At 70.4% G+C, this 55,406-nt stretch carries 52 protein-coding genes and 1 tRNA gene (2 of these 53 cut by a window edge); 27 read left to right on the top strand and 26 right to left on the bottom strand.

Annotation, left to right across the window (positions count from 1 at the left end; translation table 11 throughout):
- The 3 genes in view from ACIBCU_RS16730 to ACIBCU_RS16720 are tightly spaced (at most 36 nt apart) and all read left to right on the top strand, a layout consistent with a single transcriptional unit that may run on beyond the window.
- Positions 1-515, top strand: partial view of an aminodeoxychorismate/anthranilate synthase component II gene (locus tag ACIBCU_RS16730; protein WP_362927508.1) — the 3' portion only. It extends 124 nt beyond the left edge of the window; 515 of the gene's 639 nt are visible here — the last part of the coding sequence; its start codon lies beyond the left edge, outside the window; it ends in the stop codon at positions 513-515.
- Entirely contained in the window at positions 512-1,894 is a 1,383-nt protein-coding gene (locus ACIBCU_RS16725) for a class E sortase (protein WP_399232034.1), read from the top strand. Before ACIBCU_RS16730 ends, ACIBCU_RS16725 begins: the two co-directional genes overlap by 4 nt.
- 36 nt (positions 1,895-1,930) lie before the next feature.
- The gene (locus ACIBCU_RS16720) at positions 1,931-2,659 is read left to right on the top strand and encodes a class E sortase (RefSeq protein ID WP_399232032.1); all 729 of its coding nucleotides are present in this window, start codon (positions 1,931-1,933) and stop codon (positions 2,657-2,659) included.
- A gap of 78 nt (positions 2,660-2,737) precedes the next feature.
- Here ACIBCU_RS16720 and pknB read toward each other — a convergent pair whose 3' ends face one another.
- From pknB to ACIBCU_RS16690, 6 genes are all read right to left on the bottom strand, one after another.
- Positions 2,738-4,714, bottom strand: a complete 1,977-nt coding sequence (gene pknB, locus ACIBCU_RS16715) for a Stk1 family PASTA domain-containing Ser/Thr kinase (protein ID WP_362927505.1) — start codon at positions 4,712-4,714, stop codon at positions 2,738-2,740.
- A 171-nt stretch (positions 4,715-4,885) separates the two neighbouring features.
- The gene (locus tag ACIBCU_RS16710) at positions 4,886-6,340 is read right to left on the bottom strand and encodes a penicillin-binding transpeptidase domain-containing protein (RefSeq protein ID WP_362927504.1); all 1,455 of its coding nucleotides are present in this window, start codon (positions 6,338-6,340) and stop codon (positions 4,886-4,888) included.
- Positions 6,337-7,737, bottom strand: a complete 1,401-nt coding sequence (locus ACIBCU_RS16705) for an FtsW/RodA/SpoVE family cell cycle protein (RefSeq protein WP_362927503.1) — start codon at positions 7,735-7,737, stop codon at positions 6,337-6,339. The genes ACIBCU_RS16710 and ACIBCU_RS16705 overlap by 4 nt, the downstream gene beginning before the upstream one ends.
- Positions 7,738-7,758: 21 nt before the next feature.
- Positions 7,759-9,243: a Stp1/IreP family PP2C-type Ser/Thr phosphatase gene (locus ACIBCU_RS16700; protein ID WP_399232029.1), complete on the bottom strand. Its 1,485-nt coding sequence runs from the start codon at positions 9,241-9,243 to the stop codon at positions 7,759-7,761.
- A gap of 129 nt (positions 9,244-9,372) precedes the next feature.
- Positions 9,373-9,888, bottom strand: a complete 516-nt coding sequence (locus ACIBCU_RS16695) for an FHA domain-containing protein (RefSeq protein ID WP_104787364.1) — start codon at positions 9,886-9,888, stop codon at positions 9,373-9,375.
- A gap of 10 nt (positions 9,889-9,898) precedes the next feature.
- Positions 9,899-10,759 (bottom strand): DUF3662 and FHA domain-containing protein, encoded by an 861-nt coding sequence (locus tag ACIBCU_RS16690; RefSeq protein ID WP_362927501.1) that lies wholly within the window; start codon positions 10,757-10,759, stop codon positions 9,899-9,901.
- 315 nt (positions 10,760-11,074) lie between these two features.
- On the opposite strand from ACIBCU_RS16690, the gene ACIBCU_RS16685 reads away from it, so the two are divergent.
- Positions 11,075-11,157, top strand: a tRNA-Leu gene (locus ACIBCU_RS16685).
- Positions 11,158-11,398: 241 nt separating this feature from the next.
- Here ACIBCU_RS16685 and ACIBCU_RS16680 read toward each other — a convergent pair.
- On the bottom strand, positions 11,399-12,010 hold the full coding sequence (locus tag ACIBCU_RS16680; RefSeq protein ID WP_362927500.1) for an NAD(P)H-dependent oxidoreductase: 612 nt from the start codon (positions 12,008-12,010) through the stop codon (positions 11,399-11,401).
- Positions 12,011-12,166: 156 nt separating this feature from the next.
- Between ACIBCU_RS16680 and ACIBCU_RS16675 the strand changes: the two genes are divergently transcribed.
- Entirely contained in the window at positions 12,167-12,511 is a 345-nt protein-coding gene (locus ACIBCU_RS16675) for a helix-turn-helix domain-containing protein (RefSeq protein ID WP_362927499.1), read from the top strand.
- A 68-nt stretch (positions 12,512-12,579) separates the two neighbouring features.
- Here the strand turns inward: ACIBCU_RS16675 and ACIBCU_RS16670 are convergent, their stop codons facing one another.
- Complete coding sequence (locus tag ACIBCU_RS16670; protein ID WP_399232026.1) at positions 12,580-13,032, bottom strand: MarR family winged helix-turn-helix transcriptional regulator; 453 nt, start codon at positions 13,030-13,032, stop codon at positions 12,580-12,582.
- Positions 13,033-13,113: 81 nt separating this feature from the next.
- On the opposite strand from ACIBCU_RS16670, the gene ACIBCU_RS16665 reads away from it, so the two are divergent.
- The 4 genes from ACIBCU_RS16665 to ACIBCU_RS16650 all read left to right on the top strand — a co-directional run bounded on the left by ACIBCU_RS16665 (position 13,114) and on the right by ACIBCU_RS16650 (position 17,297).
- Entirely contained in the window at positions 13,114-14,187 is a 1,074-nt protein-coding gene (locus ACIBCU_RS16665; protein ID WP_362927497.1) for a hypothetical protein, read from the top strand.
- A gap of 180 nt (positions 14,188-14,367) precedes the next feature.
- A complete protein-coding gene (locus tag ACIBCU_RS16660; protein WP_362927496.1) occupies positions 14,368-15,822 on the top strand; it encodes a DUF2252 domain-containing protein in 1,455 nt (484 codons plus the stop codon).
- Between the two features lie 59 nt (positions 15,823-15,881).
- Positions 15,882-16,907 (top strand): J domain-containing protein, encoded by a 1,026-nt coding sequence (locus ACIBCU_RS16655; protein ID WP_399232024.1) that lies wholly within the window; start codon positions 15,882-15,884, stop codon positions 16,905-16,907.
- Positions 16,908-16,952: 45 nt separating this feature from the next.
- Entirely contained in the window at positions 16,953-17,297 is a 345-nt protein-coding gene (locus ACIBCU_RS16650) for a rhodanese-like domain-containing protein (protein WP_399232022.1), read from the top strand.
- A gap of 131 nt (positions 17,298-17,428) precedes the next feature.
- On the opposite strand, the gene ACIBCU_RS16645 is transcribed toward ACIBCU_RS16650, so the two are convergent.
- Genes ACIBCU_RS16645 through paaA form a run of 5 tightly spaced genes read right to left on the bottom strand, consistent with a single transcriptional unit; the run spans position 17,429 to position 20,998 of the window.
- Positions 17,429-18,490: a 2Fe-2S iron-sulfur cluster-binding protein gene (locus ACIBCU_RS16645; RefSeq protein WP_362927493.1), complete on the bottom strand. Its 1,062-nt coding sequence runs from the start codon at positions 18,488-18,490 to the stop codon at positions 17,429-17,431.
- Positions 18,491-18,991 carry a 1,2-phenylacetyl-CoA epoxidase subunit PaaD gene (paaD, locus tag ACIBCU_RS16640; protein ID WP_399232020.1) on the bottom strand — a complete coding sequence of 167 codons (501 nt, stop codon included), beginning with the start codon at positions 18,989-18,991 and terminating at the stop codon, positions 18,491-18,493.
- A complete protein-coding gene (gene paaC / locus ACIBCU_RS16635) occupies positions 18,985-19,686 on the bottom strand; it encodes a 1,2-phenylacetyl-CoA epoxidase subunit PaaC (protein WP_362927492.1) in 702 nt (233 codons plus the stop codon). The genes paaD and paaC overlap by 7 nt, the downstream gene beginning before the upstream one ends.
- The gene (gene paaB / locus ACIBCU_RS16630; RefSeq protein ID WP_031090474.1) at positions 19,683-19,973 is read right to left on the bottom strand and encodes a 1,2-phenylacetyl-CoA epoxidase subunit PaaB; all 291 of its coding nucleotides are present in this window, start codon (positions 19,971-19,973) and stop codon (positions 19,683-19,685) included. Before paaB ends, paaC begins: the two co-directional genes overlap by 4 nt.
- Positions 19,970-20,998: a 1,2-phenylacetyl-CoA epoxidase subunit PaaA gene (paaA, locus tag ACIBCU_RS16625; protein WP_399232017.1), complete on the bottom strand. Its 1,029-nt coding sequence runs from the start codon at positions 20,996-20,998 to the stop codon at positions 19,970-19,972. The genes paaB and paaA overlap by 4 nt, the downstream gene beginning before the upstream one ends.
- 115 nt (positions 20,999-21,113) lie before the next feature.
- On the opposite strand from paaA, the gene ACIBCU_RS16620 reads away from it, so the two are divergent.
- The 3 genes from ACIBCU_RS16620 to ACIBCU_RS16610 are packed head-to-tail and all read left to right on the top strand — an operon-like array spanning position 21,114 to position 24,009.
- On the top strand, positions 21,114-22,034 hold the full coding sequence (locus tag ACIBCU_RS16620) for a DUF5819 family protein (RefSeq protein WP_362927596.1): 921 nt from the start codon (positions 21,114-21,116) through the stop codon (positions 22,032-22,034).
- The gene (locus tag ACIBCU_RS16615; protein ID WP_399232014.1) at positions 22,031-23,302 is read left to right on the top strand and encodes an HTTM domain-containing protein; all 1,272 of its coding nucleotides are present in this window, start codon (positions 22,031-22,033) and stop codon (positions 23,300-23,302) included. Before ACIBCU_RS16620 ends, ACIBCU_RS16615 begins: the two co-directional genes overlap by 4 nt.
- Positions 23,299-24,009 (top strand): TrmH family RNA methyltransferase, encoded by a 711-nt coding sequence (locus tag ACIBCU_RS16610; protein WP_362927489.1) that lies wholly within the window; start codon positions 23,299-23,301, stop codon positions 24,007-24,009. The genes ACIBCU_RS16615 and ACIBCU_RS16610 overlap by 4 nt, the downstream gene beginning before the upstream one ends.
- Positions 24,010-24,077: 68 nt before the next feature.
- Here ACIBCU_RS16610 and paaN read toward each other — a convergent pair whose 3' ends face one another.
- Complete coding sequence (gene paaN, locus ACIBCU_RS16605; protein ID WP_399232011.1) at positions 24,078-25,778, bottom strand: phenylacetic acid degradation protein PaaN; 1,701 nt, start codon at positions 25,776-25,778, stop codon at positions 24,078-24,080.
- Positions 25,779-25,901: 123 nt separating this feature from the next.
- Between paaN and ACIBCU_RS16600 the strand changes: the two genes are divergently transcribed.
- Positions 25,902-26,492 carry a TetR/AcrR family transcriptional regulator gene (locus ACIBCU_RS16600; RefSeq protein ID WP_362927487.1) on the top strand — a complete coding sequence of 197 codons (591 nt, stop codon included), beginning with the start codon at positions 25,902-25,904 and terminating at the stop codon, positions 26,490-26,492.
- Between the two features lie 12 nt (positions 26,493-26,504).
- Here the strand turns inward: ACIBCU_RS16600 and ACIBCU_RS16595 are convergent, their stop codons facing one another.
- Positions 26,505-27,011, bottom strand: coding sequence for an Lrp/AsnC family transcriptional regulator (locus tag ACIBCU_RS16595; RefSeq protein WP_399232324.1), 507 nt, complete (start codon positions 27,009-27,011; stop codon positions 26,505-26,507).
- A 224-nt stretch (positions 27,012-27,235) separates the two neighbouring features.
- On the opposite strand from ACIBCU_RS16595, the gene pdhA (ACIBCU_RS16590) reads away from it, so the two are divergent.
- The 7 genes from pdhA (ACIBCU_RS16590) (at position 27,236) to ACIBCU_RS16560 (ending at position 35,516) form a co-directional block, all read left to right on the top strand.
- Entirely contained in the window at positions 27,236-28,399 is a 1,164-nt protein-coding gene (pdhA, locus tag ACIBCU_RS16590) for a pyruvate dehydrogenase (acetyl-transferring) E1 component subunit alpha (RefSeq protein ID WP_399232009.1), read from the top strand.
- On the top strand, positions 28,396-29,427 hold the full coding sequence (locus tag ACIBCU_RS16585; RefSeq protein ID WP_399232007.1) for an alpha-ketoacid dehydrogenase subunit beta: 1,032 nt from the start codon (positions 28,396-28,398) through the stop codon (positions 29,425-29,427). Before pdhA (ACIBCU_RS16590) ends, ACIBCU_RS16585 begins: the two co-directional genes overlap by 4 nt.
- Positions 29,427-30,821 carry a dihydrolipoamide acetyltransferase family protein gene (locus ACIBCU_RS16580; protein ID WP_399232005.1) on the top strand — a complete coding sequence of 465 codons (1,395 nt, stop codon included), beginning with the start codon at positions 29,427-29,429 and terminating at the stop codon, positions 30,819-30,821. The genes ACIBCU_RS16585 and ACIBCU_RS16580 overlap by 1 nt, the downstream gene beginning before the upstream one ends.
- 93 nt (positions 30,822-30,914) lie before the next feature.
- Complete coding sequence (locus ACIBCU_RS16575; RefSeq protein ID WP_399232003.1) at positions 30,915-31,790, top strand: NTP transferase domain-containing protein; 876 nt, start codon at positions 30,915-30,917, stop codon at positions 31,788-31,790.
- A complete protein-coding gene (locus tag ACIBCU_RS16570; protein ID WP_399232001.1) occupies positions 31,787-33,358 on the top strand; it encodes a molybdopterin-binding protein in 1,572 nt (523 codons plus the stop codon). Before ACIBCU_RS16575 ends, ACIBCU_RS16570 begins: the two co-directional genes overlap by 4 nt.
- Complete coding sequence (locus ACIBCU_RS16565) at positions 33,316-34,458, top strand: potassium channel family protein (protein WP_362927480.1); 1,143 nt, start codon at positions 33,316-33,318, stop codon at positions 34,456-34,458. Before ACIBCU_RS16570 ends, ACIBCU_RS16565 begins: the two co-directional genes overlap by 43 nt.
- Positions 34,459-34,529: 71 nt before the next feature.
- Entirely contained in the window at positions 34,530-35,516 is a 987-nt protein-coding gene (locus ACIBCU_RS16560; protein WP_362927479.1) for an NAD(P)H-quinone oxidoreductase, read from the top strand.
- Positions 35,517-35,604: 88 nt separating this feature from the next.
- Here ACIBCU_RS16560 and ACIBCU_RS16555 read toward each other — a convergent pair whose 3' ends face one another.
- From ACIBCU_RS16555 to ACIBCU_RS16530, 6 genes are all read right to left on the bottom strand, one after another.
- Positions 35,605-36,153, bottom strand: coding sequence for a bacterial proteasome activator family protein (locus ACIBCU_RS16555; protein WP_399231998.1), 549 nt, complete (start codon positions 36,151-36,153; stop codon positions 35,605-35,607).
- 108 nt (positions 36,154-36,261) lie between these two features.
- Complete coding sequence (locus tag ACIBCU_RS16550; RefSeq protein ID WP_399231996.1) at positions 36,262-39,126, bottom strand: FtsX-like permease family protein; 2,865 nt, start codon at positions 39,124-39,126, stop codon at positions 36,262-36,264.
- Positions 39,123-39,887, bottom strand: a complete 765-nt coding sequence (locus tag ACIBCU_RS16545) for an ABC transporter ATP-binding protein (protein WP_362927476.1) — start codon at positions 39,885-39,887, stop codon at positions 39,123-39,125. The genes ACIBCU_RS16550 and ACIBCU_RS16545 overlap by 4 nt, the downstream gene beginning before the upstream one ends.
- A gap of 83 nt (positions 39,888-39,970) precedes the next feature.
- The gene (locus ACIBCU_RS16540; protein ID WP_362927475.1) at positions 39,971-40,594 is read right to left on the bottom strand and encodes a PadR family transcriptional regulator; all 624 of its coding nucleotides are present in this window, start codon (positions 40,592-40,594) and stop codon (positions 39,971-39,973) included.
- Positions 40,595-40,665: 71 nt separating this feature from the next.
- Entirely contained in the window at positions 40,666-40,851 is a 186-nt protein-coding gene (locus ACIBCU_RS16535; protein WP_399231993.1) for a hypothetical protein, read from the bottom strand.
- A 475-nt stretch (positions 40,852-41,326) separates the two neighbouring features.
- Positions 41,327-42,967, bottom strand: a complete 1,641-nt coding sequence (locus ACIBCU_RS16530) for a protein kinase (protein WP_362927473.1) — start codon at positions 42,965-42,967, stop codon at positions 41,327-41,329.
- A 294-nt stretch (positions 42,968-43,261) separates the two neighbouring features.
- On the opposite strand from ACIBCU_RS16530, the gene ACIBCU_RS16525 reads away from it, so the two are divergent.
- Positions 43,262-44,863: a protein kinase gene (locus ACIBCU_RS16525; RefSeq protein ID WP_399231991.1), complete on the top strand. Its 1,602-nt coding sequence runs from the start codon at positions 43,262-43,264 to the stop codon at positions 44,861-44,863.
- Positions 44,864-44,888: 25 nt separating this feature from the next.
- On the opposite strand, the gene ACIBCU_RS16520 is transcribed toward ACIBCU_RS16525, so the two are convergent.
- From ACIBCU_RS16520 to ACIBCU_RS16510, 3 genes are all read right to left on the bottom strand, one after another.
- On the bottom strand, positions 44,889-45,947 hold the full coding sequence (locus tag ACIBCU_RS16520; protein WP_362927471.1) for a phosphotransferase: 1,059 nt from the start codon (positions 45,945-45,947) through the stop codon (positions 44,889-44,891).
- 25 nt (positions 45,948-45,972) lie between these two features.
- Positions 45,973-46,470 carry a pyridoxamine 5'-phosphate oxidase family protein gene (locus ACIBCU_RS16515; RefSeq protein ID WP_362927470.1) on the bottom strand — a complete coding sequence of 166 codons (498 nt, stop codon included), beginning with the start codon at positions 46,468-46,470 and terminating at the stop codon, positions 45,973-45,975.
- Positions 46,471-46,554: 84 nt separating this feature from the next.
- Positions 46,555-47,214 carry a response regulator transcription factor gene (locus ACIBCU_RS16510; RefSeq protein ID WP_362927469.1) on the bottom strand — a complete coding sequence of 220 codons (660 nt, stop codon included), beginning with the start codon at positions 47,212-47,214 and terminating at the stop codon, positions 46,555-46,557.
- Between the two features lie 346 nt (positions 47,215-47,560).
- On the opposite strand from ACIBCU_RS16510, the gene pdhA (ACIBCU_RS16505) reads away from it, so the two are divergent.
- Genes pdhA (ACIBCU_RS16505) through ACIBCU_RS16495 form a run of 3 tightly spaced genes read left to right on the top strand, consistent with a single transcriptional unit; the run spans position 47,561 to position 51,118 of the window.
- Positions 47,561-48,709, top strand: a complete 1,149-nt coding sequence (pdhA, locus tag ACIBCU_RS16505) for a pyruvate dehydrogenase (acetyl-transferring) E1 component subunit alpha (protein WP_362927468.1) — start codon at positions 47,561-47,563, stop codon at positions 48,707-48,709.
- A 2-nt stretch (positions 48,710-48,711) separates the two neighbouring features.
- Entirely contained in the window at positions 48,712-49,692 is a 981-nt protein-coding gene (locus tag ACIBCU_RS16500) for an alpha-ketoacid dehydrogenase subunit beta (RefSeq protein WP_362927467.1), read from the top strand.
- Between the two features lie 10 nt (positions 49,693-49,702).
- On the top strand, positions 49,703-51,118 hold the full coding sequence (locus tag ACIBCU_RS16495) for a dihydrolipoamide acetyltransferase family protein (protein ID WP_362927466.1): 1,416 nt from the start codon (positions 49,703-49,705) through the stop codon (positions 51,116-51,118).
- A 62-nt stretch (positions 51,119-51,180) separates the two neighbouring features.
- On the opposite strand, the gene ACIBCU_RS16490 is transcribed toward ACIBCU_RS16495, so the two are convergent.
- Positions 51,181-52,080 (bottom strand): D-alanyl-D-alanine carboxypeptidase family protein, encoded by a 900-nt coding sequence (locus ACIBCU_RS16490; protein ID WP_399231987.1) that lies wholly within the window; start codon positions 52,078-52,080, stop codon positions 51,181-51,183.
- A 207-nt stretch (positions 52,081-52,287) separates the two neighbouring features.
- Here ACIBCU_RS16490 and ACIBCU_RS16485 point away from each other — a divergent pair, with 207 nt between their 5' ends.
- Positions 52,288-52,971, top strand: coding sequence for a GntR family transcriptional regulator (locus ACIBCU_RS16485; protein ID WP_399231985.1), 684 nt, complete (start codon positions 52,288-52,290; stop codon positions 52,969-52,971).
- Complete coding sequence (locus ACIBCU_RS16480; RefSeq protein ID WP_362927463.1) at positions 52,968-54,275, top strand: MFS transporter; 1,308 nt, start codon at positions 52,968-52,970, stop codon at positions 54,273-54,275. Before ACIBCU_RS16485 ends, ACIBCU_RS16480 begins: the two co-directional genes overlap by 4 nt.
- Positions 54,276-54,345: 70 nt before the next feature.
- Here the strand turns inward: ACIBCU_RS16480 and ACIBCU_RS16475 are convergent, their stop codons facing one another.
- Positions 54,346-55,170 carry a maleylpyruvate isomerase family mycothiol-dependent enzyme gene (locus tag ACIBCU_RS16475; protein WP_362927462.1) on the bottom strand — a complete coding sequence of 275 codons (825 nt, stop codon included), beginning with the start codon at positions 55,168-55,170 and terminating at the stop codon, positions 54,346-54,348.
- Between the two features lie 199 nt (positions 55,171-55,369).
- Here ACIBCU_RS16475 and ACIBCU_RS16470 point away from each other — a divergent pair, with 199 nt between their 5' ends.
- Positions 55,370-55,406, top strand: partial view of a carbon-nitrogen family hydrolase gene (locus ACIBCU_RS16470; RefSeq protein WP_362927461.1) — the beginning only. The gene runs 761 nt beyond the window's last position; 37 of the gene's 798 nt are visible here — the first part of the coding sequence; it begins with the start codon at positions 55,370-55,372; its stop codon lies off the right edge, out of view.

Raw genomic sequence — 55,406 nt, 5'->3', positions numbered from 1 at the left:
CCGAGGACGGCTTCGACGGCGTCCTGCTGTCGCCCGGCCCCGGTACACCCGAGCAGGCGGGGGTCTGCATCGAGATGGTCCACCACTGTGCGCGGAGCGGGGTGCCGGTCTTCGGCGTCTGCCTGGGGATGCAGTCGATGGCCGTCGCGTACGGCGGTGTCGTGGACCGCGCGCCGGAGCTGCTGCACGGCAAGACCTCCCCCGTGCTGCACGAGGGCAAGGGCGTGTTCGCCGGTCTGCCGTCCCCGTTCACCGCGACGCGTTACCACTCGCTCGCCGCCGAGCCGGCGACGTTCCCGTCCGTGCTCGAAGTCACCGCACGCACCGCCGACGGCATCATCATGGGGCTGCGCCACCGCGAACAGGCGGTGGAGGGAGTGCAGTTCCACCCCGAATCGGTGCTCACGGAGCACGGTCACCTGATGCTCGCCAACTGGCTGGAGCAGTGTGGTGACGAGGGCGCGGTCGCGAGATCGGCGGGGCTCGCCCCGGTGGTGGGCAAGGCCGCCGCGTGACCTCACTCCGCCCCTCCGCCGGGCAGGAAGGCCCGTACGCGCAGGGTGCGTACGAGCCCGACGGCACGTTCGAGGCGGCGGTGGAGCAGCTCGCCGACCCGCTGAACGATCCGCTTCCGGGGCAGCGGCCCACGGACCCGTCGGCGGGGCAGCACACCTCGCCCTGGTTCCGGGCGGAGGGCCCCCAGGACAGCGGAACGCGCCAGATGCCCCAGACGGCGCCCCAGGGGCCCGCGGAGACCCCGGGCGAGTGGTACGACCCGGAGGGGTATCAGAGGGACTGGTACGGGCACCAGGGGCCGGAGACAGCTCCTGGTGCGCCGAGCGTCCAGGGGACCGCGGTGATACCCGGTCAGGGGACGCCGCCCCCGGCCCGGGCAGCAGCTGACCCGGGCCCCGTGGAAGCTTTCGCCGACGTCCGTCCGGACCCTGCGCGGCCCGTTGCCGACGTCGGTCCGGTCCTGCACGACGAGACCATGGCGCTGCGGACCGCCGACACCCGGCGAGCGTCGGAGCCGGACGGATCCGACACCTCCGGGCCCGCTCCCGAACCGCCGGCGACAGGCGGCCGGGCCGAGCGCCGCCGGGCGGCCAAGGGGCACGGCAGACGGCGGGGCGAACCCAGGCGCGCCACGGAGCCCGAGGCGGCGGAGCCCGCGGTCCCGATGTCACGGCTGGAGGCCCGGCGCGCGGCCCGTGCCGCCAAGGACAGCCCCGCCGTCGTCGCCAGCCGGGTAGTCGGCGAAGTGTTCATCACCTTCGGCGTGCTGATGCTTCTGTTCGTCACGTACCAGCTGTGGTGGACCAACGTCCGCGCCGACCAGATCGCCGGCCGGGAGACGAGCAAGATCCAGGACGACTGGGCCAACGGCGAGCGCAGCCCGGGGGCCTTCGAGCCCGGCCAGGGGTTCGCCATCATGCACATCCCCAAGCTGGACGTGGTCGCCCCGATCGCGGAGGGCATCAGCAAGGAGAAGGTCCTCGACCGCGGCATGATCGGTCACTACGCCGAGGGCAAGCTGAAGACCGCCATGCCGTCGGACGAGCAGGGGAACTTCGCGGTGGCCGGTCACCGCAACACCCACGGGGAGCCCTTCCGCTACATCAACAAGCTGAAGCAGGGCGACGCGATCGTGGTCGAGACGCAGGACGCCTACTACACGTACGAGATGACCAACATCCTTCCGCAGACGTCGCCGTCCAATGTGTCCGTGATCGACGAAGTGCCCCAGGGCTCCGGCTTCACCGGCCCGGGCAGGTACATCACGCTGACGACGTGCACCCCGGAATTCACGAGTACGTACCGAATGATCGTGTGGGGCAAAATGGTCGAGGAACGGCCGCGCAGCAAGGGGAAGCCCGACGCGCTCGTCGGCTGACGCGAGCTGGACGACATCACGACAGGGACGGGTGCGGTGGCAGCGAGGACCGAGCACGAAGAGCGCACCGACGAGCCGGCGGCCCCGGTCCGGCGCAGGAGCCGCCACCCCGTCGCGACGGCGGTGAGCCTCTTCGGCGAACTGCTGATCACCGCCGGGCTGGTGCTGGGCCTGTTCGTCGTCTATTCGCTGTGGTGGACCAACGTGCTGGCCGACCGTGAGGCGGACAAGCAGGGCAGCACCGTCCGCGACCGCTGGGCGGGCGGCCCGGGAGCGCTGGACACCAGGGACGGCATCGGCTTCCTGCACGTCCCCGCCATGAGGAACGGCGAGGTGCTGGTCAAGAAGGGCACCGACACCGAGACGCTCAACAACGGCATCGCCGGCTACTACACGGACCCCGTGAAGTCGGCCCTCCCCTCGGACGCTCAGGGCAACTTCGCGCTCGCCGCGCACCGGGACGGGCACGGCGCCAAGTTCCACAACATCGACAAGGTGAAGAAGGGCGACGCGGTCGTCTTCGAGACCAAGGACACGTGGTACGTCTACAAGGTCTTCGCGGAGCTGCCGGAGACGTCGAAGTTCAACGTCGACGCGATCGCCCCGGTGCCCAAGGAATCGGGCGTGAAGAAGGCCGGCCGCTACATCACGCTGACGACGTGCACCCCGGTCTACACCTCGAAGTACCGCTACATCGTCTGGGGCGAGCTCGTGCGGACCGAGAAGGTGGACAGGGACCGCACGAAGCCGGCGGAGCTGCGGTAGTCACGGACGAACGCACAGGGCCCCGGTCACCGTTGAGGTGACCGGGGCCCTGTGCGTGTACGCACGGCGTTACGCGGGTCAGTCCTCGGAGCCGGACTGGCCGCCGATGATGCCGCCGCCGAGGGTGGTGAGGGTGACCGTGGAGCCCTTGGCGACCGGGGTGTTGGCCCCCGGGTCGGCCTGCACCACCATGGCGTTCGGCTTGTCCGACGAGTTGGGCGCGAGTGCGACCACGAGGCCCAGTCCTTCGAGCGTGCCCTTCGCCTGCTGGAACCGCTGACCGACGATGTCAGCCGGAATGGTGACCTGTTCGGGCTGAGCCGGTCCCTTGGACACCTTCAGGACGATCTGGACGTCCTTGGACTGCTCGCTCGGACCCGTGGGGGTCTGCTCGATGACCGTCCCGGCGGCCTCCTCCGAGTCGACATCCTGCTTCGACACGTTGGTGAACCCGAGGCCGTTCAGCTGTGCCACGGCCGCGTCGTAGGAGCGGGTGCGCACGTCGGGCATCGGCACGGTGGCCTCCTTGGCCACGGTGATCGTGACCTCGGTGTCCTTCTCCACCTTCGAACCGCCCTCGGGGTCCTGGGAGATGACCGTGTCCACGGTCTTCTCGGACTCGGCGGTCTCGACGTTCACCGTGAAGCCCTTGTCCTCCAGAGCCTTGCGGGCGCTGTCCTCGGACTTCTCCAGGACGTCCGGGACCTCGACCTTGGGGGCGCCGGTGGAGACGACCACCGTCACGGTCTCGCCCGTCTCCATCTTCTCGCTCGGGGACGGGGACTGGCTGCAGATCTTGCCCTTCTCCTGGTTCGCGCAGGGTTCCTTGGAACCGACCGCCAGTTTGACCTCGGCGTTGTCCGCGCGCCCCTGGGCCTCTTCCATCGTGGAACCGATCAGGTTCGGCACGTCGACCTTGCCGCCGCCGCCGTCGGTGGAGCTGAAGACAGTACGGCCGATGAGGATCGCCCCGATGAGCACCAGGATGCCGGCGACGACCAGGAGGATCGTCGAGGTGTTGCTCTTCTTCTGGCGCCTGCGGCCCGGGCGGTCGTCGTAGCCGTAGCCGCCGTCGTCCGGATTGACCGGAGGCAGCATGGACGTCTGGGCGCCACCCTGGTCCGCCGCCCGCAGGGCGGTGGTGGGCTGGTCGTTGTTGTAGCCGTCGTACCCGCCGTAGCCCGCCGCTCCCATGGCCGCCGTGGCCGCGACCGGCTGGCCGTCGAGGCAGGCCTCGATGTCGGCCCGCATCTCGTCGGCCGACTGGTAGCGGTAGTCCGGGTCCTTGGTCAGCGCCTTCAGGACGATGGCGTCCATCTCGGGCGTGATCTCGGGATCGAAGTTGCTCGGAGGCTGCGGCTCCTCACGGACGTGCTGGTACGCGACCGCGACCGGCGAGTCCCCGACGAACGGCGGCCGGACCGCGAGCAGCTCGTAGAGCAGGCAGCCGGTGGAGTACAGGTCGGAGCGTGCGTCGACCTGCTCGCCCTTGGCCTGCTCCGGGGAGAGGTACTGGGCGGTGCCGATGACCGCGGCGGTCTGGGTCATCGTCATGCCGGAGTCGCCCATGGCGCGGGCGATACCGAAGTCCATGACCTTGACCTGGCCGGTGCGCGTCAGCATGACGTTCGCCGGCTTGATGTCACGGTGGACGATCTGGGCGCGGTGCGAGTACTCCAGGGCCTGGAGGATCCCGACCGTCATCTCGAGGGTCCGCTCCGGCAGCAGCTTGCGGCCGGAGTGCAGGAGCTCTCTGAGCGTCGATCCGTCGACGTACTCCATCACGATGTACGGGATGGAGACACCGTCGACGTAGTCCTCGCCGGTGTCGTAGACGGCGACGATCGCGGGGTGGTTGAGCGAGGCGGCCGACTGGGCCTCACGGCGGAACCGTGCCTGGAAGGACGGATCGCGGGCGAGGTCGGCCCGCAGCGTCTTCACAGCGACGGTGCGGCCGAGCCGGGTGTCATGCGCGAGGTAGACCTCGGCCATGCCACCACGGCCGAGCACCGAGCCCAGCTCGTACCGGCCGCCGAGGCGACGCGGCTCTTCCATAACTGATCCAGCCCTCTCCGTCAGTCCCGACCGCACCCGTGTGTGGTCCGGCGGTGCGCTGTTCGCGCATACGCTACCGGGCACGCCCGGCGTGATCGGCCCGCATCCGTCAGCTGATATCCGACCGGTATCCCAATGTGCTGGTGTGAACAGAAGTTGTGACGGGTGTCACTACTTTCCGTCGAGTACCGCCTTCATCACGTTCTTGGCGATCGGAGCGGCCAGCCCGCCGCCGGAGATGTCGTCCCGGTTGGCGTTGCCGTCCTCGACCACCACGGCGACGGCGACCGGGGAGCCGCTGTCGGTCTTGGCGTACGAGATGAACCAGGCGTACGGCTTCTCGCTGTTGTTGAGGCCGTGCTGGGCGGTACCCGTCTTGCCACCGACAGTGACGCCGTCGATCTGCGCGTTGGTTCCCGTGCCGTCCTGGACCACGGTCTCCATCATCTGCTGCACCTTCTGGGCGTTCTCCGCCGAGAGCGGCTCGCTGAGCTGCTCCTTCTCGTGCGTGTAGATGACGTCCAGGTTCGGCGCCTGGCGCTGGGCGACCATGTACGGCTGCATGAGCTTGCCGTCGTTGGCGATCGCGGACGCCACCATGGCCATCTGGAGCGGGGTCGTGCGGTTGGACGCCTGGCCGATGCCCGCCATGGCGTTCTGTGGCCGGTTGTCCTTGGGGTAGACGCTGGCGTCGGCGCGGACCGGCGTGAAGACCTCGTCGTTGAAGCCGAACTTGTCGGCCTGCTCGATCATCTTCTCGTTGCCGAGGTCGTCGCTCATCTTGCCGAAGACGGTGTTGCAGGAATAGCGCAGCGCCACCCGGAGCGAGGCGTCCTCGCAGGGGATGTTCCCCTCGTTCTGCAGCAGGTTGGTCGACTGCGGGAGCCGCCAGGGCAGCGGGGAGTCCGTCTTGGCGTCGATGTCGGTGTAGAGGCCGTTCTCCAGCGCCGCGGCGGCCGTGACGACCTTGAACGTCGAGCCGGGCGGGTAGGTCTCCCGCAGGGCCCGGTTCAGCATCGGCTTGTCCTCGTCCTTGAGGAGCTTCTGCCGGGCGTCCGAGTCCTTCATGGAGTTGCCCGCGAAGACCGAGGGGTCGTACGAGGGAGTGCTGGCCAGCGCCAGGACGGCGCCGGTCTGCGGATCGAGCGCGGCGACGGCGCCCTTCTTGTCGCCCAGCCCCTCGAAGGCGGCCTTCTGGGCGGCGCCGTTGAGGGTGGTGACGATGTTCCCGCCGGTCTTCTTCTCGCCGGTGAACATCGACAGCGTGCGGTCGAAGAACAGGTCGTCACTGTTGCCGGTGAGGATGCCGTCCTCGATGCTCTCCAGCTGCGAGGAGTCGAAGGCCTGCGAGGAGTAGCCGGTGACGGGCGCCCACATGGGGCCGTTCTTCCAGACCCGCTTGTACTTGAAGTCGCTGTCCGTGGTCTCGACGGAGCCGGTGACGGGCTCGCCGTCGACGATGATGTTGCCGCGCTCGTGAGCGTAGCGCTCGATCTGGACGCGGCGGTTGTGCTCGTTCGCGTTGAGTTCGTCGGCACGGACGTACTGGATGTAGTTCGTGCGGATCAGCAGGGCCAGGACGAGGATGCCGCAGAAGATCGCGATCCTGCGGAGCGGCTTGTTCACGGTCGGACCACCTGGGTCATCTCGGCGTCCGGGGACGGTGCGGGGGCCGGGGCGGGACGTCGGGCCGTATCGCTGATTCTGATCAGGATCCCGATGAGCGCCCAGTTGGCGATGACCGACGAGCCACCGGCCGCGAGGAACGGCATGGTCATACCGGTCAGCGGGATGAGCCCCATGACACCGCCGGCGACGACGAAGACCTGGATGGCGAAGGCGCCGGAGAGCCCGATGGCGAGGAGCTTGCCGAAGGGGTCACGCGCGGCGAGTGCGGTGCGGACGCCGCGTTCGACGATCAGCCCGTAGAGCAGCAGGACGGCCATCATTCCGGCGAGGCCGAGCTCCTCACCGACGGTGGCGAGGATGAAGTCGGAGTTGGCGGCGAAGCCGATCAGGTCCGAGTTGCCCTGGCCGAGACCGGTGCCGAGCGTGCCGCCGGAGCCGAAGGCCATGAGGGACTTGGCCATCTGCTCGCTCGCCGCCTCCTTGCCCCAGCCCGCGAACGGGTCGAGCCAGGCGGTGACGCGGTCCTGGACGTGTGGCTCGAACGTCGCCACTCCGACAGCGCCGGCTCCGGACATCAGGAGCCCGAAGACGATCCAGCTGGTCCGCTCGGTGGCGACATACAGCATGACGACGAACATGCCGAAGAACAGCAGCGAGGAACCCAGGTCGGTCTCGAAGACCAGGATGAGGATCGAGAACGCCCAGACCATGAGGATCGGGCCCAGGTCGCGGCCACGGGGCAGGTAGAGCCCCATGAAGCGGCGGCTGGCCAGGGCCAGGGCGTCGCGCTTGACCATGAGATAGCCGGCGAAGAACACCGCGATGATGATCTTGGCGAACTCTCCCGGCTGGATCGTGCCGACGCCGGGGATCTTGATCCAGATCTTGGCGCCGTTCACGGCCGGGAAGAACATCGGGAGGATCAGCAGGAACAGCGCGACCAGCATGGAGATGTAGGTGTAGCGCTGCAGGATGCGGTGGTCCTTGAGGACGATCAGGACGACGACCAGCAGGGCCACACCTACCGCTGAGAACATCAGCTGCTTGGAGGCGGCCGGTGCGAACGTCTTGATCGCCTGGAACCGCTCCGACTGGTCCAGCCGCCAGATGAGGGCCAGACCCAGCCCGTTCAGCAGCGTCGCCAGCGGAAGCAGCAGCGGGTCCGAGTACGGGGCGAACCTCCGCACCGCGAGATGTGCCACACCGCCGAGCAGTGCGAGCCCCAGCCCGTAGCCGAGCATGCCGGCGGGCAGTTCGCCGTTGAGGGCGAGGCCCACATTGGCGTACGCGAACACCGAGATCAGAACGGCGAAGGCGACCAGCACCAGCTCGGTGTTACGGCGGCTCGGCGCGTCGATCGCGCCGATGGTGGTCGTGTTGGTGACAACGCTCATGTGCTGAAGGCCCCCTACGGCTTACTGCTTACCGCACTGCAGGGCCAGCTTCTTCTCTTCCTCCGAGAGGCTGGGGCCAGGAGTGGGAGTTGCGGTCTTGGTCCCCTTGGCGGGAGACGTGGCTGACGTGCTGTCGGAGGCGTTGCCGGTCTCGCCCTTGTCCTTGGCGGCATTGGCGTCCGCCTCGGCCGCGCGGCGCTGCGCGTCCTTCTTGCAGGCGGATGCCTGCGCGTCGAGCTCGCTGATCTTCTTGCGGGCATCGGTGAGGTTGCCCTGGGAGATCGTCGCCTCGACCCGCTTGCGCCAGTACGGCGGCAGGTACTTCAGTTCGATCTTGGTGTCCTCTTCGACCTTCGAGAGGGACACCCAGCCGAGGTCCTGGCTGATTCCGCGGTACAGCGCGACGCTGTCGTCCTTCGTGCCCACGTAGAACTGCGTCTGGGTCCAGCGGTACCCGCCGTAGACGCCACCGCCGATGACCGCCAGCGCGAGCACGATGTAGAACGACCGCTTCAGCCACCTGCGGCGGCCGCGGGGCTTGACGAAGTCGTCGTCGGTGTACGAGTCGAACGCCCCGTCCGGGCCGGAGCCGTAACCCACGTCGTCGCCGCTGCCAGGGGGGCCGAAGCCCCCGGACGGCAGCACGGGGCGGCCGAGGCCGGCCGCACGGCCCGCCGGGGTCTCCATGGCGCGGCCGTCGTTCGCCTGGGCGGCCTGGTTCTCGGCGACGGCGCCGACGATGACCGGGGTGTCGTTGAGCTGCCCGGCCAGGGTGTCGTTGCTGTCGACGTCCAGGACGTCGGCGACGATGCAGGTGATGTTGTCGGGACCGCCGCCGCGCAGGGCGAGCTGGATGAGGTCCTGGATGGTCTCCTGAGGGCCCTGGTAGCTGGCCAGGGTCTCTTCCATCGTCTGGTGAGAGACGACGCCGGAGAGCCCGTCCGAGCAGATCAGATAGCGGTCACCGGCGCGGACCTCCCGGACGGAGAGATCGGGCTCCACGTGGTCGCCGCTGCCCAGTGCCCGCATCAGCAGGGAGCGCTGCGGGTGGGTGGTGGCCTCTTCCTCGGTGATCCTGCCCTCGTCGACGAGGCGCTGGACCCAGGTGTGGTCCTGCGTGATCTGCGTCAGGACGCCGTCACGCAGGAGGTAGGCGCGGGAGTCGCCGACGTGGACGAGGCCGAGACGCTGACCGGTCCAGAGCAGGGCCGTGAGCGTCGTGCCCATGCCCTCCAGCTGGGGGTCCTCCTCGACCATGACGCGCAGCTGGTCGTTGGCCCGCTGGACCGCCGTGCCGAGCGAGGTGAGGATGTCGGAGCCCGGGACGTCGTCGTCGAGCTGCACGAGCGTGGAGATCACCTCGGAGCTGGCGACCTCTCCGGCCGCCTGGCCGCCCATGCCGTCGGCGATGGCCAGAAGGCGGGGGCCGGCGTAGCCGGAGTCCTCGTTGCCTTCCCGGATCATGCCCTTGTGCGATCCGGCGGCGAAGCGCAGGGACAAGCTCATGCGCACCTCGCCCGTCGGTTCGGGGTACAGCCGGTCTCGAGCCACACTGCCCACCCTCCGGTCGGGAGCCGGGCCGGGTCCGTCGTCAGGACCGCGGCGGCTCGCTCGCTCCGCTCGCTCATTGTCGTACTACTTCCGCAGCTCGATGACGGTCTTGCCGATGCGGATCGGCGCGCCCAGCGGAACAGGTGTCGGGGTGGTGAGCCGGGTCCGGTCGAGATAGGTGCCGTTGGTGGACCCGAGATCCTCGACGATCCACTGGCCGTCACGGTCCGGGTAGATCCTGGCATGCCTGCTGGACGCGTAGTCGTCATCCAGCACGATCGTTGAATCGTGCGCCCGGCCCAGGGTGATGGTCTGACCCTGGAGCGCGACGGTGGTGCCGGTGAGCGTGCCCTCGGAGACGACCAGCTTTGTGGGTGCCCCGCGGCGCTGGCGCCCGGACTGCTGGCGCTGCTGAGGAGGAGCCGCTTGCTGTTGGCGTCCCTGCTGCGGACGGGCGTCAGCGGCAGTGCGGCGTGAGCCGCGCTGCGTGACACGCGTACCGAACAGGTCGCTGCGAATGACCTGGACGGCCACGATTACGAATAGCCACAGAACAGCCAGGAAACCTAGCCGCATGACCGTCAGGGTCAGCTCTGACATTGCCCCCGCTTCACCCTTCGGCTTGCCGGTAAACGATGGTGGTGCTGCCCACGACGATCCGCGAGCCGTCGCGGAGCGTAGCGCGGGTGGTGTGCTGCCCGTCTACCACGATGCCGTTGGTAGACCCGAGATCCTGGATCGTCGAGGGCGTTCCGGTCCGGATCTCACAGTGCCGGCGCGATACGCCGGGGTCGTCGATCCGCACGTCGGCGTCGGTGCTTCGTCCCATCACCAACGTCGGGCGGGAGATCTGATGGCGGGTGCCGTTGATCTCGATCCAGCGCCGTACCTGGGCGTCCGGCATGGGGCCGGACGCGGCCGGCGGGCGCCAGTCGCTGGAAGGGCCTCCGGAGCGCCCTGCGCCCGGCGGCGGGGCCGGGGGCATGGGAGGGGCGGAAGCCGGTGGGTAACCGTAGCCACCCTGCCCCTGAGGGGCGGCGGGGCGGTTCGGCTGGGCGTAGGGAGCGGGGCCGCCCTGCTGGCCCTGCTGTGACGAACTCGACGCCAGGGTCCGGCTGCGTACGCGGTAGAGACCCGTGTCGAGGTCGTCCGCCTTCTCCAGGTGGACCTTGATCGGCCCCATGAAGGTGTAGCGCTGCTGCTTGGCGTAGTCACGTACGAGGCCGGACAGCTCGTCCCCCAGCTGGCCGGAGTACGGGCTGAGGCGCTCGTAGTCCGGGGTGCTGAGCTCGACGATGAAGTCGTTCGGCACGACGGTCCGCTCGCGGTTCCAGATCGACGCGTTGTTGTCGCACTCGCGCTGAAGGGCTCCCGCGATCTCGACCGGCTGCACCTCGGACTTGAAGACCTTGGCGAAGGTGCCATTGACCAGACCTTCGAGACGCTGCTCGAAACGCTTCATGACTCCCATGGGGCACCTCCTCCGGTGTCGTCATCCCTGTACTGCCTACTGATCGTATCCACGCGTGGGGAAATCGGCTGGTTCCCCTTGTCTGCACAGTGGATGAGTGTCACCTCTCACACGGATCGTAGAGGTGCCCTCCTGACAGTGTCCCGCACTCCGGGTGCACTCAGGAGGAGTGGGGCCAGGCTTTCCGCGTTCCCGGTTCCCCTCGTGGGTTCGGCGAAACAACGGATGTGAATCCACCCTGTCCAGCGTGCTAATCTTCCGGATGTCGCCAGGCGCTCACACCACTCGGTGAGAGAGTCTGAAAGCACCACTCATGCGCGAGTGGCGGAACGGCAGACGCGCTGGCTTCAGGTGCCAGTGTCCTTAGGGACGTGGGGGTTCAAATCCCCCCTCGCGCACAACAGGCAGTCGCTTGCGACCGCCGGGTTGGTTCGACAGAACCCCCGCACCGGATAGATCTGGTGCGGGGGTTCTTCGTTGTCCGGGGTTCTTCGGTGGCCGAGCCGGGTGTGTGAGGGGCGCTGTGATGAAGCCCGCATCCACCTCGGAAGCACGGCCCTGGGCGGCTCCTGTTTCACGTGAAACGTCGGATCCACACCAAAGAGACCTTTCGTGCGGGCCCGTCCGTCAGTGGGCGCCTCAGGCGGCGAGGCGCGCTGCGAGGGCCTTGGCCTTCTCCGCGGCGTCGGAGAACGCCCGGGTGCGGGATGCCTCGGCGAGGGGGATGAGCTCGGCCATCTCGGGCTTCGAGTGCGCCAGCGTCAACTCCGGGACGATGAAATCGACTTCGGCTCCCAGCATGCCCGTCAGTACCTTCTCCAGGTAGTTCTGGACGAACTCGAACTCCTCACGCGGCGTGCCGGGGGCGTACGAGCCGCCTCGGCTGGCCACAACGGTGACGGGCGTGCCGGCGACGGGACTGTCGGGCCCCGCGTTGTGGCCGACGATGATCACCTGGTCGAGCCACGCCTTGAGGGTGGACGGGATGGAGAAGTTGTACATCGGCGCGCCGATGAGCACGGCGTCCGCAGCGGCCAGCTCGGCCGCCAACTCCCCTCGTAGCGGGTCCTCGGCGCCGGCTGCTACGGCCGACGCGTCCAGGTGCGGCAGGGGCGTGGCGGCGAGATCGCGGTAGACGACCTCGCCGTCGGGGTGCTGCTCACGCCAAGCCGTGACGAAGGCGGCGGTGACCTCACGGGATGTGGAGCCGTGGGGGAAAACGGCGGAGTCGAGGTGCAGAAGCGTGGCCATGGGGATCTCCGTGCGAGTCGGGTGGGCGGATCGGTGCGAGCCACGAATGAGGGGCGTGGACAGGGGAGCGCGATCCGGCTTTTCAGTACGTACCTAGTAATAACATAGTCCCTTACTTTTCATAAGCCCCGCACTCCGGCGCAGTACGCTGGGGGCATGGCGGATCACAGCGAGCAGGCCTGTCGGCAGGTGGACGGGAGTATCACGCGCGTCTTCGAGCTGTTCGGGAAGCGCTGGACGGGCCCGATCGTCTCGGTGCTGATGCAGCGCCCGGTGCACTTCGCGGATCTGCGTCGAGCGATTCCGGGCATCAGTGAGCGGATGTTGTCGGACCGGCTGTCCGAGCTGGGAGCGGCCGGTCTCGTGGTGCGTGAGGTCGACGAAGGGCCCCCGCTGCGGGTCGCGTACCAGCTGACGGAGGCGGGCGCCGCGATGGAGCCCGCGCTCGAGGAGCTCGGGCGGTGGGCCGACGCCTATCTCGGGGGCCCGAGGGGCTGCTGACCTGTTGCCCCGGTGGTCCGAGGGGCTGCTGACCCGCCGCCGGCCGTCCCGCGGCGGAGGCCGGGTGTCTATCGGGGTGCGGTGTCCTCTCCCGCCGCGTTGTAGCGCAGCAGGTACTCCGCGAACTGTTCGAGATCGTCCGATGTCCACGCGCCGAGGCGTTTCCGGTAGGCGGCGCGCCGACTGGCCTGGGTCGAGGCGAGTGCCTGGGTGCCGGCGTCGGTGGGGTGCAGTACCTGGATGCGCTGGTCGTCCGGGTCCGGATGGCGCTCGACCAGGCCGAGCTTCTCCAGTGCCGCCACCTGTCGGCTGACCGTCGACTTGTCCAGCATGTAGTGCGCCGCCAGGTCGGTAGCGCGGCAGCCGTGCCGGTCGTCGATATGGGCGAGCAGCGTGTACGAGACCAGCGGCAGGTCCGGGTGGAGCCGTGCCGCGGTGGAGCGTGCGCGGCGCGCGAAAGCGGTCAGCTCGCGCTGGATGACGTCCAGCGACTCCTCGCGTTCCCGGGGGGTGTCTGCCACGTGAATCACCTTCTCGAACTTTAGTTGTATGCTACAACGAGACTAGTAGTTGTAAAAGCCAACTATTGGAGGAGTGGTCGAATGTCCGCAGGTCCGAGCTCCGCCTCCGGCTCAACCGCCGGTGCGCTGCGTCATGTGCTCAGCCATCTCATTACGCCGCTGCTGATGTGCATCGGTATGGGACTTGCCTATCTGGGGGCCTTTCACGCCCCGGAGCCGCACGACCTGAGGGTGGACGTCGTCGGCTCGGGAGCGAGCGCGCAGGTGCTTGCCCAGACCTTGCAGGACAAGGGCGACGGTGCATTGAGTGTGGGTACCGTAGCGGACCGCGACATCGCGGTGAACCACCTGAGGACGCAGCAGAGTTACGGCGCGTACGTCCCGGGCGGCAGCCCTGAGCTCCTCGTCGCCACCGCTGCCTCGGACACCAGCGCGACGGTGGTCCAGAAGGTCTTCACCGAGGTGGCCGCCGGGCAGGGTGCCCCGCTCAAGGTGACGGACGTGGCGCCCACGGCGGATGGTGATCCGACCGGCCAGGGGGTCTTCTTCCTGCTGGTGGCGGTCAGTATCGGGTCGTACGCGTCGGTCGCGGTGATCGGCGGTGCGGGGGCGGTGCTGGCCCTGCGGATCAGGGCCGGGCTGGCCATCGGCACCTCTCTCGTGGTGAGTCTGATCGGAGCCGCGTTCGCGGGGCCGGTGTTCGGTCTGGTGGACCATGGCCTCAGCGGACTCTGGGCGATGGCGTGGCTCTATTCGGCGGGGATCCTGCTGATCGGGGTGGGGTTGCACACCTTCCTCAAGCGGTGGACGACGCTCGGCGTGATGCTGCTCTTCGTCATGCTCAACTTCACGAGTTCCGGAGGCATCTTCCGGCCGGAGGTCCAGCCGGGCTTCTTCGGAGCCCTGCACTCCTTCTGGAACGGTGCGGGATTCGTCGAAGGGGTGCGCAGCCACGTGTACTTCGGCGGGCACGCCCTGGGCGGGCACCTGCTGGTGCTGGCTCTGTGGTTCGTGGCCGGTCTGGCCGTTCTGGGGGTGGCGGGCCTGGCCGAGGCGAAGCGGCGTCGCGAGGAGGCGGAGAAGGCGCGTGAGGCGGCGGCCGTGCGGGCCGCGGCCGGGGCGGAGGAGGAGATGGAGGAGGCCGTCGGGGTGTGACGGTCCGGCGCCAGGGCTCTGTGCGCAGGCACGGAGGCCCGGCCTCTGCGGGAGGTTGTCCACAGGCCGGCTCCCGAGTTGTCCACAGGGGCAGACGGCTGTCGCGGACGGTTGTACCGTCGTCCGCAGTTGATGTTGGTCGGACGGGACGGCTGGACGAGGCGGGGGAGGCGGCGCACCATGGGCGAAGTCGAGGCGACGGTGCCGGCACAGCGGATGACCGGGGACGGGCGTATCCCGGTCGTTCCCGGATTCGCTCGGCGCGTGGCCGCAGGGGTGCGGCCCGGACCTGGGGCGGCTTCCCCGAAGTCGGCCGGTAAGGCACTGAGGCTCCAGGTGCCCCGGTCCGCGCACAGTTCGCTGGACCTGCCCGCCGGGAGGCCGGACGCGGTCCAGGCGGTCGAGGAGTCGAACGAGGGCCGGGTGCCCGGCCTCACGCCCATACGGGTGGGGCGGATGGCAGCGACGCCGTTCGCGTTCCTGCGCGGCTCGGCCGGTCTGATGGCGCACGACCTGATGGGTACTCCGGTCACGGGCGTCGGCGCCCAGCTCTGTGGTGACGCGCACGCGGCCAACTTCGGGCTGTACGGCGACGCGCGCGGCAACCTGGTCATCGATCTCAACGACTTCGACGAGACCGTGTTCGGGCCGTGGGAGTGGGATCTCAAGCGGCTCGCCACGTCGCTGGTGCTCGCGGGCAGGGAGGCGGGGGCGGACGAGGCCACCTGCCGGCAGGGTGCGTACGACACGGTGGGCGCGTACCGCCGCACGATGCGTCTGCTGGCTGGGCTGCCCGCACTCGACGCGTGGAACGCCATCGCGGACGAGGAGCTCGTCTCGCACACCGACGCCCGGGACCTGCTCGGGACGCTGGAGCGGGTGTCCGCGAAGGCCAGGAACAACACGAGTGCCCGCTTTGCCGCCAGGTCCACGGAGGAGGCCGAGGACGGCGCTCGCCGGTTCGTCGACTCACCGCCCGTGCTGCGGCGTGTGCCCGACGCGGAGGCTGCGGCCGTGGCGGCGGGGCTGGAGGGCTACGTCGGGACGATCTCGGAGGACAGGGTTCCGCTGCTTGCCCGTTACGCGATCCACGATGTGGCGTTCCGGGTGGTCGGCACGGGAAGCGTGGGGACCCGGTCGTATGTGGTGCTGCTGCTCGACCACCGCGGCGAGCCGCTGGTGCTGCAGGTGAAGGAGGCCCGCCCGTCCGCGCTCTCCCCCTATCTCGGGCGGATCGGCTTCGACGTGCCGGACGTGGTGCACGAGGGGCGCCGGGTGGTGCTCGGACAGAAGCGGATGCAGGTCGTCAGCGACATACTGCTCGGCTGGGCCGAGGTCGACGGCCGGCCGTATCAGGTACGCCAGTTCAGGAACCGCAAGGGGAGCGTGGATCCGGCCGCGCTCGCTGCGGACCAGGTCGACGACTACGGGCGGATGACCGGCGCCCTGCTGGCCCGGGCCCATGCGCACAGCGCCGACCCCCGACTGCTCGCGGGTTACTGCGGGAAGAACGCCGAGCTGGACGCGGCGGTGGCTGATTTCGCCGTGGCGTACGCGGACCGGACCGAGGCGGATCATGCCGAGCTCGTCCGGGCTGTCCGAGCCGGGCGAATAGCCGCTGAGCTCGGGGTCTGAGCGGGTCCTGCGGCCACCGTGTGTCTTCACGGCGCGGGCCGTGGCCATACGCTGGACGGGTGACCCACGAAGCCGCCGGGGTGCCGACCACCCGGAACGACGAAGACCGGCAGAACCAGGACCGGCAGGACGCGCCGAAGCACGCGCGGGATGTGCCGCGGCACGCGGAGGACGCGTCGCGGGGTGACGGCCTGCGGGCGGGCCCGGACGATGCGCCGGAGGCGGGTCCCGCCTCCGGCGACGCGGCTGGTGATCCGGCAGGCGGGGCGGCCGGTGAGGTCGGCGGTGACGCGGTGGGTGAGGGAGCCGCACCTCGACCCGAGGAGCGGCTCGCCAAGGCTGTGCGGGTGGCCGAGCAGGCGCTGATCGAGTTCGAGATCGCGGTGGAGACCTTCCGGGTGGAGGTGGAGAACTTCTCCCGGCTGCATCACCAGAAGCTCGGCCCGATGTACGCCCGCCTCGACGAGCTCGACGCGCAGATCGCGGAGGCGCGGGCCGCGAGGACCGGCGATCCGGAGGACCTGCGCAAGGCCCAGGAGGCACGGGCGATCGTCATGCCTATGCCCGGGGTCGAGGAGCTCTTCCACGACTGGATGGACTCGGATGGCCTCTCGCCCGAGGCCTCGGCCATGCTCACCGACCAGCCCGTCCGGCCGCCGAAGCGGGTCAGGCCGAGCGAGGAGGCGCGCAAGCTCTACCGGGAGCTCGCCCGTCAGGCACACCCGGACCTGGCACCGGACGAGACGGAGCGGGCGCGGCGGGACGAGTTCATCGCCCGGGTCAACGCGGCCTACGGGCGCGGCGACGTGGCGTTGCTGAAGGAGCTGGCCGCGGAGTGGGCGGCGGGGCCTGTGACGCCGGAGCTGCGGCTCAGCGAGAGCGAGGAGCTCTACGCACGGCTGGAGTGGCTCAGCCGCCGTAAGGAGCTGCTGACGGTTCTGGCCCAGGAACTGGAGGAGAGCGCGATCGGCTCGATGCTGCGGATGGCGCCGGACGACCCCGACCGGCTGCTGGACGACATCGGCGAGAAGCTTCTGGCGGAGGTGTCCCAGCGTGAGGGCGAGCTGGCAGGGCTGGTGCAGTAGCGTTCCGGATGACCCTGGTGCGTACGTACGAGAGAAGGCATACCCATGAATTTCGCTCCACTGCCCTCGGTGGACGTCGCGGCGGTTCCGTCGGACGGCTTCGTGCTGGACGTCCGGGAGGCCGACGAGTGGGCGGCCGGGCATGTCGAGGGTGCGCTGCACATTCCCATGAGCGACTTCGTGGGCCGCTTCGGTGAGCTGACCGAGGCGGCCGATGACGGTCGGCGTGTGCATGTGATGTGCCGTGTCGGAGGCCGGTCGGCCCAGGTCACCCAGTATCTGGTGCAACAGGGCATCGACGCCGTGAACATCGACGGCGGCATGCTCGCCTGGGACGGCGCCGGGCGCCCGATGGTCACGGACAACGGGAACGCGGCCTTCGTGCTCTGACCCCTTCCGCGGCGCCGTACGCACGGCGGTCGCACGGCGGCGCCGGTGCGGGCTGGGGCACTGTTCGGGCGGGGCCTTGCGACCTCCTGGGGCGGGCTCAGTGGCTGGCCTGCATCAGTGGTTGGGCGGTCTCAGCGGTCGAAGTCGAGTTCGACTTCCGGGGTGACGGGGTGCGACTGGCAGGCCAGCACGAAGCCTGCCCCGGTCTCCTCCGGTTCCAGGGCGAAATTCCGGTCCATCCGCACCTCGCCCGAGACCAGGAAGGCCCGGCAGGTCCCGCACACTCCGCCCTTGCAGGCATACGGAGCATCCGAGCGGCTTCGCAGAACCGTTTCCAGCAGCGATTCGCCGTCCTGGACCGGCCAGCTGCCCGACCGCCCGTCGAGTGTCGCCGTGAGCCTGCTCTCCGAAGGCGCCGCCACCCTGGCGGCCGTTGGCAGACCCGTCCCCTCGTCGGCGACGTGGAAGATCTCCTGGTGGATGCGTGACCGGTCGGCGCCGAGTGCGCGCAGCGCTTCTTCGGCCCCCCGGACCAGGCCGAGCGGCCCGCACAGGAACCAGCCGTCCACGTCGGGCACGGACAGAAGGGCGGGCAGCAGCCCGGTGAGCCGCTCGCGGTCCAGCCGGCCCGAGGGGAGCCCGGCAGCCTGTTCCTCCCGGGACAGCGCGGTCACCAGCTGGAAGCGGTCCGGGTAGCGGTCCTTGAGGTCCGCCACCTCGTCCAGGAACATCGTCGACGCAGCCGTCCGGTCGCTACGGATCAGACAGAAGCGCGCCGAGGGCTCCCGTCCCAGCAGGGTCGCCGCCATCGACAGCACCGGGGTGATTCCGCTGCCGCCGACGATCGCGGCGAAGTGGCCGGGGCGCGGATCGAGGACGAAACGGCCCATCGGAGCCATCGCCTCCAGCCGGTCCCCCACAGCCAGCTCCTTGAGGGCGTACGTCGAGAACGCGCCTCCGTCAACCATGCGGATGCCCACCCGCAGCAAGGGTTCGCCCGGCTGCTCGGTGGCCGGGGCGCAGATCGAGTACGACCGCCGGATCTCCTCGCCCTCGACGCGGTAGCGCACATTCAGGTGCTGGCCGGGAGCATGGCGGAAGGTCTCGCGCAGTTCGGACGGCACGGCGAAGGTGACGGCCACCGCGTCGTCCGTGATCCGTTCGATCGCGCTGACCCGGAGCGGATGGAACATCTACAACTCCTTGAAGTGGTCGAACGGTTCGCGGCACGTCACACAGCGGCGCAGTGCCTTGCAGGCCGTGGAGGAGAACCGGCTCAGCAGCTCCGTGTCCGTGGAACCGCAGTGCGGACAGCGCACCGAGAGCGTCAGAGGAACCGGCCCGCCGGGCCCGCTCCCCGGCCGAGGCGGCGCTATGCCGAACTCCGCGAGTTTGCGGCGCCCCTCGTCGCTGATGTCGTCGGTCGACCAGGCAGGGGCAAGGACCGTGACCACGGACACCTCACTGACGCCGTGGTCGTGCAGGACACGCTCGATGTCGGCGGACATGGCCTCGATGGCCGGGCAGCCGGTGTACGTCGGGGTGAGCCGCACGGTGACCTTGTCCGGTCCGTCGGCCCGCACGCCGCGGAGCACGCCGAGCTCGTCCAGCGTGAGGACCGGCAGCTCGGGATCGGGAACGGAGCCCGCCAGCCGGTGGAGCTCCGCTTCCAGCGGGGTCTCGGTGGTCACCATGACGCCCCCGGGTGGCTGCGGTGCAGATGCTGCATCTCGGCGAGCATCCGCCCGAAGGGCTCCGTGTGCAGACCCTGCCGGCCCGCTCCGGCCGCCCAGGCGCCGGACTGCGGCCCTGCCGGAAGGGTCAGGGTGGCCCGCTCCACCACGGAGGTGACAGCGGCCAGCCAGCCGTCGCGCAGGGCCTGCGAGTCGACGTCGACTCCTTCGACCGGCTCGAACAGCTCGCCGGTGAACCGCCACAGGGCGTCCAGCGCGACCTGCATGCGCTCATGGCTTTCCGTGGTGCCGTCGCCCAGCCGCAGAACCCACTGCTCCGCGTGGTCCCGGTGATAGGCGACCTCCTTGACCACCTTGGCCGCGAGATCCGCGAACTCGCCCTCGCCGGCGGCCAGTGCCTCGTACAGCCGGTGCTGGTACACGGAGAAGTAGAGCTGGCGGGCGATGGTGTGGGCGAAGTCGCCGTTCGGCTGCTCCACCAGCTGGACGTTGCGGAAGGCTCGCTCCTCACGGAGATACGCCAGCTGGTCCTCGTCCCCGACGAACGAGAGCAGCATCCTGGCCTGACCCAGCAGATCGAGGGCGATGTTGGCCAGGGCCACCTCCTCCTCCAGCACGGGAGCGTGGCCCGCCCACTCCCCCAGCCGGTGCGAGAGCACCAGTGCGTCGTCGCCGAGGGCGAGAGCCGCGCTCACAGGTGCTTCACCCCTTCCGGGATCTCGTAGAACGTGGGGTGGCGGTAGGGCTTGTCCCCGGCGGGCTCGAAGAACGAGTCCTTCTCGTCCGGCGAGGACGCGGTGATCTCCGTCGAGGGGACCACCCAGAGGGAGACGCCTTCCGAGCGGCGGGTGTACAGATCGCGGGCGTTGCGCAGGGCCATCTCGGCGTCCGGCGCGTGGAGGCTGCCCGCGTGGGTGTGGGACAGCCCTCGCCGGGAGCGCACGAACACCTCCCACAGGGGCCAGTCGGTCGAGCTGCTCATGCGGTCGCCTCCACGGGCTGGGCGGCCGCTCCGGCTGTGCCGGGCCGTGCCGCGTGCTTGTCTGCGTATGCCGCCGCCGCGTCGTGGACCCAGGCGCCCTCCTCGTGGGCCGTGCGCCGCTGGGTCAGCCGTTGTTCGTTGCAGGGGCCGTTGCCCTTGAGGACCTCCTGGAACTCCGTCCAGTCGATCGCCCCGTAGTCGTGCTGTCCCAGCTCCTCGTTCCACCGGATGTCGGGGTCGGGGAGGGTGAGCCCCAGCGCCTCTGCCTGCGGGACACAGATGTCGACGAAGCGCCGGCGCAGCTCGTCGTTGGAGTGCCGTTTGATCTTCCAGGCCATCGACTGTGCCGAGTGCGCCGAGGAGTCGTCGGGCGGACCGAACATCATCAGGGAAGGCCACCACCAGCGGTTCACCGCGTCCTGGGCCATCTCGTGCTGGGCGGGGGTGCCGCGGCTCAGGGCGAGCAGCAGTTCGTACCCCTGGCGCTGGTGGAAGGACTCCTCCTTGCAGACCCGGACCATCGCGCGGGCGTACGGGCCGTAGGAGCAGCGGCACAGCGGCACCTGGTTGGTGATCGCGGCGCCGTCCACCAGCCAGCCGATCGCGCCGACGTCCGCCCAGGTCAGCGTGGGGTAGTTGAAGATCGAGGAATAGCGCTGCCGCCCGGCGTGCAGCTTGTCGAGCATCTCCTCGCGGCTGGTCCCCAGGGTCTCCGCCGCGCTGTACAGATAGAGGCCGTGCCCGGCCTCGTCCTGCACCTTCGCCATCAGGATCGCCTTGCGGCGGAGTGAGGGCGCCCGGGTGATCCAGTTGGCCTCGGGCTGCATGCCGATGATCTCGGAATGGGCGTGCTGGGCCATCTGGCGGATCAGTGAGGCCCGGTACGCATCGGGCATCCAGTCCCGCGGCTCGATCCGGTCGTCGGCCGCCACCGCGGCGTCGAAGGCCGCCAGACGCTCCGTGTCCGCCTCGTCCGCCGTGCCTGCTGTCCCCTGCGTCGTCTGGTCCGCAGTCACTGCCGCCATCCCGGGCTCCCTACCGACCGATCGTTCGGTTCATCGGCTTCAATGGTGAGCCGCAGGCCCGTAGGGTGTCAACCCTGTGGATAACTGAGTGGTGATCGACGGTGATCGGGGCGGGATGGATGCGGACCACGGTGGGCGCACCGGAGACGAGAAGAAACTCGCCTGGCCCGGCGTGAAGAACCGCCCGTCAGCGGATCAGGAGGCGGAGGCCGCACCCGCAGGAATACCGGACGCCGGGGCGGCACTCCAACCGGACCCGGCCCCGGTTGCCGCCGCGCCGTCGCCGGACACCGCCGCCGAACCCGGGCCAGGGGCAGGCCCTGGAGGACCCGGGCCCGGACCGGCCGGACGCCGGCCGGGCGGCGGGATGGCGGCGCTCTCGCTTCCGTACCAGGTCGTCGCGGCGCTGGCGCTGTCCGGCCTGGGACTGCTGGCCTGCGCACACATAGCCATGATCTTTCTGCATGTCGCGCCGTCCAACACGCTGACGAAGCAGCACGGCAACGTGGTCGACGACTGGGTCTACCCCGAGTTCGAGCAGAACTGGAAGCTGTTCGCCCCCAACCCGCTCCAGCAGAACATCTCCGTGCACGTACGCGCCGAGGTGGCCGACGACGGCGCTGACGGCAGCAAGGTCACGCGCTGGATGGATCTCTCGCGTGAGGACGGCGAGGCGATTCGCGGCAACCTCCTCCCCAGCCACGTCGACCAGAACGAGCTGCGCCGTGCCTGGGACTTCTACTCCGGGTCCCACGACAGCGAGCACCGCCCCAACGGCCTGCGCGGCGAGCTGTCCGAGCGCTACATTCGCCGCATCGTCATGCTGCGTCTCGCCGAACACGGCTACGGCGGCACGGTCGAGCGCATCCAGGTGCGGTCCGCCGTACGTGCCGTCGGTGCCCCGGCGTGGAGCGACGAGAAGATCAACACCCGGCCGGAGTACACGGAGCTCCCGTGGTGGACCGTCACCCCGTCCGACCTCTCCGGGGCTGCCACGGCGGATGAGGCCTCGCAGGCCGGAAAGGCGGAGCAGTGAGCGCCCCCACCCCCGTCGGTGCGGGCGCCGGGGCGGTCGGTCCTGCGCTCGCCCGCGCCGTCCAGCGCGTCACGGCCACCCCTCTGGGTGCCTACCAGAGCGCCGTCGTCCGGATCGGCGTCTCCGCCACCTGTCTGCTGTTCCTGCTGCGGGAGCTGCCCCACCGACACGAGCTGTACGGGCCCGACGGTCCGTGGAGCTGGGGCATGGCGCGCCGGCTCATCACCAACAACGACTCCTTCACCGCCCTGATGTGGTCGGACTCCACGGTCTGGTTCGAGACCGTGTACGGACTCACGCTGGTGTCGTCCGCGCTCCTGATGGCCGGCTGGCGGACCCGCGCCATGTCCGTCCTGTTCATGGCCGGGGTGCTCTCCCTCCAGAACCGCAGCATCTTCATGGGCGACGGCGGCGACAACGTCATCCATCTGCTGGCCGTCTACCTGATGCTGACCCGCTGCGCGCGGGTGTGGTCCCTGGACGCGCGCCGTGCGTCGCGGGACGCCTCACGTCTCGCGGAGGGCGGGCCGCCGGCGCGTGATGTCGCGGGGCCGGCCCTGTGGGCGGCCCTCGGCTGCGTCCTCCTGCCGGCGACCCTCATGGGAGGACTCGGCGGCACATGGTGGCTGCCGTCCCTCCTGTGGGTGCTGTGGCTGGGAAACGGCGCCTGGTGGGCCCTGAACCGTCGCGCGCCGGACCATGAGCTGCGCGCCCTCCTCGACGTCCTGGCCAACCTCGCGCACAACGCCGCACTCCTCGTGATCATGGCCGAGGTGTGCCTGATCTACGCGACCGCCGGCTGGTACAAGATCCAGGGTTCCCGCTGGCAGGACGGCACCGCGGTCTACTATCCGCTCAAGCTGGATTACTTCACGCCGTGGGCCGGTCTCTCCGGGCTGATCGCGTCCAGCGCCCTGTTGGTCATGGTGCTGACGTATGTGACGGTCATCGTGCAGGTCGCCTTTCCGTTCACCCTGTTCAACCGGCGGGTGAAGAACGTCCTGCTGGTCCTCATGATCGGTGAGCACGCGGGGATCTCGGTCCTGCTGGGGCTGCCCTTCTTCTCCATGGCGATGATCGCCGCGGACGCGGTCTTCCTGCCGACGGTCTTCCTGGTGTGGCTGGGGCACAGGGTGTCGCTCGGCCGGCAGCGCCTGTTCTCACGGACGGCGGGGAGGCTGAGGCTCCCCGGGCAGCGGCGGGCAGGGCAGGAGGACGAGGAGGCCGCGCGCAGCGGCGCCGGCGGTGGCCATACGCTCGTCGGGTGACCAGCGAGACCGGCAGTGCAGAAGAGCCCCGGGCGGCAGCCGCGCCCGACCCCTCCGAGGAACCGATCCAGTACGACGAGGGGTACGGCGCCGTGATCGGGGTCGGTCCGCACCCGTTGCCCTGGCCCGAGGGGGAGCGCTACGACCCCGAACTCCTCGCCCACGGTGACCGGCGCAATGTGGGTGACGGCTACCGGTACTGGACGCGGGAGGCGATCGTCGCCGATCTCGACCTGCGGCGGCACGACTTCCATGTGGCGGTGGAGAACTGGGGCCATGACTTCAACATCGGCTCGGTGGTGCGCACCGCCAACGCCTTCCTCGCGAAGGAGATCCACATCGTGGGGCGGCGGCGCTGGAACCGGCGGGGTGCGATGGTCACCGACCGCTACCAGCATGTGCGGCACCACCCGGACACGGCGGACCTGACGGCCTGGGCGGAGGCCGAGGGACTGCCGATCATCGGGATCGACAACCTTCCCGGGGCCGTGCCGCTGGAGCGGACCGAACTGCCGCGGCGGTGCGTGCTGCTGTTCGGGCAGGAAGGGCCCGGGCTGACGGACGAGGCGCGCAAGCACGCCTCGATGGTGTGCTCGATCGCGCAGTTTGGTTCGACCAGGTCGATCAATGCCGGTGCGGCGGCCGCCATCGCGATGCACGCCTGGGTACAGCGGTACGCGGACGTTCCGGATCCGCGCGACGGGTGACAGACCGGTGGGGTGTGGATCCTCGCGCGGGCCCACACCTCACCGGATGCCGTCGGCCGGACCCGCCCTCAGGCCTGGCGGCGGACCTCCACCACCCGGAAGCGATTGGAGACGAACGCGCCGTCGCAGAGCGCCGCGTTGGCAGCCGGGTTGCCTCCCGAACCGTGGAAGTCGGAGAAGGCCGCCGTCTGGTTGACGTACACGCCGCCGGTGAGGTTCAGCGAGAGCTGAGCCGATTCGTCGAAGCAGACTTCCTCCACCGCGTGTTCCACGTCGGGGGAGGTGGTGTACGCGCCGACGGTCATCGCGCCCTTTTCGCGGATCGTGCGGCGCAGCAGGTCCAGCGCGTCACCGGTCGAGTCGACGGCCACCGCGAACGAGACCGGGCCGAAGCACTCCGAGAGGTAGGCCGCCCCGTCGTCGGGCTTCGTGCCGTCGAGTTTCACGAGGGCCGGCGTGCGGACCACGGCGTCGGGGAAGTCGGGGTTGGTCACCGGGCGCGAGGCGAGCGCCACGTCACCCAGGTCCGGGGCCCCTTCCAGCCGGGCCTTCACGTCCGGGTTCACCAGGGCGCCGAGCAGTCCGTTGGCCCGGGCGTCGTCACCGAGCAGCCCGTTCACCGCCTCGGCGAGGTCCGCCACCACGTCCTCGTAGGACTTGGCGCCCGCGTCGGTCGTGATTCCGTCGCGCGGGATGAGCAGGTTCTGCGGGGTGGTGCACATCTGGCCGCTGTAGAGGGAGAGCGAGAAGGCCAGGTTGGAGAGCATGCCCCGGTAGTTGTCGGTGGAGTCGAGGACGATCGTGTTGACGCCCGCCTTCTCCGTGTAGACCTGGGCCTGCCGGGCGTTGGCCTCCAGCCAGTCGCCGAAGGCGGTGGAACCCGTGTAGTCGATGATCTTGATTTCGGGGCGTACCGCCAGGGTCTTGGCGATGCCCTCGCCCGGCCGCTCGGTCGCAAGGGCGACGAGATTCGGGTCGAAGCCCGCCTCGGCCAGCACCTCGCGCGCCAGCTGGACGGTGAGCGCGAGCGGCAGCACCGCCCGCGGGTGCGGCTTGACCAGCACGGGATTGCCGGTCGCCAGCGAGGCGAAGAGGCCCGGATAGCCGTTCCACGTCGGGAACGTGTTGCAGCCGATCAGCAGGGAGATGCCGCGCCCCACCGCTGTGTACGACTTGTCCAGCCGCAGCGGGTCACGCTTGCCCTGGGGCTTCGACCAGTCGGCGTTGCGCGGCGTACGCGTCTGTTCCTCGTACGCGTACGCCACGGCCTCCAGGCCGCGGTCCTGGGCGTGGGGGCCGCCCGCCTGGAAGGCCATCACGAACGCCTGCCCGCTGGTGTGCATCACGGCGTGGGCCAGCTCGTGCGTACGTGCGCTGATCCGGGCCAGGATCTCCACGCAGACCAGGGCCCGCGTCTCGGGACCCGCCGCACGCCAGGAGCCCATCGCGGCGCTCATGGCGGGGAGCAGGATGTCCGGGTCGGCGTGCGGATACTCGACGCCGAGCTCCGGACCGTACGGCGAGACCTCCGCGCCGGTCCAGCCGTCGGTGCCGGGCTGGCCGAGGTCCAGCCGGGTGTTGAGCACGGCGTCGAACGCGGCCTTGCCCTCGGCCGCGCCGAGGCTGCCGGGAAGGCCTCCCTCGCCGTAGGCCTTCGGGTGCTCGGGGTGCGGGGACCAGTAGGCGCGCGTGCGGATCGCGTCGAGGGCCTGGTCGAGCGTCGGGCGGTGGATCTCGGACAGCTTCTCGGGGGAAAGCTCGGCGGCCATGACGGACCAACTCCTCGTCGAGCCGGGCAGGGACATGCTGACGGAGTTAGAGTAACCGAACGATCGGTCGGGACAAGGGGCCCCAAGGAACCTGTGGACAACTCATGGGGGAGGATCGCGGTCATGACCACGGCCAAGCGGGACACGTACACCCCGGAGACGCTCCTGACCGTTGCCGTCCGCATCTTCAACGAGCGCGGTTACGACGGCACGTCCATGGAGCACCTCTCCAAGGCGGCGGGCATCTCCAAGTCGTCCATCTACCACCACGTGGCGGGCAAGGAAGAGCTGCTGAGGCGTGCGGTGAGCCGGGCGCTCGACGGGCTCTTCGGGATTCTCGACGAGGCGGGGGCCACCCAGGGGCGGGCGATCGCGCGGGTCGAGTACGTCACGCGCCGCACGGTCGAGGTGCTCATGGCGGAGTTGCCGTACGTCACGCTGCTGCTGCGCGTGCGGGGCAACACGAAGACGGAGCGCTGGGCCCTGGAGCGCCGGCGCGAGTTCGACCAGCGGGTCTCCGAGCTGCTCAAGGCCGCGGTGGCGGACGGAGACCTGCGCGCGGACGTGGACATACGCCTGGCGACCCGGCTGCTCTTCGGCATGGTGAACTCGCTGGTCGAGTGGTACCGCCCGCAGCCCGGCGGATCCCAGGAGGCGGAGCAGCTCGCGGACACGGTCGTCCAGCTCGCCTTCGAGGGGATGCGGGCCGGCTGACCGGGACAGCCCTCAGCCGATCTCGGCCGTGCGGTCCGGGCGTGGCCCCAGGTCGGTCTCCTCGAACACCAGCAGGGTGCGGGTGGACAGCACCTCGGGTATGGCCTGGATCCTGGTGAGGACCAGCTCGCGCAGGGCCTGGTTGTCCGGGGTGTGCACCAGGAGCAGGACGTCGAAGTCGCCGCTGACCAGCGCGATGTGGGTGGCACCCGGAAGCGCCTGTAGCTGTTCGCGTACGGTGCGCCAGGAATTCTGGACGATCTTGAGCGTGATGTAGGCGGAGGCGGCCTGTCCTGCCCGTTCGTGATTCACCCGTGCGCTGAATCCCCGGATCACGCCGTCCTCGACGAGCCTGTTGATCCGGGCGTACGCATTGGCGCGGGAGACGTGGACGAGCTCCGCGACGGCCCGTATCGAGGCGCGGCCGTCCGTCTGGAGGATGCGGAGGATGGCGCGGTCGACGGAGTCCAGCGGCCGGGCGGGCGGAGTGCGGTCCGGGGCACCGCCCCCGTCGGCCATTTGTTCAGCTGCCATCTGCCCGCGCCTCCCTGTTGTGGACGACCTGCCCCTATCCCAGGCTGTGGAGAACCGTTTGTCCACAGGCTGAAGGCACCTGTAGCCAAATTGCCCCCGCGACCGAACAATCGGTAGGTGAGGCACACCACATCCGTGCCTCGCCCACGCCCGACATTCTGCAGATTTCGACACTCCTCGATATATCTCGATGCCAGGAGGTGCTTGTCATGACGGTCCAGGAGCTGCCCGGCGCAGCCGCCTACCGGCCCACGCCGCCCCCGGCCTGGAAGCCGCTCACCGATCCCGCGCCGCTGCTCCCGGACCCCGAGCCCTACCGCGTGCTCGGTACGGACGCGGCGGCCGGGGCCGACCCCGAGCTGCTGCTGAGGCTCTACGCCGAGCTGGTGCGTGGCCGCCGGTACAACGCGCAGGCCACCGCACTGACCAAGCAGGGCAGGCTCGCGGTGTACCCGTCGAGCACCGGCCAGGAGGCGTGCGAGATCGCTGCGGCACTCGTGCTGGAGGACCGGGACTGGCTCTTCCCCAGCTATCGCGACACGCTCGCCGCGGTCGCGCGTGGCCTGGACCCGGTCGAGGCACTGACGCTGCTGCGGGGGGACCGGCACACCGGCTACGACCCGCGTGAGCACCGCATCGCCCCGCTCTGCACCCCGCTGGCCACCCAGTTGCCGCACGCCGTGGGCCTGGCGCACGCGGCGCGCCTCAAGGGCGACGACGTGGTGGCCCTCGCGATGGTCGGCGACGGCGGGACGAGTGAGGGCGATTTCCACGAGGCGCTCAACTTCGCTGCCGTCTGGCGGGCCCCGGTGGTCTTCCTCGTACAGAACAACGGCTTCGCGATCTCCGTGCCCCTGGCCAAGCAGACCGCGGCACCGTCCCTGGCCCACAAGGCCGTGGGCTACGGGATGCCGGGACGCCTGGTCGACGGTAACGACGCGCCGGCCATGCACCAGGTGCTCGGCGAGGCGGTGGACCGTGCCAGGCGGGGCGAGGGGCCGACGCTGGTCGAGGCGGTCACGTATCGCATGGACGCCCATACGAACGCCGACGACGCCACCCGCTACCGCGGCGACAGCGAGGTGGAGGCATGGCGCGCGCACGACCCGATCAGGCTTCTGGAGCGGGAGCTGACCGGGCGGGGGCTGCTGGACGAGGACGGCATCGGGGCGGTGCACGAGGCGGCGGAACGGATGGCGCAGGGGCTGCGGGAGCAGATGAACGCCGACCCGTCGCTCGACCCGATGGATCTGTTCGCCCATGTCTACGAGGAGCAGACCAGTCAGCTGCGGGAACAGGCGGCGCGGCTGCGGGCCGAGCTGGACGCCGGGGACGGTGCGCACGACGAGAGCGGCGCGGAGGAGGGACGATGAGCACCGCGGCGGCCACGGCCGGTGAACGGACCGGCAGGGCCAGGCCGGCCACGATGGCGCAGGCCCTCGGACGGGCGTTGCGCGACTCGATGGCGGAGGATCCGACGGTGCACGTCCTCGGGGAGGACGTGGGCACGCTCGGTGGCGTCTTCCGCGTGACCGACGGCCTGGCGAAGGAGTTCGGCGACGACCGCTGTACGGACACACCACTGGCCGAGGCGGGCATCCTCGGCGCGGCCGTGGGCATGGCGATGTACGGGCTGCGGCCCGTGGTGGAGATGCAGTTCGACGCCTTCGCGTATCCGGCGTTCGAGCAGCTGGTCAGCCATGTCGCCAAGATGCGGAACAGGACCGGGGGCGCGATGCCTCTGCCGATCACGGTGCGCGTGCCGTACGGCGGCGGGATCGGTGGCGTCGAGCACCACAGCGACTCGTCCGAGGCGTACTACATGGCGACACCCGGGATGCACGTTGTCATGCCGGCCACGGTCGACGACGCGTACGGGCTGCTGAGGGAGTCGATCGCGTCCGACGATCCGGTGGTCTTCCTGGAGCCGAAGAGGCTCTACTGGTCCAAGGCCGACTGGTCGCCGGACGCGCCGGCCCGGGTCGAGCCGATCGGGCGGGCCGTGGTCCGGCGGCCCGGTCGCAGCGCGACCCTGATCACCTACGGCCCGTCCCTCCCGGTGTGCCTGGAGGCCGCCGAGGCGGCCACGGCCGAGGGATGGGACCTCGAAGTGGTGGACCTGCGCTCGCTGGTTCCCTTCGACGACGAGACCGTGGCCGCGTCGGTGCGCCGCACGGGGCGTGCGGTGGTCGTCCACGAGTCGTCCGGGTTCGGCGGGCCGGGCGGTGAGATCGCGGCGCGGATCACCGAGCAGTGCTTCCACCATCTGGAGGCGCCTGTCCTGCGCGTCGCGGGGTTCGACATTCCCTATCCGCCGCCGATGCAGGAGCGGCACCATCTGCCGGGCGTGGACCGGGTGCTCGACGCGGTCGCCCGTCTTCAGTGGGAGGCCGAGAGCTGATGGCGCAGGTGCTCGAATTCAAGCTCCCGGACCTGGGCGAGGGTCTGACCGAGGCCGAGATCGTGCGCTGGCTGGTGGAGGTCGGCGACGTCGTAGCCGTCGACCAGCCGGTCGTCGAGGTCGAGACGGCCAAGGCCATGGTGGAGGTGCCCTGCCCCTACGGGGGCGTGGTGACGGCGCGGTTCGGCGAGGAGGGTGCGGAGCTCCCGGTCGGCGCACCGCTGCTGACGGTGGCAGTCGGCTCGATGGAGCGGGTGGACGGGCACGAGGTTCCCGGCGAACCCTCCAGTGACGGTGCCAAAAGTGAGGCGTCCGGCAATGTGCTCGTCGGTTACGGCACGGCCGCACCGGCGGCGCGGAGACGCCGGGTCCGGCCCGCTCCGGTCTCGGCGCAGGCCCCTGCGGCGGCGGAGCGGACAGCCTCCGCGCAGGACCCGGCCACAGCCCGGCAGCCGGTCCTCGCGACGGCGGGGCAGTCGGCCTCCGCGACGGCGGCGCCTCCGGTGGGGGATGCTCAAGGGCCCGTCGCCGTCATCTCCCCGCTGGTCCGGAAGCTGGCGCGGCAGCACGGCCTCGATCTCCGGCAGGTCGTCGGCACGGGACGGGACGGGCTGATCCTCCGTACCGACGTGGAGTGCGCGATCAGAGCCGCGGACGAGGAACGCGCTGCCGACGCGTCCCCGGCCGTCCGGCCGGCGGCGGACACATCGGCCGAGCGGATCGCGCTGCGCGGGGTCCGGGGTGCGGTGGCCGAGAAGCTCTCCCGCAGCCGGCGGGAGATTCCCGATGCCACCTGCTGGGTCGATGCCGATGCCACCGAGCTGATGGCGGCGCGGGCCGCGATGAACGCCGCGGGGCCGAAGGTGTCGGTGCTCGCGCTGCTGGCCCGCATCTGCACGGCAGCCCTGGCGAGGTTCCCCGAGCTCAACTCCACGGTGGATGCCGAAGCCCGGGAGATCGTGCGGCTGTCCGGGGTCCACCTGGGCTTCGCCGCCCAGACGGAGCGAGGCCTGGTCGTTCCGGTGGTCCGGGACGCGCACACCCGTAACGCGGAGTCGATCGGAGCCGAGATCGCCCGGCTGACCGAGGCCGCCCGGGACGGGAAGCTGACCCCCGCGCAGCTCACCGGAGGGACGTTCACGCTGAACAACTACGGGGTGTTCGGCGTCGACGGTTCGACCCCGATCATCAACCACCCCGAGGCGGCCATGCTCGGGGTCGGCCGGATCGTCCCCAAACCGTGGGTGCACGAAGGCGAACTGGCGGTCCGTCAGGTCGTCCAGCTCTCGCTCACCTTTGATCACCGGGTCTGCGACGGTGGCACGGCCGGCGGCTTCCTGCGCTACGTCGCCGACTGTGTGGAACAGCCGGCGATCCTGCTCCGCGCGCTGTAGCGGAGCAGGACAGTGGACGGCCCGGGCCCGGGCGTCGTGTGAGTTCGGACCCGGGGGGCCCGTCATCGGCGGGCGGGCCCCATACTCGGGGGCATGACCGCGTATGACGCCATCGTGCTTGCCGGAGGGGCTGCGAAGCGCCTCGGCGGGGCTGACAAGCCAGGGCTCCGCGTGGGCGGCCGTGCGCTGCTCGACCGGGTGCTCGCCGCATGTGCCGGCGCCGGGTCCACCGTGGTGGTCGGTGGGCGCAGGCCCACCGTGCGTCCGGTCACCTGGACACGTGAAGTGCCCGAGGGCGGTGGCCCCTTGGCGGCCCTCGGCGCCGGGGTCCGGCACACGGGCGCGGAGAGCGTTCTGGTGCTCTCCGCGGATCTGCCGTTCCTCAAGGAGGCGACCGTCCGCTCGTTGCTGTCCGCGGCGGAGCCGGGGGACCGCGAAGGCGCCCTGTGCACCGACCAGGACGGCCGGGACCAGCCGCTGGTCGCGGTCTACCGGGCCGAGCCGCTCCGCCGTGAACTCGCCCTTCTCGCCACCGAACACGGCAGCCTCGCCGGTCTCCCCCTCCGGCTGCTGACCGCCGAACTGGATCTGGCCCGGGTCCAGGCCGGCCCGCTGGCTGCGTTCGACTGCGACACCTGGGAAGACATTGCCGCCGCCAGGGCCCGGATCAGGGAGCATGGGACCGTGCTGGACGAATGGATCACCGCAGTCAAGAACGAACTGGGCATCGAGCTCGACGTCGACACCGGCGTCCTGCTGGACCTCGCCCGGGACGCCGCGCACGGAGTGGCCCGGCCCGCCGCGCCGCTGACCACCTTCCTGGTGGGGTACGCGGCGGCAATGGCGAGCAGCGGTAAGAGCCCGGAGGCCGCGGCTGAAGCCGTCGCCGAAGCCTCCCGCAAGGCCACCGCCCTCGCACTCCGGTGGGAGGAGGAAACGGCGGCGGGAAGCGGGCCCGGCACGCCATGACCTCGCACGGACGCGATGCGCGGGCGGCCGAGGAGGAGCGGGCGGCGGCCGAGGAGGAGCGGGCGGTCGAGCAGGCACTTGCCCTCGTGGGGCGCCGGCCAGGCGCTCCGCAGCCCGCACCGGACCGGCAGCCCGGCACTCCGCAGCCCACACCGGAACGGCCCGGTGCGGGGGAGCCACCTTCCACGCAGGCACCGGCAGCGCCGGGCATGCGCACCGGCCCGACCCCGGACGCCCCTGTGCCAGGAGGGGCGGAGCCGAGTACCCCGGCCTCAGACCCCTCCAGCCACCATGGACCGTCGTCGGCCCACGGATCCTCGTCGGCCCACGGTTCTCCCTCTCACGCCCACCGAGCCGGTGCCACCGCCTGGGCCGCGGCGCGTGCTCTGGCCGACCGCCTCGGCCGGTCCGCCCCTCCGGCCGCCCACCGGCTCCCGCTGGACCGGGCTGTCGGGCACGTACTCGCCGAGGCCGTCGTCGCGCTCACCGATCTGCCGTCGTTCGACACCTCGGCCATGGACGGCTGGGTCGTCGCGGGGCCGGGCCCCTGGACCGCACGGAAGGGGGAAGGGCTGCTCGCCGGACGCGGATCCGCTGAGCCGCTCCCCGACGGGCACGCCCTGCGGATCGCCACGGGCGCACGCCTCCCGGCGGACGCCACCGCCGTGATCCGCAGCGAACACGCGCACTGCGACGAGGCCAAGGGGCTGCTGCACGCCACCCGCGAAGTGGTGCAGGGCCAGGACATCCGGCCGCGGGGCCAGGAGTGCCGGTCCGGCGACGAGCTCCTGCCCGTGGGGACCGTGGTGACCCCGCCCGTTCTCGGACTGGCGGCTGCCGCGGGGTACGACGCTCTCGTCGCCGTGCCCCGCCCCCGCGTGGACGTCTTCGTCCTCGGTGACGAGCTCCTCACGGCAGGGCTCCCACGGGAAGGGCTGATCCGCGACGCGCTCGGCCCCATGCTTGCCCCCTGGCTCCGCGCCCTGGGTGCGGAGGTCGCCGAGCCCAGGCGGCTCGGTGACGACGCCGACGCCCTCCGCCAGGCCCTCGTCTCCTCCGATGCCGACCTGATCCTCACCACGGGCGGGACAGCCGCCGGTCCGGTGGACCATGTACACCCGGTCCTGGCCGGGATCGGGGCCGAGCTGCTGGTCGACGGGGTGGCCGTACGTCCAGGCCACCCGATGCTCCTGGCGCGACTGGCCGAGGGCGGCCCCTGCCTGGTCGGCCTGCCCGGCAACCCCCTCGCCGCGGTATCCGGACTGCTGACGCTGGCCGAGCCCCTGCTCCGGGGGTTCGCCCATCAACCCGCCCAGGGCCGCTACCGCGCGCCCGTCCGTGAAGAGGTGCACGGGCACCCGCATGACACCCGGCTGATCCCCGTGGTCCATCGCGACGACAGCGTCGTACCCCTCCACTACAACGGTCCCGCCATGCTGCGTGGGATCGCGGCCGCGGACGGGTTGGCCGTGGTGCCGCCCGGCGGGGTACGGTCCGGCACCGAGGTGGAGATCCTCGATCTACCGTGGGCCTCGGCATCGCCGTGGACGGAAGGGTGTTTCACGTGAAACTTCCCGGCCACGATGCGATGGCCAGGCGGGCGGACGAACATGTCGTCCCGACCCGGGTGCTCCTGCCCCGTCGCGTCGTCGACAGACCGCTGCGACAGGTGGCCAAGCGACTGGCAATGGCTCTCACGGTGCTGGCCATAACAGTCTTCATCGTCTGGGCCGACCGGGACGGCTACCACGACAACGCCGACGAGAAGGTCGACTTCCTCGACGCCGTCTACTACGCGACGGTGACGCTGTCGACGACCGGCTACGGCGACATCGTCCCGTACAGCGACCCGGCCCGGCTCGTCAACGTGGTGCTGGTGACGCCGTTGCGGGTGCTCTTCCTGATCATCCTGGTCGGCACCACCCTCGAGGTCCTGACGGAACGGACCCGGGAGGACTTCCGGCTGAACCGTTGGAGAAGCAACTTGCGTGAACACACCGTGGTCGTCGGCTTCGGCACGAAGGGCCGCTCAGCCATCCAGACGCTCTGCGCCACCGGTCTGAACAAGGACCAGATCGTCATCGTCGACCCGGCCGGCAAGGTGATCGAGGCGGCCAACGCGGAGGGCTTCGTAGGCGTGTTGGGTGATGCGACGCGCAGTGATGTGCTGTTGCGGGCCGAGCTCCAGAAGGCCCGTCAGATCATCATCGCCACCCAGCGCGACGACACCGCGGTGCTGGTCGCCCTGACCGCGCGTCAGCTCAACCGCGGCGCGAAGATCGTGGCCGCGGTACGCGAGGAGGAGAACGCGCCGCTGCTGCGGCAGTCGGGCGCCGACGCCGTGATCACGAGCGCGAGCGCGGCCGGACGGCTGCTGGGCCTGTCGGTGCTCAGCCCCAGCGCGGGCACGGTGATGGAGGACCTCATCCAGCAGGGCAGCGGGCTCGATCTGGTCGAACGGCCGGTGATAAAGGCCGAGGTGGGCAAGAACGTCCGCGAGACCGATGACCTCGTGGTCAGCGTCCTGCGCGGCCACCGGCTGCTCGGTTACGACGACCCGGCGGCCAGCCCCCTGCAGCTGACGGACCGGGTGATCACCATCGTGCGTGCCTCACCGAGCCACACGGCGCCGACGAGCTATCCGCAGCAGCCCAATCAGCGGCCTTAGGAACGGGGCCCGGACGCGGCGCAGGCACGTCCACCCTCGTTCGGAACCCTGTACGGAGTAGCCTCGCGGCCATGTATGCGATCACGATCCCCGAACCCGGCGGCCCCGAAGCGCTCGTATGGGCCGAGGTCCCCGACCCCGTACCTGGCGAGGGCGAAGTTCTCGTCGAGGTCGTGTCCAGCGCGGTGAACCGGGCCGATGTGCTGCAGCGGCAGGGCTTCTACAACCCCCCGCCCGGCGCGTCCCCGTACCCCGGCCTGGAGTGTGCGGGCCGTATCGCGGCGCTCGGCCCCGGGGTGACAGGGTGGTCCGTGGGTGACGAGGTGTGCGCACTGCTCGCGGGCGGCGGATACGCGGAGAAGGTCGCTGTGCCGACCGGACAGCTGCTGCCCGTGCCCGACAGCGTGGACCTGGTCGAGGCGGCCGCGCTGCCCGAGGTCGCGTCGACGGTCTGGTCCAACGTCTTCATGGTGGCTCATCTGCGGCCCGCCGAGACTCTCCTGGTCCACGGCGGTTCCAGCGGCATCGGCACGATGGCGATCCAGCTCGCCAAGGCCGTCGGCGCGCGCGTCGCGGTGACGGCGGGAGGCCCCGAGAAGCTGGCGCGCTGTCAGGAGCTGGGCGCCGACATCCTCATCGACTACCGCGAGCAGGATTTCGTCGAGGAGCTGCGGCAGGCGACGGACGGCGCCGGTGCGGACGTCATCCTCGACATCGTCGGGGCGAAGTACCTGGACCGGAACGTGCGGGCCCTCGCTGTGAACGGCCGTCTCGCCATCATCGGGCTCCAGGGCGGCGCCAAGGGCGAGCTGAACCTGAGCGCCCTGCTGAGCAAGCGGGCAGCCGTCACGGCCACGTCGCTCCGCGCGCGACCGCTCGCGGAGAAGGCCGCGATCATCGCGGCGGTACGCGAGCATGTGTGGCCGCTGCTCGCAGACGGCGTCGTCCGGCCGGTCGTGGACCGCACGATGCCGATGGCGGACGCGGCGGAAGCCCACCGGCTGATGGAGTCCAGCAGCCACATCGGCAAGATCCTCCTGGCCGCGCCCAAGGCCTGACCCGAGCGCCCAGGACGGACGCGGGGCCCGGCACACTCGGTGTGTGCCGGGCCCCGGTGCGTACCGCGGTCGGTATGGACTCAGGTCACTAGAGGTACGGGCCGGAGCGCGCCGGTCCGTGCGGGTCGACGCCGCCTTCCTCGTCCTCGTGGCCGACGCCCGGAGGGAGGGCGCGGCGCATCTGCTCCAGCTGCGCACGGGCCGCCATCTGCTGGGCGAACAGCGCCGTCTGAATGCCGTGGAAGAGGCCCTCCAGCCAGCCGACGAGCTGGGCCTGTGCGATCCGCAGCTCGGCCTCGGAGGGGACGGACTCCTCGGTGAACGGCAGCGAGAGCCGTTCCAGCTCCTCGACGAGCTCCGGCGCCAGGCCGTCCTCGAGCTCCTTCACCGAGCTCGCGTGGATCTCCTTCAGCCGGACACGGCTCGCCTCGTCGAGAGGAGCCGCCCTGACCTCCTCCAGAAGCTGCTTGATCATGCTGCCGATCCGCATGACCTTCGCGGGCTGCTCGACCATCTCCGTCACCGGAACCTCGCGCGACTCGTCGTCACCGCCACCGCCACCGATGGCCATTCCGTCCTGCCCCACCACGAGGACTTGGGGGTGGTCCTGCGACCGTTCATTCCTCGGCATTTCCATGCCGCCATTGTCTCCCACACCGGCTCCACAACACGGTGGTGCCCCCGGAAAGACAAGATCCACCCTTTCCGGGGGCACCCGGAACAGCCGCTCACGTCACGAGGACGCTCACCCCGCGCGCCGCGCCAGGGCCAGCCGTGATCCGGCGAACGCGGCGGCCAGCAGCCCTGCCAGCACCGGTACGACCAGGGCCAGCAGCCCGATGGTCTCCCACGGCATCACGATGGGTGTGTACGCGGAGTCCATGGGCTGGGCACGCATCGCCTCCATCGCCTCCCGCAGGTCGATCAGACGCAGGGCCACCGCCGGCACGACGCCCGCGGCCGTGCCGAGCAGCACGCCCGTGAGCGCCACGACCACGCACTGGAATCCGGAGAGCGAGCGCCGCACGCCGGGCGGTGCCCCCACCGCACTGAGCGTGGTGAGGTCGGCCTCCGCGTCGGCCTTGGCGAGACCGGTGGTGATGGCGGCCGCGCCCAGGGTGACGACGCCCGCGAAGAGCGCGAGGATCAGCAGGACCACATCCTCGTCGCGCGTCTCCGTCAGTGTCTCGCTCTGCAGGTAGACGCCGTTCCCGGCCTGGGTGAACGCGGCCGCCACCGCCTGTTGCTCGGCGTCCGTCGGCGTGTGCGTGACGGTGTAGATGCTCCCGTAGGCCGCGGTGTGCAGCCCGAGCCGGTCCGCCGCCTGCTGCGGCAGGATCATCCGGATCCCGGGGGTGGCGGCGTACTTCGCTGGAGCGACGTACACCTTCAGCCGGTCCGTGGTGGCCCTGGCCTTCCCCGGATGGAGCTCGCGGTTCTCCTTGTCGCGCTCGTTGTACGTGTGTACGGCCTTGAGCGTGACCTGGCCGTCCTGCGCGTACGCCGGGTTGAGCAGTACGGGAGTCCCGGCCTCCAGGGCTTCGGCCGCCGCAGGGTCGTCGAGTTTCACGTACGACCTGAGCAGCGAGGCGTCCCCTACGGCGATGTTGCTGTCGCCCGTGGAGAGTGCCTGCGCGGTGATGTACTCGTCGACGCAGGCGGGGGAGCTCATCAGCTTCTTGTGCTCGTCGGCGGAGAGACTCTCGGCGAGCTTCTTGGCACCCGCCCCCTGGAGCGGGCAGCTGTGGCCCTTGCCGGTGGGTTTGACCAGTTCGAGCGTCCCGCAGCTGTTCTCGTCCTCGTAGTAGACCGTGCAGTCGGATCCGGCCCAGACCCGCCCGATGTCGGCGCGGCCGCCGCTGACCGCCAGATTCTGTTCCGCGGCGGTCCTGGCAAGGGGAAGCTGGTCGACGCCGGTCGGTTCGGAGGTCACGAGCGCAACCGTGCCCGGGGTGAGGGAGCGCATGTGGTCGTAGTCGTGCTCCGCCATGACGCTGGTGGTGTATGTGGCGATGGCGACGGTGCCCGCCACGGCCGCCATGACGGCGGCGACCGCCGGCGCCGTACGCCCTCGGTTACGTGCCGCGTCGCGCAGTGCCATGCGCGGGGAGAGCGGCAGACGGGTGCCGAGCCGCCCGAGGAAGCCGACGATCACCGGGATGCAGGCGAGCACCCCGAGTTCGGCGACCACGGAGCCGCCGGCGACGAACCGGGTGTCGCCGGTCGTGCCGCCGTACACGGCGACCGCCACGCCGCCCGCCAGCGCCACGCAGCCCACGACGGGGAGGACGCGTGAGCTCCGGCGTGTTCCGCGGCGCCCGGTGAGCGATTCGAGCACCGACTGCCGGCCGGCGACGATCGCCGGTGCCAGAGCCGCAAGGATGCCGGTGACGAGGCCGATGACGGCGATACCCAGCAGCTCCCAGGGGCGGATGTCGAGCTCGCCGAAACGGCTTCCCCTCCAGCCCTCGATCATCGGACGGAACAGGACGGTGAGGCCGATCCCGGCGGCGACACCGGCCACGGCTCCCACCGCGCCGAGGACCAGGCCCCCGGACAGCACGACGGCTCGCACCTGGCCCCGGTCGCCGCCACAGGTGCCGACGAGGCCGAGCTGCCTGCGCGAGCGCCGCGCACCCACGGCGAACGCGGGGCCGGCCAGCAGGACGATCTCCAGGACCGCCATGGCGACGACGGTCACCAGCGCCGCGCTCAGCTCCGAGGAGCTCTCACCGAAGGAGGAGACGTCCTGGTGCGCGAGAAGCGGGACCTCGGAGTCCGGGGGCGGATCGAGAGCGACCTGGCGGGACAGCACCACGACGCCCTTCTCGTTGGCCTTGAGCACCTCAGGCCAGGAGATACCGGCACCGGCAGGGCCTCGGACGAGCCAGGTCATGTCGCCGGGGTAGGGAGGGACGACCTTCTCGTCACGGTCGGCCGCCGCCTTCCACGGGGCGAGTACCGCCCCCGGGTCGGCGTACAGCGCGCTCTTGTCGAGCTCCCCGGGAAGCTCGACGCTGCCGGTGATCGTGTACGTCTGCTCGGGGCCGCGCAGTGTCGTGCGGGAGCCGACACCGAGCCCTGCGGATTCCAGGAAGTGCTCGGTCGCGACGACCTCCCCCTCACCGTGGGGGTACGCCCCGTCGACCAGGTCGAGCCTGCCCCGGACCGCCGGGTCGGAGGTGCGCAGCTCCACGATCTCGGTGTTGGCGACCCCGTGCCGCGTGGTCACCACGGCGGGAACGGACTGCTCCGTGAGGTACCGCGAACCCTTCGGGAACGTGGCCGGCACATCGACGGGCTCGCGCTCGTCCTCGGACGGGATCTCCGGCCCGTCGTCAGGAGTGCCCCATGTGCTGGCGTCTGGCATCTGCTCCAGTGGGACGGGCCCGATGCCCGTCGAACTGAACACGGCGTCCGCCGAACCCATCTTGGCCGTCAGGTTCTCGGCGACGGTGGGCGTGGAACTGCGGTACGTCACGTCGGCGGCCGTCACGCCGAGGACCGGCAGGGCGATCATGGCGACGACGAGAGCGCTGCGGCCCTTGGCCCGCAGGGCGTCGCGCCGGGCGATCCGGAGGGCGGCGCGCCACCCGGTGAGAACCCTCACTCGGCACCTTCAGCGGCGAGCAGGGATTCGGCGGCGGTGGCCACCGTCTGGTCCACGATCGACCCGTCCCGGAGGAAGACCACCCGGTCCGCCCAGGCCGCGTACCGGGGCTCGTGCGTCACCATCACCCCGGCAGCGCCCTGGTCGCAGCGGTTGCGGAGCAGGGCGAGCACGGCCTCCCCCGTCTCTGAGTCGAGCGCTCCGGTCGGTTCGTCGGCGAGTACGAGGCGACGGTCACCCACCAGGGCGCGGGCGATGGCGACGCGCTGCTGCTGGCCACCGGACATCTCGTCCGGGAAGCGGTCGGCGACCTCCGCGAGGTGCATCTCCTCCAGCGAGGCCATGGCCTCCTTGCGCGCCTTGCGTACGGAGACGCCGTCGAGTTCGCGCGGCAGGGCGATGTTCTCCGCGGCGGTGAGGGCGGGGATCAGGTTGTAGTCCTGGAAGACGTAACCGACGCTGCGCCGGCGCAGGCGCGCGATGCCCTTGCGGCCCAGCGTGGAGATGTCCTGGCCCTCGATGACGACCTGACCGCTGGTCGCGGTGTCGAGGCCGCCCGCCAGGGTCAGAAGCGTGGACTTGCCGGAGCCGGAGGGGCCCATCACGGCGACGAGCTCACCGGTGTGGACGGACAGGTTGATGCCGCGCAGGGCGTGGACCTCGGCGATGCCGGAGCCGTGGGTGCGGGTCAGGGCCCTCAGCTCGAGGACGGGAGCGTCCACGGAGAGACCGGTGGACGGTGTGGGGACGGACGAGGACATGGTGGGCTGTTCCCCCCTGAGAACGGTGTACGAAAGGGGCCGCGGGCCGGAGTGGCGCGGGCCGGAGTGGCTGCCGCCGGTGGTCAGCGGCGGGCGGACGCGCGCGAGGCGGCGGAGCGCGTGGCCCCGCGGCTCGTGGACGCGGCGGGGCGTGCGGCGGGTTCGGTCGCGGCGGCCTCGGCGAGGCGCACGAGACGGGCCTCGCAGTGGTCGAGCCAGCGCGCCTCCGCCTCGGCCTGGAAGATCAGCTGCTCCACGACGAGCAGCCAGGCGACCTCGTCACGGTCGGCGGGTACGTCGGCGAGTGCCTGGGCCTTCAGCCGGGTGTAGTCCTGCATCGCCTTCAGCGTGTGACTCCGCTGGGACTGGATGACGGCGCGGATGTCGACACCGGGCGCGCCGACCGCCATCGCGAGCTTGATCGCCAGCTCGTCGCGGGGCGGGCTGCTGCGGTCGACGGGGGTCTCGAACCAGTGCCTCAGCTCGCTCCGCCCGTCCTCGGTGATCGAGTGGAGCGCGTGGCCCGCGTCGTCCTCACCGTCCTGGGCGACCATGCCGTCGCGCTCCAGACGGCTGAGCGTCGTGTAGACCTGCCCCACGTTCAGCGGCCAGGTGGAGCCGGTGCGGGACTCGAATTCGGTGCGGAGCTGGGAGCCGTACCGAGGCCCCCGCTCAAGGAGGGCCAGCAGCCCGTGACGGATCGACATACTGAGTATGTATACCCAGTATGTTGTTCGGCGCAAGCGTCCCTGGCCAAGGCTCCGGCCGGCCCGACGGGTCAGTTCGGGCGGCGCATACGGAGGGCCAGAAAGGCCAGCCCCAGTCCGACCAGAGCGATTCCGCTGCCCAGCGACACGTCCCGCATCTGCTTCAGGGCGGGTCGGTCCAGCGCCTGCCGCTGCCGCGCACTCTCACCGGGCTCCGGGAACGCCTCGGGCGGCGGTGTGAACGCAGGCACGTTCACGGGATCCGGATCCGGCGGCATCTCGTCCGCCGCCGCCTCGGACTCCGCGGCCTCCAGGGGGGAGAGGGACCTCCCCGGCCGCGCCCGCCCCTCCCCGGCCTGCCGCCCGGCCAGAGGCGACTCTGCGGCGGTGGCGGAGGGGATCGCGGAGGGGGAGGAGGAGCCCGAGGGTCTTGCCGGAACCGGAGCCAGAACCGCAGCCGGAGCCAAATGTCCTGACTGTGCCGGGCGTAAGGACGCGACGGCCCCGTCCTCCCCGTATGCCAGGGCGGGGGGCCCGAGTGCCACCCCGACCGCTGTCACCAGACAGGCGACGCACCGTGACGACCGTGAAGCCGGGAGTCCTGGAGGCATGGGATCAGCGTCACACGCACCGATATCTCCGGCATCCCGAGCGGCGTCCGGACGCCGCACCTCACCTGACCCGGTCAGTGCGGAAAGGTCCGGCAGCGGACGGAGGAAGGCGGTTGGCCGGTCAGGCGGGGTCACCCGTCGCGATGCGCAGCTCGAAGTGGGCGTCCCGCTCGGCCACGGCCGTGCCCGCGGTCGGGAACTGGTCGATGACCTGGTCCTCGGCGTAGGTGTTGCCCTCCACCTTGATCTCCTTGACCGTCCAGCCTGCGGCCATGGCGCACGCCTTCGCGGAGAGGATGTCCTTGTAGACGAAGTTCGGGGCCTGGACCTTCGCCGGGTCGTCCGTGTCCTCGGGCGCGTCCGTGCACTTGTCGGTGTCCATCGTCCGGTTCCGCTCCGGGTCCTTGTGCTCGCCCGCCACGCTGGACTCGCTGGAGCTCGGATCGCCGCCCTTGCCGTTCTCCGAGTCGCCGTCCATGGTGAGGAAGGCGATCAGGCCGCCGATCGCGACCAGGGCGACCACGATCGACCCCACGACGACCGGCATGTTGCGCCGGGAGCCGCCGTTGCCGCCCGCGCCCGGCGCCGTCTGCGGGGACATCGTGTACGGCGGCGGGGTCTGGTGCCCCAGCGGGGCCGGGGTGCCGTACGGCTGGGCCGCCTGCGGGTAGCCGTAACCCGGCGTGGGGGCGGGGGTCGGTACGCCGTACGGGCCCGGCTGGTGCTGCTGGTGGGGGTGCGGCTGGTACGGCGTCTGCACGCTGTGCGGTGCCGGGGTGGCCTGGTCGACGGGCGGGAAGACCGCCGATCCGACGCCCGAGCCGCTGTTCGCCGGGGAGCCGCCGCCGATGATCACCGGGGCACCCGCGGGGCCGCTCGCGCTCAGCACGCGCGCGATCTCGTCCTGCATCGCCGCCGCGCTCGGGAAGCGCTCGTTCGGGTTCTTTTTCAGGGCGCGGGCGACGAGGGCGTCCATCGCGGGTGTGACCGACCGGTTGATGCTGGAGGGGGCGACCGGCTCCTCCTGCACATGCGCGTACGCGATGGCGAGGGGCGAGTCGGCGTCGAACGGGATGCGTCCCGTGAGCAGCTGGAAGAGCATGATGCCGACCGAGTACAGGTCGGAGCGCGCGTCGACGCCGCGGCCCAGCGCCTGCTCGGGGGAGAGGTACTGCGGCGTGCCGACGACCATGCCGGTCTGGGTCATCGAGGTGACGCCGGACTGCATGGCGCGGGCGATACCGAAGTCCATGACCTTGACGACGCCGCGCTTGGTCATCATCACGTTGCCGGGCTTGATGTCGCGGTGGACCAGGCCCATCTCGTGGCTGGTCTCCAGGGCGGCGAGCACGTCGGCCGTCACCTTGAGCGCCTTGTCGGCCGGCATCGCGCCGTACTGCTGGATGTCCGACTGGAGCACGGAGCCGAGCGGCTGCCCCTCGACGTACTCCATGACGATGTACGGCATCAGCGCGCCGCCGAGCTCGTCCTCGCCCGTGTCGAACACCGAGACGATGTTGGTGTGCTGGAGCTTGGCGACGGCCTGCGCCTCGCGCCGGAAACGCTCGCGGAAGGACTGCTCGCGCCCCAGCTCCGTGTGCAGCGTCTTGATGGCGACCTGGCGGTCGAGGGCCGAGTCGTACGCGAGGTAGACGGACGCCATGCCGCCCTCGCCGAGCAGGTCGCGCAGCTGGTAGCGGCCGCCGGCCACGGAACCGCCCGCGTAGCGCCCCTGTGCGCCGTGTGCCCCGTCGTGGCTCATGACTTGCATCCCCCTCGGCGCCCGACGGACGCGATCATCCCTATTACGGGCCAAGTCTGCCCGAGGGGTACGACACGTCAAGCCGGGTGCCCGTTCCGTGACCCTACGCACAAGAAGCGTCTCGGAAGCGTTACAGGAAGAGCATGGAATTTGCGCGTAAGGCACGCGAGCCGATTGGATGACCGGTCACTCTGGAAACCGGTGTGTCGGACAGAGGCTGTAGCGTGACGTGGCAATGCAGCAAGGCACCGTGAGAACCCGCGGACGCGCGGACAGATACGACGGCGAGGACTGATGGCACCCGGATCCGAAGCAAACGGCGGCGGAGTTTCGGATGGCACCGACTCCTGGGGTGTCGGCGGTGTGGTCGGGGACGGCCGTTACCGCATGACCCACCGGCTCGGCCGCGGCGGCATGGCCGAGGTCTACGCCGCGGAGGACGTCCGTCTGGGGCGCACGGTGGCGGTGAAGCTGCTCCGTTCCGACCTTGCCGAGGACCCGGTCTCCAAGGCCCGCTTCACGCGTGAGGCACAGTCGGTCGCGGGGCTCAACCACCACGCGATCGTCGCCGTGTACGACTCCGGTGAGGACGTCGTGGGCGGGTCGACCGTGCCGTACATCGTGATGGAGCTCGTCGAGGGCAACACCATCCGCGATCTGCTGCTCGAGGCCGAGGCCCCGCCGCCCGAGCAGGCGCTGATCATCGTCTCGGGCGTCCTGGAGGCGCTGGCCTACTCCCACCAGCACGGCATCGTGCACCGCGACATCAAGCCGGCGAACGTGATCATCACGCACTCCGGCGCGGTCAAGGTGATGGACTTCGGCATCGCCCGCGCGCTGCACGGCGCACAGTCGACGATGACCCAGACCGGCATGGTCATGGGCACGCCCCAGTACCTCTCCCCCGAGCAGGCGCTCGGCAAGGCCGTCGACCACCGCTCCGACCTGTACGCCACGGGCTGCCTGCTCTACGAACTGCTCGCCCTGCGGCCCCCGTTCACGGGCGAGACCCCGCTCTCCGTCGTCTACCAGCACGTCCAGGACACCCCGGTCCCGCCCTCCCAGGCCGCCGGGGCCGTCCCGCCGGAGCTGGACGGCCTCGTCATGCGCTCCCTCGCGAAGGACCCGGACGACCGCTTCCAGAGCGCCGAGGAGATGCGCGGCCTCGTCCAGTACAGCCTGCAGATGCTGCAGGTCCAGGGCGGGCACACGGGCACATGGAACACCGGCCCGGTCAACGTGCACGACAGCGGTCACACGGCCGCGATGAACGTCGGCGGCAGCACGGCGGCCATGGGACACCCCATGCACGGGGACACCTCGCAGGGTCCGATCCTGCCGCCCATGAACCCCGACGACGGGGCGTACGCGGGCGGCAGTCATCGCGAAGGCGGCGGTCGCGGCAAGATGTGGCTGTTCGTCGTGCTCGCGCTGATCGCGATCGGTGCGGGCGTCGCGTTCGCCCTCCAGGCGGCCAACGGCGACGGCGGCAACAAGAAGGCCCCGGTCACGCCCTCCACGTCGTCCACCCCGTCACCGACCCAGTCCTCGGCGGAGCCGACCGACGAGGCAACGGAGGAGACCGAGGAGCCGGACACCTCCAACGGGGGTCAGACGTGGCCCACCGACGAGCCGACGTGGACTCCGACGAACGACCCGACCGAGCCGACACAGGAGCCGACGGCGACACCCACGACGCCGGACCCGGGTACGAGCGACGGCGGCGGCAGCACGACGACGGACGGTGGCACCGGTGAGGACGGTGGCGCCGACGACGGCGGCACCGACGACGGTGGCACCGGCGACGCCGAGGGAACGACGACGGGGACCACCACCGGCACATCGTCGGGTGCCGCGGAGGGCGCCGCGGAGGGCGCGGCGGGCACGACCGGCTGACCGCAGGCCACAGGGCCGAAGCGCCTCACCCCGTGAAGGCCTCGCCGACCGCCTCGTACTCACGCGTCCACCACACCGCCAGGGCCGACACCGCAGGGAACTGCGGGTCGGCCCTGCGGTCGTGCAGGCGGTAGCGCCAGCGCAGTATCCAGAAGTCGTTGAGGCGCTCCCACCACACCCGGTGCACCGCGGCCGCCAGCTCGGCCGCTCCGGCGCCCGCCGATCGCCGGTAGGCGCGGGCGTACGCCCGGACCTTCTCCAGGGCCAGTTCACCGTCCGGCCGGACGAAGAAGATCGCCGCCGCCCGTACGGCCTCCTCGGCGCGCGGCTGCACGCCGAGCCGGTCCCAGTCCACGATCGCGACGGGGTCGGCGCCCCGGTAGAGGAGGTTCAGCGGGTGGAAGTCGCCGTGCACCCATCCCCTGGCAGAGCCCTCGGGCGTGGGCGGGCGACGGTGCGCGTGCTGCTCCAGCAGCGCGCGGCGCTCGACGAGACGGTGCACGGCGAGCTCGTCGAAGGCGTCCCGGGGGCCCATGTGCCGCGCGGCCGTCAGCAGCTCGTCGATCAGCGTGAACGTGTCGGCGGGATCAGGGCTCTGGCCCCGTACCGGAGGCGGCGGAGGGTCCGCCTCCATGACCTGCTCCAGACCCATGTGCACGGCGCCGAGCAGCGCCCCGAGGCGGCGCGACTGGGCGGCCGTCAGCTGGGCGCCGTCCCGGTGGAGTCCGTCCACCCACCGGTGCAGGGCGTAGCGCTGCCCGTCGATCACCGTGACCGTGTCACCCTCCGTGTCCGAGAGCGGCGGGGCCACCGGCACACCGAGGGAGTGCAGCTGCTGGGTCGCCCGGTGCTGCCGGACGATCGTGGCGTGGTCGCCGCTGGCGTCGTCGAGGTGGTGCTTGTCGAGATGGTGCTTCAGGAAGTACGAGCCGCGGGTGGTGGACACGCGGTAACCGTGGTTGAGCAGGCCCTTGGCGATCGGTTCGCACGCGAGGGGCTCACCGGCGTCCGGGTAGCGGCGCAGGACCTCGACGACCGGAGGGACAGGCGGGAGGGTCACAGATGAGCGCAGCACTCGCCACATGTTAGGTGACGCTGAGTGGCCGGTTTTACGGACTTGCGTCGAAGATCAGAGTGTGCATATGGGAGAGGTGCGGATCGAGCCTCAGATACACCGGATCGAAGTGCTCGCCGTTCACCTCGGCCGGGCCGGCCCCGAAGCGTTCGCGCTGGTCGGAGACGGGTTCCACGATCTCGGCGGGGCCGGTGAACTGCACCGACCAGAGGTCCTCCGCACCGCCGGACGCGGGGGAGTTGAAGTTGTCCGCCCCGTAGGCGATGACGCTTCCGTCGCAGGACTCGTGGAAGCCGAGTCCTCTGTGCATCCGCAGGACGACAGCGCCCTCGACCACCAGGTGCCGGGCCACCGCCAGGAAGGGCAGGGCCCGCATGCTCATGGCCAGCCGGCCGTAGCGGACACTGCCGAGCAGCTCGATGGCCCGGCGCTTGTCCGCCATGGAGGAGACGGTGGAGGCCGACGGGCCGGAAGGGCCGAAGGTGCCGGAACCTGCCGCGGTGCCGGTGTCGGAGGGGCGGGAAGAAAGCATGCCCCCACTCTCCGCGACAGGTAGGAGCCGGGTAAGGGTCCGCCGCCCCCGACGGCCAGGGACCAAAGTCCCTGCCCCGGCCCTTCAGCGCTTCTCTGCCTGAAGCCTCGCCACGTACGCCGCCGCCTGAGAACGCCGCTCCATGCCCAGCTTGGAGAGCAGGCTGGAGACGTAGTTCTTGATGGTCTTCTCGGCAAGGTGCAGCCGCTCGCCGATCACCCGGTTCGTCAGCCCTTCGCCGATCAGGTCGAGGATCTTGCGCTCCTGCTCGGTCAGCCCGGCGAGACGGTCGTCGCCCTTGCCGTCCTTGCCCTCGCGCAGCCGCTCCAGCACGCGGGCGGTGGCCGCCGGGTCCAGCAGGGACTTGCCGGCCGCCACGTCGCGCACGGCGCTGAGCAGCTCGCTGCCGCGGATGGCCTTCAGTACGTACCCCGAGGCGCCCGCCATGATCGCGTCGAAGAGGGCCTCGTCATCGGCGTACGAGGTGAGCATGAGGCACTTGATGTTCTCGTCCCGCGAGCGGACCTCGCGGCAGACCTCCACCCCGCTGCCGTCCGGCAGCCGGACGTCCAGGACGGCGACGTCGGGGCGGGTCGCCGGGATCCGCGCGAGCGCGTCCGCGGCCGTGCCCGCCTCGCCGACGACCTCGATGTCCTCCTCGGAGGACAGCAGCTCGTGAACTCCGCGGCGGACGACTTCGTGATCATCGAGCAGGAATACCGTGATTTTTCCTTCTTCGCGCACATTCGCAGTCTCACACACTCCTTAGTCGTCCGCCCTTCCCTGCGACTGCCGGCCGGGATAACGTGCCGTTGTTCCGGCCGCCTGCAAGGCTGTTACCAGTGCTGTGACCAGCGGGACTTGGCGATTTTCTGGATTTACTTGGAAATCCAAGCAAAAACGCAGGTCACAAGGTGTTTCGCAGTTATGCGATGCACTGGGTAACGTGCTTATGACAGGACGCTCGCCGGGGCACCTGTCACGCCTGTTCCCGGCCGAGTGGCACCCACCCCGTGCACGGGTCCGGACACAGGCGAGCCGCACTGGTTCCCGGCCATCCCGGGGGCCGGACCGACGGAGGAGCACGCACGTGACCGTGGAGAGCACTGCCGCGCGCAAACCGCGACGCAGCAGCAAGCGGACCAGCGCCGCGAAGACGCCACAAAGTTCCGAGCCCCAGCTGGTACAGCTGCTGACGCCCGAGGGCGAGCGCGTCGAGCACCCGGAATTCGAGATCGACCTGAGCGCGGACGAGCTCCGTGGTCTCTACCGGGACATGGTCCTGACCCGCCGCTTCGACGCCGAGGCCACCGCGCTCCAGCGCCAGGGCGAGCTGGGCCTGTGGGCCTCGCTGCTGGGCCAGGAGGCCGCGCAGATCGGCTCCGGCCGGGCGCTGCGCGACGACGACTACGTCTTCCCGACCTACCGGGAGCACGGCGTCGCCTGGTGCCGGGGCGTCGACCCGACCAATCTGCTCGGGATGTTCCGCGGGGTGAACCACGGCGGCTGGGACCCGAACACCAACAACTTCCACCTGTACACGATCGTCATCGGCTCACAGACCCTGCACGCCACCGGCTACGCCATGGGCGTCGCCAAGGACGGCGCGGACTCGGCCGTGATCGCGTACTTCGGCGACGGCGCCTCCAGCCAGGGCGATGTCGCGGAGGCCTTCACCTTCTCCGCCGTCTACAACGCCCCCGTCGTGTTCTTCTGCCAGAACAACCAGTGGGCGATCTCCGAGCCGACCGAGAAGCAGACCCGCGTGCCGCTCTACCAGCGCGCGCAGGGCTTCGGCTTCCCGGGGGTGCGGGTCGACGGCAACGACGTACTCGCGTGCCTCGCCGTCACCAGGTCGGCGCTGGAGCGGGCCCGGCGGGGCGAGGGGCCCACCCTCGTCGAGGCGTTCACGTACCGGATGGGTGCCCACACCACCTCCGACGACCCGACCAAGTACCGGGCGGACGAGGAGCGGGCGGCCTGGGAGGCCAAGGACCCGATCCTCCGGCTGCGTACGTACCTGGAGAAGCAGGACCTCGCCGACGCGGCGTACTTCACCGCGCTGGAGGAGGAGAGCGAGACCCTCGGCAAGCGGGTCCGCGAAGCGGTGCGGGCCATGCCCGACCCGGACCGGCTGGCGATCTTCGACCACGCCTACGCCGACGGCAACCCGCTCGTCGACGAGGAGCGCGCCCAGTTCGCCGCCTACCAGGCATCGTTCGCCGAGGAGGGCAACTAGCCATGGCCGCTGAGAAGATGTCCATCGCGAAGGCGCTCAACGAGTCGCTGCGCAAGGCTCTCGAGACCGACCCCAAGGTCCTCATCATGGGTGAGGACGTCGGCAAGCTCGGCGGGGTCTTCCGCATCACGGACGGCCTCCAGAAGGACTTCGGCGAGGACCGGGTCATCGACACCCCGCTCGCGGAGTCCGGCATCGTCGGTACGGCGATCGGCCTGGCGCTGCGCGGATACCGCCCGATCGTCGAGATCCAGTTCGACGGCTTCGTCTTCCCCGCGTACGACCAGATCGTCACGCAGCTCGCGAAGATGCACGCCCGGTCCCTCGGCAAGATCAAGATGCCGGTCGTCATCCGCATCCCGTACGGCGGCGGCATCGGTGCCGTGGAGCACCACAGTGAGTCGCCCGAGGCGCTGTTCGCGCACGTGGCGGGGCTGAAGGTCGTCTCGCCGTCCAACGCGAGCGATGCCTACTGGATGATGCAGCAGGCCGTCCAGAGCGACGACCCGATCATCTTCTTCGAGCCCAAGCGGCGCTACTGGGACAAGGGGGAGCTCGACACCGAGTCCATCCCCGGTCCGCTCCACAAGGCAGCCGTGGCCCGTGAGGGCTCCGACCTCACGCTCGTCGCGTACGGCCCGATGGTGAAGGTCTGCCTGGAGGCGGCCGCCGCGGCGCAGGAGGAGGGCAAGTCGATCGAGGTCCTGGACCTGCGGTCGATGTCCCCGATCGACTTCGACGCCGTACAGACCTCGGTCGAGAAGACCCGCCGGCTCGTGGTGGTCCACGAGGCGCCGGTGTTCTACGGCTCCGGGGCGGAGATCGCGGCCCGGATCACCGAGCGCTGCTTCTACCATCTCGAAGCGCCGGTGCTGCGGGTCGGCGGCTACCACGCCCCCTACCCGCCGGCCCGGCTCGAGGACGAGTACCTGCCGGGGCTCGACAGGGTGCTCGACGCCGTCGACCGCTCGCTGGCGTACTGAGGAGAGGGTCGTGACGACGATGACCGAAACGTCCGCGCGTTTCCGTGAGTTCAAGATGCCCGACGTGGGCGAGGGACTGACCGAGGCGGAAATCCTCAAGTGGTTCGTCCAGCCCGGCGACACCGTCACGGACGGCCAGGTGGTCTGCGAGGTCGAGACCGCCAAGGCCGCCGTCGAGCTGCCGATCCCGTTCGACGGGGTGGTGCACGAGCTGCGCTTCCCCGAGGGCTCGACCGTCGACGTCGGCGAGGTGATCATCGCGGTGGACGTGGCACCGGGCAGCGGTGACGCCCCCGCCGCGCAGAACACCGCGGCGGAAACCGTTCAGCAGCCCGTGCCGGAAGCCGGACCGGAGGCCGAGGCGGAAGCGCCCAAGGGCCGTCAGCCGGTGCTCGTCGGCTACGGCGTGGCGGAGAGCTCCACCAAGCGCCGGGCCCGCAAGGGGGCCGAGATCCCGGGGCCGGCCGCCGCCGCGATCCAGGCCGAGATCAACGGCAACGGCGCGAAGGCCGTGGAGAGCCGTCCCCTCGCCAAGCCGCCGGTGCGCAAGCTGGCGAAGGACCTGGGCATCGACCTCGCCACGGTCACCCCGACCGGGGAGGGTGGCGTGATCACCCGCGAGGACGTCCACGCGGCTGTCACCCCCGCCCCCGCCGAGGCCGCCGTACGGGCCGAGGAGGCCGCCCCGGCCCCCGCGCCCGTGGCGGTACCGGTGGACCGGGCGGGCCGTGAGACCCGCATCCCCGTCAAGGGCGTGCGCAAGGCCATCGCGCAGGCCATGGTCGGCAGCGCCTTCACCGCGCCGCACGTCACCGAGTTCGTGACCGTCGACGTGACGCGCACGATGAAGCTCGTGGCGGAGCTCAAGGAGGACAAGGAGATGGCGGGGGTCCGGGTCAATCCGCTCCTGATCATCGCCAAGGCGCTCCTGGTCGCGATCAAGCGCAACCCCGGCGTCAACGCCGCCTGGGACGAGACCAACCAGGAGATCGTGCAGAAGCACTACGTCAACCTGGGCATCGCCGCCGCCACCCCGCGCGGTCTGATCGTGCCGAACATCAAGGACGCGCACGACAAGACCCTGCCCCAGCTGGGCGAGGCACTGGGCGAGCTGGTCTCCACGGCACGTGAGGGCAGGACGTCCCCCGCGGCCATGGCGGGCGGCACGGTGACCATCACCAACGTCGGCGTCTTCGGCGTCGACACGGGTACGCCGATCCTGAACCCGGGCGAGTCCGCGATCCTCGCGGTCGGGACGATCAAGCTCCAGCCGTGGGTCCACAAGGGCAAGGTGAAGCCCCGCCAGGTCACCACACTGGCGCTCTCCTTCGACCACCGGCTGGTCGACGGCGAGCTCGGCTCCAAGGTGCTCGCGGACGTCGCGGCGATCCTGGAGCAGCCGAAGCGGCTGATCACCTGGGGCTAGGAAGCCACGCAGAGGGGCCCGCCGCGCGATGCGGCGGGCCCCTTCGCGTGTGTGCGGACGGGTCACTTCTTGAAGGCGTAGTCCAGGAGCTTCTTCGCGTCGGACGTCCGGGTGGTGGCGGACGTCGAGGTGAGGACGGTCCCGATGACCGTCTTGCCGTTACGGGTCGCGGCGAAGACCAGGCAGTACTTGGCCGAGGGGCCCGAGCCGGTCTTCACGCCGATCGCGCCGCTGTAACTGCCCAGCAGCGGGTTGGTGTTCGACCACGACATGTAGCGGTAGCCGCCGCTCTTCGTCGTGACCTTCTGCTTGGTGGACTTCGTCTTCACGATCGCGCGGAACGTGGAGTTCTTCATCGCGCTGCCGGCGATCTTCGTCAGGTCACGCGGCGTGGAGTAGTTCGAGCCGCTGCCGATGCCGTCGAACGAGTCGAAACGGGTGTTCTTCAGGCCGAGGCTCTTCGCGGAGGCGTTCATCTTGCCGATGAAGGACTTCACCCGGGCCGCGCGCGTGGAGCCGGAGCCGAACTTGTCGGCGAGGGCGTAGGCGGCGTCGCAGCCCGACGGCAGCATCAGGCCGTACAGGAGCTGACGGACCGTGACCTTGTCGCCGACGATCAGCCGGGCCGACGATGCGGTGTTGTTGACGATGTAGTCGCTGTACGCCTTCTGGACCGTGACCTTGGCATCAAGGTTCAGGTTCTTCTGTGCCAGCACCACCTTGGCGGTCATGATCTTCGTCGTGGAGCCGGTGGAGCGGCGGGTGTCCGCGGCTTTTCCGTAGAGCGTCTTCGCGGTGCCGCTGTTCATCACGAAGCCGCCCTTGGCGGCGATCGTGGGCGTCGGCGGTGCCGCGGCCTGAGCCGTGGAGGCGAACGCGCCGCCCGCGAGGACGGCGCCCGCGGTGAGAGTGACGGTGGCGGCGACGCTTGCGCGGTTTATGCCCTTAAGACCAGTTTTCAAGTCGAACGCTCCAAATACACCTGAAATGCGGCCACATGGGGTGCCGCTCGGTGGTGAGACTCGCGAGACGCCCGGATGGATGCCCTCTCGTACGGGTGATTTCACACCCGGCCGGGGCTCGGCCGGACACCAGGTCGGACGGCCGTCTCCCCGTCCGGATCGCGGACGGGGAGACGGACGCACCCATCTTGTATCTATGCTGTGTTCATGCCTGCCGCACCCACCGCCGAACCCGACGCCCGCAAGGCGGCCCCCAAGCCCCCGCCCGCAGCCGAGCGCGTCTACACCCACATCAAGGAAGCCGTCCTCGACCGCCGCTACGAGGGCGGCACGCTCCTCACCGAGGGCGACCTGGCCGAGGCCGTCGGTGTGTCCCGGACCCCCGTGCGGGAAGCGCTGCTCCGGCTCGAGGTCGAAGGGCTGATCAAGCTCTACCCGAAGAAGGGTGCGCTGGTGCTCGCGGTCTCCGCGCAGGAGATCTCCGATGTGGTGGAGACCCGGCTGCTCGTGGAGGAGTTCGCCGCGCGGAAGGCCGTGCCCGCGTCGGCGCAGCTGATCGCCCGGCTGGAGCGGCTCCTGGAGGAGCAGCGGGAGCTCGCCGAGGCGGGGGATCTGGCAGCGGTCTCCGTCAAGGACCGGTGCTTCCACGCCGAGATCGTGAAGAACGCGGGCAACGAGATCCTCTCCCGCCTCTACGACCAGCTCCGTGACCGGCAGCTGCGCATGGGCGTGGCCGTGATGGAGGCGCACCCCGGCAGGATCGCCGCCAACATCACCGAGCACGGTGAGCTGCTGGACGCCATCAGGGCCGGCGACGCCGAGGGCGCCGCACAGGTCGTGCGGCGCCACGTCAGCCGGGTCAAGGTGCTGGTCCGGGGTGAGGACCGATGAGCTCCGCGTCCCCCACCCTCTCCCTGCCCGGAGACCCGCCCGGCGGCCGGCGTGCCGTGTGGGTCTGGGGCATCGGTGTCGCCGTCTACTTCGTCGCCATCATCTTCCGTACGAGTCTGGGCGTCGCCGGGCTCGACGCCGCCGACCGGTTCGAGGTCAACGCCTCGGCCCTGTCGACGTTCTCCATCCTGCAGCTGCTCGTCTACGCCGGCATGCAGATACCCGTGGGCCTCATGGTCGACAGGCTCGGCACCAAGAAGGTCCTCACCATCGGGGTGGTGCTCTTCACGCTGGGGCAGCTGGGCTTCGCGCTCTCCCCCTCGTACGGCATGGCCCTCGCCTCCCGCGCGATGCTCGGCTGCGGCGACGCGATGACGTTCATCAGCGTGCTGCGGCTCGGCGCCCGGTGGTTCCCGGCCCGGCGCGGGCCGCTGATCGGACAGGTGGCCGGGCTCTGCGGGATGGCGGGCAACCTCGTCTCGACCCTCGTCATCGCCCGCGCTCTGCACGGCTTCGGGTGGACAGCGACCTTCGTCGGCAGCTCGCTGGCCGGCGTGGTCGTGCTGGTACTGCTGCTGCTCTTCCTCAAGGACCACCCCGAGGGCCACGAGCCCCCGCCCGCCGAGCACGCCGGAGCGGCGTACGTGCGGAAGCAGATCGCCGCTGCCTGGCGGGAGCCGGGCACCCGCCTGGGCATGTGGGTGCACTTCACCACGCAGTTCCCCGCCATGGTCTTCCTGCTGCTGTGGGGCATGCCGTTCCTGGTCGAGGCGCAGGGGCTGAGCCGGGGCACCGCCGGTGAGCTGCTCACCCTGGTGGTGCTCTCCAACATGGTCGTGGGGCTCGTCTACGGGCAGATCATCGCCCGACACCACGCGGCGCGCGCCCCGCTGGCCCTGGGGACGGTCGCGCTGACCGCCCTGCTCTGGGCGTCGACGATCTTCTACCCCGCCGACCACGCGCCGATGTGGCTGCTGATCACCCTGTGCGTGGTGCTCGGTTCCTGCGGACCGGCCTCGATGATCGGCTTCGACTTCGGCCGGCCGGCCAATCCGCCGGAACGCCAGGGCACCGCTTCCGGCATCGTCAACATGGGCGGCTTCGTCGCCTCGATGACGACACTGTTCGCGGTCGGCGTCCTGCTGGACGCGACCGGGGACAACTACCGCGTCGCGTTCGCGTCGGTCTTCGTCCTGGAGGCGCTCGGCGTCGTACAGATCCTGCGGCTGCACGCCGGCGCCACCCACAGGGAACGCGACCACCACGTCGTCAGCCGGGTCGAAGCCGTGCACGTCCCCGCCTGACGGCGGTCCCGGCGGCGCGCCCGTCCCGGCCTGTCCACGGGCGGGCGCCGCCGGTCACGGGGTCACGGGGTCACGGGGTCACGGCGAAGTGACGCAGGATCTCCGCCGCCAGCTCCTGGTCGCCCTCGATCTTGATCCGGTCCTCCACGGCCTGCGCCCGGACCCGGCCGCAGGCCAGCCGGTAGTACGTCTCCCAGTCCATCGCCAAGGTCGCCGCGGGGCCCAGCGACGGCGCGCCGTCGACCGAACCGCGGCCCTCGCCGTCGACCCTGACCGTACGCAGGAACTCCAGCGGGCCGTGCACATCGAAGACCACGGCCGAATTGGGCGGCGCGCCCGCGTCCTTGGCGACCACCTTCGCCAGTCCGACCAGCAGCGTGTCCCGGACGACGAGGGCGCCGGGGGAATCCAGATTGCCGGGCTGTCCCAGCGTGGTGCGCAGGTCCTGCTCGTGCACCCAGACGTCGAACGCCCGCATCCGCAGTGCCAGTTCCAGCGTCTGCTCGGCGCCGAGGGGTGCCCGCACCATGGTCTCGGGGGCGCGCGACTCGTTGCGCAGCTGACGCATGCGCCGGATGAGCGTGTACTCCAGCTCCGAGGTCATCTCCGGCGCGGTGTGGTGGCGCCGTACGTCGACCTGCATCTCCATGTAGCGCTGGTGGTCGTTCTGCACGTGGTAGAGGTCGCGCGGCAGCGTGTGGATCGGGCGGGGGTCGCCGAGCTGCTCGCACTCCATGCCGATGACGTGCGAGACGATGTCGCGTACCGACCAGCCCGGACAGGGTGTCCGGCGGTTCCACTCCCCCTCGACGAGCGGCTTGACCAGCTCGGATATCGACTCGACGGAGTGGGTCCAGGCATCGGCATAGGTCTGGAGGCTGGGATGGACGGTCACGGGACCCCTCGTGCGGTTCTGCGGTGCATGGGCTGGAGAGCAGGGAGTGCCGACGGGAGGGCCGGCACCGACGTCGCTGTCTGCGGGCTGCGTGGGAGGTTCGCTCGCTAAGTTACGCTGCGAGCAGGCACCCCGGCAGTGCTTTCGTGTGACGATCGTAGGCCCGCGTTGACGGCTTCCATGCCAGGACGGTGGTAGTGTGCACGCCTCTCTCATCCAGATCGCAGTAAACCCGG

It is taken from the genome of Streptomyces sp. NPDC051064 (genome assembly GCF_044455985.1).
Classification (GTDB): Bacteria; Actinomycetota; Actinomycetes; order Streptomycetales; family Streptomycetaceae; genus Streptomyces.
Note: the sequence above shows the minus strand (reverse complement) of the source record. Positions and strands in the feature narration are given on the sequence as shown.

What these genes read in the sequence shown, in the direction of transcription:
- pknB (WP_362927505.1), bottom strand. Translation starts at nt 4,714, where the DNA reads ATGGAAGAGCCGCGTCGCCTCGGCGGCCGGTACGAGCTGGGCTCGGTG.
- ACIBCU_RS16705 (WP_362927503.1), bottom strand. Translation starts at nt 7,737, where the DNA reads ATGAGCGTTGTCACCAACACGACCACCATCGGCGCGATCGACGCGCCG.
- ACIBCU_RS16700 (WP_399232029.1), bottom strand. Translation starts at nt 9,243, where the DNA reads ATGAGCTTGTCCCTGCGCTTCGCCGCCGGATCGCACAAGGGCATGATC.
- ACIBCU_RS16695 (WP_104787364.1), bottom strand. Translation starts at nt 9,888, where the DNA reads ATGTCAGAGCTGACCCTGACGGTCATGCGGCTAGGTTTCCTGGCTGTT.
- ACIBCU_RS16690 (WP_362927501.1), bottom strand. Translation starts at nt 10,759, where the DNA reads ATGGGAGTCATGAAGCGTTTCGAGCAGCGTCTCGAAGGTCTGGTCAAT.
- ACIBCU_RS16680 (WP_362927500.1), bottom strand. Translation starts at nt 12,010, where the DNA reads ATGGCCACGCTTCTGCACCTCGACTCCGCCGTTTTCCCCCACGGCTCC.
- ACIBCU_RS16675 (WP_362927499.1), top strand. Translation starts at nt 12,167, where the DNA reads ATGGCGGATCACAGCGAGCAGGCCTGTCGGCAGGTGGACGGGAGTATC.
- ACIBCU_RS16665 (WP_362927497.1), top strand. Translation starts at nt 13,114, where the DNA reads ATGTCCGCAGGTCCGAGCTCCGCCTCCGGCTCAACCGCCGGTGCGCTG.
- ACIBCU_RS16660 (WP_362927496.1), top strand. Translation starts at nt 14,368, where the DNA reads ATGGGCGAAGTCGAGGCGACGGTGCCGGCACAGCGGATGACCGGGGAC.
- ACIBCU_RS16650 (WP_399232022.1), top strand. Translation starts at nt 16,953, where the DNA reads ATGAATTTCGCTCCACTGCCCTCGGTGGACGTCGCGGCGGTTCCGTCG.
- ACIBCU_RS16645 (WP_362927493.1), bottom strand. Translation starts at nt 18,490, where the DNA reads ATGTTCCATCCGCTCCGGGTCAGCGCGATCGAACGGATCACGGACGAC.
- paaD (WP_399232020.1), bottom strand. Translation starts at nt 18,991, where the DNA reads ATGGTGACCACCGAGACCCCGCTGGAAGCGGAGCTCCACCGGCTGGCG.
- paaB (WP_031090474.1), bottom strand. Translation starts at nt 19,973, where the DNA reads ATGAGCAGCTCGACCGACTGGCCCCTGTGGGAGGTGTTCGTGCGCTCC.
- paaA (WP_399232017.1), bottom strand. Translation starts at nt 20,998, where the DNA reads ATGGCGGCAGTGACTGCGGACCAGACGACGCAGGGGACAGCAGGCACG.
- ACIBCU_RS16620 (WP_362927596.1), top strand. Translation starts at nt 21,114, where the DNA reads ATGGATGCGGACCACGGTGGGCGCACCGGAGACGAGAAGAAACTCGCC.
- paaN (WP_399232011.1), bottom strand. Translation starts at nt 25,778, where the DNA reads ATGGCCGCCGAGCTTTCCCCCGAGAAGCTGTCCGAGATCCACCGCCCG.
- ACIBCU_RS16600 (WP_362927487.1), top strand. Translation starts at nt 25,902, where the DNA reads ATGACCACGGCCAAGCGGGACACGTACACCCCGGAGACGCTCCTGACC.
- ACIBCU_RS16595 (WP_399232324.1), bottom strand. Translation starts at nt 27,011, where the DNA reads ATGGCCGACGGGGGCGGTGCCCCGGACCGCACTCCGCCCGCCCGGCCG.
- pdhA (WP_399232009.1), top strand. Translation starts at nt 27,236, where the DNA reads ATGACGGTCCAGGAGCTGCCCGGCGCAGCCGCCTACCGGCCCACGCCG.
- ACIBCU_RS16585 (WP_399232007.1), top strand. Translation starts at nt 28,396, where the DNA reads ATGAGCACCGCGGCGGCCACGGCCGGTGAACGGACCGGCAGGGCCAGG.
- ACIBCU_RS16580 (WP_399232005.1), top strand. Translation starts at nt 29,427, where the DNA reads ATGGCGCAGGTGCTCGAATTCAAGCTCCCGGACCTGGGCGAGGGTCTG.
- ACIBCU_RS16575 (WP_399232003.1), top strand. Translation starts at nt 30,915, where the DNA reads ATGACCGCGTATGACGCCATCGTGCTTGCCGGAGGGGCTGCGAAGCGC.
- ACIBCU_RS16570 (WP_399232001.1), top strand. Translation starts at nt 31,787, where the DNA reads ATGACCTCGCACGGACGCGATGCGCGGGCGGCCGAGGAGGAGCGGGCG.
- ACIBCU_RS16560 (WP_362927479.1), top strand. Translation starts at nt 34,530, where the DNA reads ATGTATGCGATCACGATCCCCGAACCCGGCGGCCCCGAAGCGCTCGTA.
- ACIBCU_RS16555 (WP_399231998.1), bottom strand. Translation starts at nt 36,153, where the DNA reads ATGGAAATGCCGAGGAATGAACGGTCGCAGGACCACCCCCAAGTCCTC.
- ACIBCU_RS16545 (WP_362927476.1), bottom strand. Translation starts at nt 39,887, where the DNA reads ATGTCCTCGTCCGTCCCCACACCGTCCACCGGTCTCTCCGTGGACGCT.
- ACIBCU_RS16540 (WP_362927475.1), bottom strand. Translation starts at nt 40,594, where the DNA reads ATGTCGATCCGTCACGGGCTGCTGGCCCTCCTTGAGCGGGGGCCTCGG.
- ACIBCU_RS16530 (WP_362927473.1), bottom strand. Translation starts at nt 42,967, where the DNA reads ATGAGCCACGACGGGGCACACGGCGCACAGGGGCGCTACGCGGGCGGT.
- ACIBCU_RS16525 (WP_399231991.1), top strand. Translation starts at nt 43,262, where the DNA reads ATGGCACCCGGATCCGAAGCAAACGGCGGCGGAGTTTCGGATGGCACC.
- ACIBCU_RS16520 (WP_362927471.1), bottom strand. Translation starts at nt 45,947, where the DNA reads ATGTGGCGAGTGCTGCGCTCATCTGTGACCCTCCCGCCTGTCCCTCCG.
- ACIBCU_RS16515 (WP_362927470.1), bottom strand. Translation starts at nt 46,470, where the DNA reads ATGCTTTCTTCCCGCCCCTCCGACACCGGCACCGCGGCAGGTTCCGGC.
- ACIBCU_RS16500 (WP_362927467.1), top strand. Translation starts at nt 48,712, where the DNA reads ATGGCCGCTGAGAAGATGTCCATCGCGAAGGCGCTCAACGAGTCGCTG.
- ACIBCU_RS16485 (WP_399231985.1), top strand. Translation starts at nt 52,288, where the DNA reads ATGCCTGCCGCACCCACCGCCGAACCCGACGCCCGCAAGGCGGCCCCC.
- ACIBCU_RS16480 (WP_362927463.1), top strand. Translation starts at nt 52,968, where the DNA reads ATGAGCTCCGCGTCCCCCACCCTCTCCCTGCCCGGAGACCCGCCCGGC.